This window comes from Stenotrophomonas sp. pho (genome assembly GCF_006228405.1).
Taxonomy (GTDB): Bacteria; Pseudomonadota; Gammaproteobacteria; order Xanthomonadales; family Xanthomonadaceae; genus Stenotrophomonas; species Stenotrophomonas sepilia.
The window spans coordinates 3,854,239-3,910,111 of record NZ_CP029759.1 but is presented as its reverse complement, the minus strand read 5'-3'; the positions used below and the strand labels follow the sequence as shown (position 1 = coordinate 3,910,111).

The window sequence follows — 55,873 nt, the reverse complement described above, 5'->3', positions numbered from 1 at the left end:
TGGTGCAGAAGCAGGTGGACGCCAACTACTTCCAGACCGAGCCGTACCTGGATGCCTACAACCGCGACCGCAAGACCGACCTGGTGAAGGTGATCGGCGTGCACATCGAGCCGTTCGGTGCGTACTCGCGCAAGGTCAAGTCGCTGGCCGAGCTGCGCGACGGTGCCGACGTGGTGATCCCGAACGATCCGAGCAACAACAGCCGCGCGCTGATCCTGCTGCACAAGGCCGGCGTGATCGAGCTGAAGGACCCGGCCAACGCGCTGTCGACCCAGCGTGACATCACCGCCAACCCGAAGAACCTGAAGTTCCGCGAGCTGGACTCGGCGATGCTGCCGCGCGTGCTGGACCAGGTCGATCTGGCCCTGATCAACACCAACTATGCGCTGGACGCCGGCCTCAACCCGACCAAGGATGCGCTGGCGATCGAGAGCAAGGATTCGCCGTACGTGAACTTCCTGGTCGCGCGCCCGGACAACAAGGATGACGCCCGTGTGCAGAAGCTGGCCAAGGCCCTGACCAGCCCGCAGGTGAAGGACTTCATCGAGAGCAAGTACAAGGGCGCGGTGCTGCCGGCGTTCTGATTGCGGCTGATCTGTTGATTTGAATGGTGGGTGTCGACCTTGGTCGACACTGCCTGCCCTGTAGAGCCGAGCCCACGCTCGGCTCTGCTGTTTCCGGCATTTCACCAACGGCAGCCGAGCATCGCTCGGCTCTTCCGTGTCACTCCACGTGCCGCAGCAGGGCAGGGCATTGCAGTTTCAATCGACGTGGAAGGCGAGGGTGGCGGCAACTGCCTGCTGCCATCCCGCATACAGCTTCTCGCGCCGCGACACCTCCATCTGTGGCTCGAAGCGCCGGTCCAGGCCCCACTGTGCAGCGATCTGTTCGCGGCTTGACCAGAACCCGACGGCCAGGCCGGCCAGATAGGCCGCACCGAGCGCGGTGGTTTCGGTCAACCGCGGCCGCAGCAGCGGCACACCGAGGATGTCTGCCTGGAAGCCGGCCAGGAAGTCGTTGCCGATCGCACCGCCATCAGCGCGCAGCTCGGTCAGTGCGATGCCCGCATCGGACTGCATGGCATCGAGCACGTCGCGGGTCTGGTAGGCCATCGCTTCCAGCGCGGCGCGCACGAAATGCGCCTTGCCCGTGCCACGGGTCAAGCCAAACATCGCACCGCGCACATCACTGCGCCAATAGGGCGCACCCAGGCCGACAAACGCCGGCACCAGATAGGCGCCGCCGCTGTCGGGCACCTGCGCGGCCAGTGCCTGGCTGTCGCTGGCGCGTTCGATCATGCGCAGTCCGTCGCGCAGCCACTGCACCACCGAGCCGGCGATGAAGATCGACCCTTCCAGCGCATACTCCACGCGCCCGTCCACGCCCCAGGCAATGGTGGTCAGCAGGCCGTTGCGCGACCGCACCGCCTGCGCACCGGTATGCATCAACATGAAGCAACCGGTGCCATAGGTGTTCTTGACCATGCCCGGCTGGAAACAGGCCTGGCCGAACAGTGCCGCCTGCTGGTCACCGGCGATGCCGGCGATCGGGATCGGGTGGTCGAAGAAGAACTGCGGCCGGGTGTGTGCGTATACCGCACTGGAGTCGCGCACCTGCGGCAGCATCGCGCGCGGGATGTCGAGCAGGGCCAGCAGATCGTCATCCCAGTCCAGCGTGTGGATGTTGAACAACAGCGTGCGCGCCGCGTTGCTGTAGTCGGTCACATGCGCCTGGCCGCCGCTGAGGTTCCACACCAGCCAGCTGTCGATGGTGCCAAACAGCAGCTCGCCACGTTCGGCGCGCTGCTGCGCACCTTCCACGTGGTCGAGGATCCAGCGCACCTTGGTCGCAGAAAAATAGGCATCGATCAGCAGGCCGGTCCGCTCGCGGATCAGCGCTTCATGGCCTTCGGACTTCAGTCGTTCACAGATGGCGTGGCTCTGCCGCGATTGCCAGACGATGGCGTTGTGGATCGGCTGGCCGGTGGCACGGTCCCAGACCACGGTGGTTTCGCGCTGGTTGGTGATGCCCAGTGCGGCGATATGGCGCGGGTCGATCTGCCCGCGACTGAGCAGTTCGGTCAGCGTGGCATAGACGCTGGTGAGGATCTCGCGCGGGTCATGCTCGACCCAGCCGGGTTGCGGGAAGATCTGCGCGAACTCGCGCTGCGCGCTGCCGATGATGTCGCCGGCACGGTCGAACAGGATCGCGCGCGAACTGGTGGTGCCCTGGTCGATGGCCAGCACGTAGCGGGGCGTCATGCAGCGTCTCCGGTAGAGCAGTCAGGGTAACTTACCTTTCTCTCTGTAGAGCCGAGCCATGCTCGGCTGCATTTGCACAACGCAGCCGAGCATGGCTCGGCTCTACAGAGTGGAGTGTTCGATCCACGCCTGCAGCCGTGTCACCTGCGCAGCGTCCAGCCGCAACCCCAGCTTGCTCCTTCGCCACAGCACGTCCTCGGCAGTGCGCGCCCACTCATGCTCGCGTAGAAAGGCCACTTCCCGGGCATGCAGGCCGCCGCCAAACGCCTCGCCAAGATCGTGCAGGCCCCGTACACCCTGCAGCAGTTCAGCGCTTCGACTGCCATAGGCCCCGGCCCAGCGTCGCGCGATACCTGCGGGCAACCAGGGTGCCGATACCTGCAGATGCGCGCCCGCCTGCGCGGCGTCGCCCCAGTCGCTGCCTGGCAGCGGGTCTCCGTCTGCTGTCCACGCCGCTCCCATCTGCGGCAGGGCGGGCCGCAGCAGCTCCAGCGCTTCCTCGGCCAGGACCCGGTAGGTGGTCAGCTTGCCGCCCAGCACATGCAGCGCCGGTGCCGGGTCCACCTGCAGCTGCAGGCGGTAATCGCGGCTGAGTCTTGCCGCGCGCGGATCGGGATCAGCCAGCAGCGGGCGGACACCGGCGAACTGCCAGACCACATCTTCCGGCGCGATGGGTTCATGCAGGTAGCGGTTGGCCGCTTCGCACAGGTACGCCACCTCTGAAGGCAGCACGCTGCAGCGCGCCGGGTCGCCGCGATAGTCGGTGTCGGTGGTGCCAACCAGCAGGTGGTCGTGGGCGAAGGGCAACAGGAACACCACGCGTCGATCGGGTTGCTGCAGCAGGCACGCGCTGTCATCGGGCCAGGGCCGGCGCAGGACGATGTGGCTGCCTTGTACCAGCCGCAGCGCGGGGCCGCCACTGCGTGCCTCCATCCGTTCCAGCAGGCCGCCGGCCCACGGCCCTGCCGCATTGGCGACGGCGCGCGCGGTCACCTGCTGCTGGCCATCAGCGGATTCCAGCACCGCCTGCCACCGGCCCTGCAAGGGCTGCAGGTCGATGCAGCGGCTGCGCACACGCACCTGTGCGCCCCGCTGCGCGGCATCCAGGGCGTTGAGCAGCACCAGTCGCGCGTCATCGACCTGCGCGTCGGCGTAGCTGAAGGCCTGCCGCAGATCCGGGGAAAGCCAGGGGCCGAGCGGATCGCGCTGAAGGTCCAGGGCGCGCGAGGCGGGAAATGCCGGGCTGCGACGGCCCAGGTGGTCATACAGCCACAGTCCCGCGCGTAGCATCCAGCGTGGGCGCAGATGGGGTTCCCACGGCAGCACGAAGCGCAATGGATGGACCAGATGGGGCGCCTGCCGGCGTACCACCTCGCGTTCGCCCAGCGCCTTGCGCACCAGCCCGAGCTCGCCCTGTTCCAGGTAGCGCAGGCCGCCGTGGATCAGCTTGCTGCTGGCGCTGGAGGTATGCGCGGCCAGGTCGTGCTGCTCGCACAGCAGCACGCGCAGGCCGCGGCCGCTGGCGTCACGGGCGATGCCGGCACCGTTGATGCCGCCACCGATCACCAGCAGGTCGACGTCGTCCATCGTGTCTCCGCGTCCTGTGTCTGTAGCCGAGCCCATGCTCGGCTGCTTTCCGGGTCAGCCGGGCAAGCTCGACTCTACAAAAAAGCAGCCGAGCGCGGGCTCGGCTCTACACGCGGAACGCCGGTGACGGAAACGACGACGGGCCCCGAAGGGCCCGTCGCGTTGCATCAGTGAAGCAGGTGCAGCCTGGATCAGAAGCGGGCGCCGATGCCGAAGCCGACGGTCCACGGATCCATCTTGGCTTCGCCGATCTTCTCGCCGCCAACCTTGATGTCCGGGCGGGCGCGCATGTAGCGGGCGTCAGCACGGGCAAACCAGGTGGAGTTGATGTTCATGTCGACGCCGACGGTGCCGATCACGCCCTTGGCATCCTTGAAGCGGATGTCGGTGTCAGCGCCATTGCCCAGCTTCTCGTTGCTGAAGCTCGACTGGTAGTAGCCGACGCCCACGAACGGACGGAACACGTTGTCAGCCTGGCCGAAGTGGTACTGGCCGCTCAGCGCGACCGGCTGCTGCTCGACCGAGCCCAGGCGGGCGTTGTTCGGGCCCTTGAACTTGTTGTCGAACTTGTCAGCGGCGCCCCACAGTTCAACGGCCCAGTTGTCGTTGATGTAGTAGCTGAAGCTGACGGTCGGCGCCGGGCCACCATCGGTCTTCTTCACGCCGGAGATCGGGTCGTTCTTCGGTTCCAGCAGCGAGATGCCGCCAACAACGGCAAAATGCTTGCCCGACGCGGTGTCGGTGCTGCTGCTGTCCTGGGCGAAAGCGGCCGGCGCGAAGGCGGCGGAGGTCAGCAGGGCGAGACTCAGGATACGGATGGAGCGCATGGGGGTATCTCCTAATGTTTCTTGTTTTGGGCCCCCGGTTGCGGGGCGAGCACACCGTAGTCGCCCCAACATGAATCGAATCCGACGCACGTTAAAAAATAGTTTTCCTTGTTCAGCGACGGGTACGGAACGCCTGTATTCATGGGGTTTCTGGCGCTCGGGGACATTCATGCAGTTGGAGAAAATGTGAGCACAGCAACGTTGTGCATTGGCCTGCAAGCGCAGGTGAACGTGGAGTGCCGGGTGCTGCTGCTGGGCTCGATGCCGGGCGTGGCGTCCCTGCAGGAGCAGCGCTATTACGCCCATCCGCGCAACCGCTTCTGGCCGCTGATGGCCGACATCTGTGGTTTCGACGCGGATCTGGCCTACGCCGCGCGGCTGCAGGCATTGAATGCCGCGGGCATCGGTCTGTGGGATGTGATCGGTCGCTGCGAGCGCCGAGGCAGCCTGGACGCGGACATCGTGCGTGGCACGGAAGTGGCCAATGCACTGCCGGAACTGATCGCCACGTTGCCTGAGCTGACGCTGATCGGCTGCAATGGCGCTGCATCATGGCAGGCGTTCCAGCGCTGGGTGCTGCCGCAGCTGGAGGCCCCGCCACAGGTGGTTGCATTGCCCTCGACCAGCCCGGCCAATGCGGCGTGGTCGTTGCCGCGCCTGCGCCAGGCCTGGCAGCCGGTTGCAGACGCACTGGCGACATGAAGCGGACATCGTCCGGACAATACGCTACCGACTGGTCGCGGCCGGGACCCGTGGGCAACAGCCTGTCCCGGCTGCGTGCGTACTGAAAACACCTGTAACGGTTGGCGCTGGACCCCGCTGGCCGCACAATAGACGTTTCCCTACACCAGATTGCCGGAGTTATCCCCATGGCCGAAATCAAGGAAGCACTTGTCCCCGATATCGGTGACTACAGCGATATCCCGGTAATCGAGGTGCTTGTCGCCGTCGGCGACACGGTCAAGAAGGACCAGGGCCTGGTGACGCTGGAAAGCGACAAGGCGACGATGGAAGTGCCGTCCTCGGTGGCAGGCGTGGTCAAGGAACTGAAGGTCAAGGTGGGCGACAGCCTGTCCGAAGGCAAGGTCGTGGCGCTGATCGAAGTGGCCGAAGGCGAAGCCGCCGCGCCGGCCGCCGCCGCACCGGCACCGGCCAAGTCCGCTGCCCCGGCTGCCGCCACCCAGAGCGCGCCGGCCCCGGCCGCCGCTGCGGCGGCCGCTCCGGCCGCTCCGGCCACTCCGGCCGCCAGCGGTGGCGCAGTGGAAGCGCTGGTGCCGGACATCGGCGACTACGCCGGCATCCCGGTCATCGAAGTGCTGGTCGCCGTCGGCGACACGGTCAAGAAGGACCAGGGCCTGGTCACGCTGGAAAGCGACAAGGCCACGATGGAGGTGCCGTCGTCAGTGGCCGGTGTGGTCAAGGAGATCAAGGTCAAGGTGGGCGACAACCTGTCGCAGGGCGACGTGGTTGCCATCATTGATGCCGAAGGCGCTGCCGCGCCGGCACCGACCAAGGCGGCGGCTGCCGCTGCTCCGGCTGCCGCCGAGACCGCCACCAAGGTCGAGCCGGTCGCTGTGCCGGCACAGCCGGACAAGCTGGCGGCGCGCGAGATCGCTTTGGCCGGCACCCCGTCCAGCCCGCCGGTGCAGTTCAACGCCGATGGCGTGCTGCCGGCCAAGGTGCCGTACGCCACCCCGGCGGTGCGCGTGTTCGCCCGCGAGCTGGGCGTGGACCTGCTGCAGATCAACGGCACCGAGAAGGGGGCCGCATCACCAAGGCTGACGTGCAGAAGTTCGTCAAGGCCGCGCTGAGCGGTGGCGCGCCGGCTGCCGGTGGTGCTGCCGGCGCTGCCGGTGGAGGCCTGAACCTGCTGCCGTGGCCGAAGGTCGACTTCAGCAAGTTCGGCGAGACCGAAGTCCAGCCGCTGTCGCGCATCAAGAAGATCTCCGGCGCGAACCTGGCCCGCAACTGGGCGATGATCCCGCACGTCACCCAGTTCGAACAGGCCGACATCACCGACCTGGAAAGCCTGCGCGTCGCACTGAACAAGGAGAACGAGAAGGCCGGCATCAAGCTGACCATGCTCGCCTTCCTGATCAAGGCCAGCGCCGCGGCGCTGAAGAAGTTCCCGGAGTTCAACGCCTCGCTCGATGCCAGCGGTGAAAACCTGACCCTGAAGAAGTACTTCCACATCGGTTTTGCCGCCGATACGCCGAACGGCCTGGTCGTGCCGGTCATCCGCGACGTGGACAAGAAGGGCGTGGTGCAGATCGCGCAGGAAACCGGCGAGCTGGCCAAGAAGGCGCGCGACGGCAAGCTGGGCCCGGCCGACATGAGCGGCGGCTGCTTCTCGATCAGCTCGCTGGGCGGCATTGGCGGCACCGCGTTCACTCCGATCGTCAATGCACCGGAAGTGGCCATCCTGGGCGTGTCCAAGTCCTCCATCCAGCCGGTCTGGAATGGCAAGGAGTTCGCGCCGAAGTTGATGCTGCCGCTGTCGCTGAGCTACGACCACCGCGTCATCGACGGCGCCCTGGCCGCACGCTTCACCACGTACCTGTCGCAGGTGCTGGCCGACATGCGCCGCGTGCTGCTGTAAGGCATCGCTTCGCCCCCACCGTGCGGCCGCTGCCCCTGGCGCGGCCGCGTGAACAGATGCAGTGACAGCCCGCCGGCCATGCCGGCCGGGCACAAGGAAAACCACCATGACCACGATTGAAGTCAAGGTTCCCGACATCGGCGATTACAGCGATGTTCCGGTGATCGAAGTGTTGGTCGCCGTCGGCGACACGGTGAAGAAGGACCAGGGCCTGGTGACCCTGGAGTCGGACAAGGCCACCCTGGAAGTGCCGTCCTCGGCGGCCGGCGTGGTCAAGGAGATCAAGGTCAAGCTGGGCGATACCCTGTCCGAAGGCGCCGTGGTCGTGGTGCTGGACGCTGAAGGCGCCGCCGATGCCCCCGCCAAGCCCGCTGCGCCGGCTCCGGCTGCGGCCGCTCCGGCCAGCAAGCCGCCGGTGACCCCCTCGCACCGCGCCCCGGCCGAGCCGGTGGCACCGAAGCCGGCGCTGTCCAGTGGCAAGCCGGCCGACATCGAATGCGAAATGGTCGTGCTGGGCTCCGGCCCGGGCGGCTACACCGCCGCCTTCCGCGCCGCCGACGTCGGCCTGGATACGGTGCTGGTCGAGCGCTACGCCAGCCTCGGCGGCGTCTGCCTCAACGTCGGTTGCATTCCGTCCAAGGCGCTGCTGCACGCTGCCGCGGTGATCGACGAAGTGGCCCACGCCGGCGATTTCGGCGTCGAGTTCGGCAAGCCGACCATCACCCTGGACAAGCTGCGCCAGTACAAGGAAAAGGTCGTCAACCAGCTGACCAAGGGCCTGGCCGGCATGGCCAAGCAGCGCAAGGTCCGCAACGTGCAGGGCGTCGGCAGGTTCCTCTCGGCCAACGAACTGGAGATCACCGCCGCAGACGGCAGCACCCAGCTGCTGCGCTTCCAGAAGTGCATCATTGCCGCTGGTTCGCAGGCGGTGAAGCTGCCGAACTTCCCGTGGGACGACAAGCGCGTGATGGATTCCACCGACGCGCTGGAGCTGGCCGAAGTGCCGGGCTCGCTGCTGGTCGTCGGCGGCGGCATCATCGGCCTGGAAATGGCCACTGTGTACAGCGCACTGGGCAGCAAGGTCACCGTGGTCGAGTTCATGGACCAGCTGATGCCGGGCGCCGACAAGGACCTGGTCAAGCCGCTGGCCGACCGCCTGAAGAAGCAGGGCATCGAAGTGCACCTGAAGACCAAGGCCTCGGGCGTCACCGCCGATGCCAAGGGCATCACTGTGACCTTCGAGGCGGCCGAGGAAGGCCAGGCGCCGGCGCTGGCGCAGGGCACTTTCGACCGTGTGCTGGTGGCCGTCGGGCGTTCGCCGAACGGCAAGAAGATCGATGCCGAGAAGGCCGGTGTGCAGGTCACCGAGCGTGGCTTCATCCCGGTTGATCGCCAGATGCGCACCAACGTGCCGCACATCTTTGCCATCGGCGACATCGTCGGCAACCCGATGCTGGCGCACAAGGCAACGCACGAAGGCAAGCTGGCTGCTGAAGTGGCTGCTGGCCACAAGAAGGAATGGGTCGCCCGTGTGATTCCGTCGGTGGCCTACACCAACCCGGAAATCGCCTGGGTGGGCGTGACCGAGACCGAAGCCAAGGCCAAGGGCCTGAAGGTCGGCGTGGCCAAGTTCCCGTGGGCCGCCAGCGGCCGCGCGATCGGCATCGGTCGCACCGAGGGCTTCACCAAGCTGATCTTCGATGAGGAGACCCACCGCATCATCGGCGGCGCGATCGTCGGCGTGCATGCCGGTGACCTGCTGGCCGAGATCGGCCTGGCCATCGAGATGGGTGCCGAAGCCGAAGACATCGGCCACACCATCCATGCGCACCCGACGTTGAGCGAATCGGTGGCGATGGCCTCGGAAATCTACGACGGCACGATCACCGATCTGTACATGCCGAAGAAGAAGTAAGGCGCCCGCGCCGTTCCGAACGAAAAGCCCCGGCATCTACCGGGGTTTTTTTGTTGAGCTTCGATCACTCTCATTGCGAGCGTTCGGGCCGCTGCGTGGGTGGCCGGCGTCTGGACAAATGTCCCCCGTCGTCCGCCTGCGGCGGTCGCCTCCTCCTTTACTTTGTCCAGACGCCGGCCACCCACGCAGCGGCTCGGCTTGCGGGTAGTCGAGAGCCACTGCCTGGGCCGCCTGGATGCCTGACACGCGGAGGGAGCGGGGGCTGGGTGCGAAGTAAAGGAGGAGGTGACGGCCGCAGGCCGGCGCCGGGGGACATTCGCAGCCAGCCCCCGCTCCCTCCAGCGCTCGACCACGCCTGCGTCTACGGTAACTGCCACCGCGAAGGTCTGGGCCGCTGCGCAGGTGGCAGGCGTCTGGACAAATGTCCCCCGTCGTCCGCCTGCGGTGGTCGCCTCCTCCTTTACTTTGTCCAGACGCCGGCCACCCACGCAGCGGCTCGGCTTGCGGACAGTCCAGAGCCACTGCCTGGGCCGCGTGGATGCCTGATGCGCGGGGGGAGAGGGGCTTGTGTGCGAAGTAAAGGAGGAGGTGACGGCCGCAGGCCGGCGCCGGGGGACATTCGCACGCAAGCCCCTCTCCCCCGCGCTCGGCCAACCTGCTTCTCTGCTCGACGATGCCACAAAAAACGCGGCCCCGATGTTCCGGAGGCCGCGCCAGGAGAGAGAGCCGTGGAAGGGGCGGGTGTCAGAACACGAAGCTGACGCCGGCCACCGGGCCCTTGAATTCCTGCTTCAGGCCGATGGTGCCGTCGCTGCCCTTCTTGTCCGCATCGAGCTTGAACCAGTCGTAGCCGGCGAACACACCGAAGTTCCTGGTGAAGCGGTAATCGACGATGGCGTTGGCGCGGCTCAGATCGCCCTTGTAGTCATCGAAGCTGCCCCAGCGCGTGTTGAGGTACTGGCCCTGCAGGGTGATCATCCACTTCTCGGACGGGGTGAAGCTCAATCGCGCACCGACCACTGGCGCCACGCCGTCGGTCTTCTCGTTGAGGAACTGGCCTTCGTACACCGTGCCGAGGTCGGCGTAGGCCTTGGTGCTGACCTTGGCGTACTCGGCACCCAGCTGCAGGCCGAGGTCGAACGTATCGGTGTCCACCACCGAGTAGTCATAGACCAGGCTGGCCACCTGGTACTTCAGTTCGCCCTTGACGAAGCTGCCGGACGGCACGTTGACGTCACCGAAGGAGATGTCCTGGCCGAGGGTCTCGCGGCGGTCCTTGTCGTACTTGAAATAGTTGAACAGCAGGCGCTGGCGGTTGCTGATGCGGAACATGCCGTCAATGCGCGGCTCCCACTCCTTGCCACCCAGCTTGAAGTCCTCGGAGAAACCGATGTCCTGCCCGGCGACATTGGTCTTGCCGCGGAGCGTGTTGTCCGAGTCGATGTTCATCGCACCCAGGCGCAGGGCAAAGCGGTCGTCGCCTTCGGCGGCGTGGGCAGCGGTGGCGAACGAGGCGCCGGCGGCGATCAGGGAGAGAGCGAGCAGGGTGGGTACGGGGCGCATCGAAGAGTCCTTGCAGTGGTTCATCAGAATGAAGATCACTGTGCCGGACAGGCCCGTCCACCATCCGTGAACGTATGGTCCACGGCATGTGCACGGTTCAGTGCTGTCGCGACGATGCAAAAAGATGGCCCCGGAGACGGGCTTCGGGGCCATCGTGGGACCTGCGGGGTGGAGCCGACGAGGATGCTGCAGGCAGGTCGAAAGATCGGACCCGCGCATCCGGCGAAAGTTCCTCGCCTGCGACCAAAGTTCAATACTGCGGTGCAGCATCATGCGGACGTCATTGTCCCCCGGGTGGTACGCAAAAATGTAACCGTTACCGCAACTTGCGGCTTCCCGGGATGAACAGGCAGCGGTTGTCTCGCAAATTGTCCCATTGCTATAATTTGGCGGCTCGATGAGGCCCCCTGCTGTAGCCGCCTCAGCCTTCCACTTGCAACCACGCGGGACGTCCTGTGCTGAACTCCGTTGATGCGGGTCGGCGACTGATGCTGCGCGCCGCGGTCTACCCGCTGGCCGCGGTCGCTGTCCTGGCCCTGGCCTTCCTGCTGGTCGGTCCGAAATATGCCCTCGGCGCGCTGGCGTCCGGTGTGGCCATTTCGGCCGGTGGCTGGGTGGCGGCAAGGATGGCGCTGGGGGGTGGTGCGGTGGCCGCAGGATCGGCGATGGCTCGCCTGATCATTGCGATCGTGGCCAAGTGGGTCGTGGTTTTCGGCGTCCTGCTGGTGGGGTTCCTGGTCTTCAAGCTGCCTGCATTGGCGCTGTTGGCCGGTATCGCCGTCGGCTTGATGTTCCAGGTCCTGGCGATGGCCAGGCGTTGACAGAATTCAATTAACTGAAGGTTCCGGACACATGGCGGGCGAGGCTCTAACCCCTACCAGCTACATCCAGCATCACCTGCACAACCTGACCGCGCCGGTCGGCAAGGGTGAGGGTATGTTCTGGCATATCCACGTCGATACCTTCCTCACCGCGGTCCTGATGGGCCTGGTGATCGTTGTCGCGTTCTGGCTGGGCACCCGCAAGGCCACCGCCGGCGTGCCGGGCAAGTGGCAGGCCTTCGTCGAGATCTGCCTGGAGTTCGTCGACCGCCAGGCCAAGGACACCTACCACGGCAAGAGCAAGCTGGTCACGCCGATCGCCATCACCATCTTCTTCTGGATTCTGCTGATGAATCTGCTGAAGATGATCCCGGCCGATTTCATTGCCAAGCCGCTGGAATGGGCGGGCGTGCACTACTGGAAGCCGGTCCCGACCGCTGACGTCAATGCCACCCTGGGCATGGCCATCAGCGTGTTCTTCCTGATGCTGTTCTTCGCACTGAAGTCGAAGGGCCTGGGCGGCTTCATCAAGGAATTCCTGACGGCGCCGTTCGGCAAGTGGATGATGCCGTTCAACCTGATCCTCAACATCGTCGAGTGGCTGAGCAAGCCGATCTCGCTGGCGATGCGACTGTTCGGCAACATGTTCGGCGGCGAAATCGTGTTCCTGCTGATCTGGGTGCTGGGTGGTGCCGGTTTCTTCGGTGCCATTGCCGGTGGTGTGTTCGGCCTCGGCTGGATGCTGTTCCACCTGCTGGTGATCCCGCTGCAGGCCTTCATCTTCATGATGCTGTCGATCGTGTACCTGAGCCTGTCGGAAGACGCTCACTGAGTTTCAAGCTTCAACGCGTTTCAACCTTCATCCGTTTCATCACCCTTAGCAACTTAAGTTCCTGGAGATAACCATGTACTTCGCCGTCCTGACCAACTTCGCGCAGATTCAGAGCTCCACCGCCCTTGCCGTCGGCATCATGATCGGCCTGGCCGCGCTGGGCGCCGGTCTGGGTCTGGCCATCATGGCTGGTAAGTTCCTGGAGTCGGCCGCCCGCCAGCCGGAACTGATCCCGGTCCTGCAGGTCCGCATGTTCATCACCGCCGGCCTGATCGACGCCGCGTTCATCATCTCGGTCGCCGTTGGCCTGCTGCTGGCCTTCGCCAACCCGCTGTCGGCTGCCTTCGCTGGCGCCGTCACCAAGGCTCTGGCCGGCTGATACAGCGGTTTGAGACGACCGGGTGCTGATGCACCCGGTTTCGGATGAAGGCCGGATGTGCCGCTTCGGCGGCGCGTCCACCCCGAAACCAGCGATCGAGCTAACCATGAATATCAATTTCACCCTTCTTGCGCAGGCGCTGGCCTTCGCTGGTCTGATCTGGATCATCGCGACCAAGATCTGGCCGCCGCTGATGAACGCGATCGAAGAGCGCCAGCAGAAGATTGCTGAAGGCCTCGCTGCTGCCGACCGCAGCCAGAAAGATCTGGCCCAGGCGCAGGAGAAGGTCAACGAAGCGCTGAAGGAAGCCCGCACCAAGGCCAACGAGATCATCGATCAGGCCCATGCGCGTGCCAACCAGATCGTTGATGCTGCCCGCAACGAAGCGATCACCGAAGCCACCCGTCAGAAGGAACTGGCCCAGGCTGAAATCGACGCCGCCGCCAACCGTGCCCGTGAAGATCTGCGCAAGCAGGTGTCCGCGCTGGCCGTGACCGGTGCCGAAAAGCTGCTCAAGCGCGAAATCGACGCCAACGCCCACAAGGCGCTGCTCGACGAGCTGGCCTCGGAGATCTAAGGATGAGCCAGGCCCTCACGCTTGCCCGCCCGTACGCCCGCGCCGCGTTCGCGACCGCGCGCGACGAAGGCGCGTTCGCGCCGTGGTCGGACGCCCTGGCGTTCTCCGCCCACGTCGCCGCCGACCCGCGCGTGGCGGCCCTGCTCGCCAACCCGGAGCTGGGTCGTGACGACGCCGTCGCCCTGCTGGCGCCGGTGTCCCACGGCGAGACCTACTCGCGCTTCCTGGCCATCCTGGCCGAATCGCATCGTCTGCCGCTGCTGCCGGAAATCTCCGGCATGTTCGACGCCCTGCGCGCCGAAGCCGAGCACGTGGTCAAGGCCACCGTCACCTCGGCTGCCGAGCTGTCGGCCGGCGAGCTGGACGCGATCAAGGTCGCGCTGCGCAAGCGCTTCAACCGCGAGGTCGACGTGACCACTGCGGTCGATGCTTCGCTGATCGGCGGCGCCGTGATCGACGCCGGCGACGTGGTCATCGATGGTTCGCTGAAGGGCAAGCTGGCCCGTCTGCAGACCGCGCTCGCTAACTGAATTCATTTAACGTCCGGCCCCGCTGCCGGCACTAGGACTTGACGATGGCAACCACGCTCAACCCCTCCGAAATCAGCGAACTGATCAAGAACCGCATCGAGAAGGTCAAGCTGGCCGCGGAATCGCGCAACGAAGGCACCGTGACCAGCGTGTCCGACGGCATCGTGCGCATCTTCGGTCTGGCCGACGTGATGCAGGGCGAAATGATCGAACTGCCGAACAACACCTTCGCCCTGGCCCTGAACCTGGAGCGCGACTCGGTCGGCGCCGTGGTCCTGGGTGACTACGAGCACCTGCGCGAAGGCGATGTCGCCAAGACCACCGGCCGCATCCTGGAAGTGCCGGTCGGTCCGGAACTGCTGGGCCGCGTCGTGAACGCGCTGGGCGAGCCGATCGACGGCAAGGGCCCGCTGGGCACCGACCTGACCGCTCCGGTGGAGCGCGTTGCTCCGGGCGTGATCTGGCGCAAGTCGGTCGACCAGCCGGTGCAGACCGGTTACAAGTCGGTCGACTCGATGATCCCGATCGGCCGTGGCCAGCGCGAGCTGATCATCGGTGACCGCCAGACCGGCAAGACCGCCATGGCGATCGATGCGGTGATCAACCAGAAGGGCACCGGCATCAAGTGCGTGTACGTTGCGATCGGCCAGAAGGCGTCGACCATCGCCAACATCGTGCGCAAGCTGGAAGAGAACGGCGCGCTGGCCCACACCATCGTGGTCGCCGCGACCGCTTCCGAATCGGCTGCCATGCAGTACATCAGCGCCTACTCGGGCTGCACCATGGGTGAGTACTTCATGGACCGCGGCGAAGACGCGCTGATCGTGTACGACGATCTGTCCAAGCAGGCCGTCGCCTACCGCCAGATCTCCCTGCTGCTGAAGCGTCCGCCGGGCCGCGAAGCCTACCCGGGTGACGTGTTCTACCTGCACTCGCGCCTGCTGGAACGCGCTGCCCGCGTGTCCGAGGAATACGTCGAGAAGTTCACCGAAGGCAAGGTCACCGGCAAGACCGGCTCGCTGACCGCGCTGCCGATCATCGAAACCCAGGCCGGCGACGTGTCCGCCTTCGTTCCGACCAACGTGATCTCGATCACCGACGGCCAGATCTTCCTGGAAACCGACCTGTTCAACGCCGGCATCCGCCCGGCCGTGAACGCCGGTATCTCGGTGTCGCGCGTCGGTGGCTCGGCCCAGACCAAGATCATCAAGAAGCTGTCGGGCGGTATCCGTATCTCGCTGGCCCAGTACCGTGAGCTGGCTGCGTTCGCGCAGTTCGCCTCGGACCTGGACGAAGCGACCCGCAAGCAGCTGGAGCGTGGCCAGCGCGTCACCGAGCTGATGAAGCAGAAGCAGTACGCGCCCATGTCGATCGCCAACCAGGCGCTGTCGATCTACGCCGTCAACGAGGGCTACCTCGATGACGTGCCGGTCAACAAGCTGCTGGCGTTCGAAGAAGGCCTGCACGCCCACTTCGCCAATACCCAGGGCGAGCTGATCAGCAAGGTCAACGCTACCGGCGGTTGGGACAACGACATCGAAGGTGCCTTCAAGAAGGGCATCGCCGAGTTCAAGACCACCGGCAGCTGGTAATCGCGGTCCTGTAGAGCGGAGCCACCGGCTCCGCTGGACCAGATGACAAACGGTTGAACAACGCGGGGCATCAGCCCCGCGCCACGGGAAACAAGAGATGGCAAGCGGACGCGAAATCAAAACCAAGATCAAGAGCGTGCAGAACACCCGCAAGGTGACGCGCGCCCTGGAAATGGTCTCGGCCTCCAAGATCCGCAAGGCGCAGGATCGGATGAAGACCTCGCGTCCGTACGCGCAGGCGATGAAGCAGGTGATCGGTCACCTGGCCCAGGCCAGCACCGACTACCAGCATCCGTTCCTGGTCGAGCGTGAGCAGGTAAAGCGGGTCGGTTTCATCGTGATCTCCTCCGATCGCGGTCTGGCCGGCGGCCTGAACAACAACCTGTTCCGCAAGATGCTGGGCGAAGCCAAGGCATGGCAGGACAAGGGTGCCGAAGTGGACCTGGTGACCATCGGCCAGAAGGCATCGACCTTCTTCCGCCGCGTGAAGGTCAACATGGTCGGCAGCGTGACCCACATCGGCGACGTGCCGAAGCTGGAATCGCTGATCGGTGTGATCAAGGTCATGCTCGACGCCTTCACCGAAGGCAAGATCGACCGCGTGTACCTGGTCTACAACCGCTTCGTGAACACCATGGTGCAGAAGGCCAGCTTCGATCAGCTGCTGCCGCTGCCGCCGGCCGAGAAGCAGGTCGCTCACCACGACTGGGACTACCTGTACGAACCCGATGCCGCGACCGTGCTGGAGCACGTGATGACGCGTTACATCGAGTCGCTGGTGTACCAGGCACTGCTGGAAAACGTCGCCTCCGAGCATGCCGCACGCATGGTTGCGATGAAGGCGGCGAGCGACAACGCCAACAAGCTGATCGGCACCCTGCAGCTCGTCTACAACAAGGCGCGCCAGGCAGCGATCACCCAGGAAATCTCCGAAATCGTCGGCGGCGCGGCAGCAGTCTGACCGCGTTCGTTCAAAGCACACATTAGAGGATGCAGCAATGAGTCAGGGCAAGATCGTTCAGATCATCGGCGCGGTCGTCGACGTCGAATTCCCGCGTGAATCGGTGCCGAAGGTGTACGACGCACTGAAGGTCGAAAACACCGAGATCACCCTCGAAGTCCAGCAGCAGCTGGGCGACGGCGTGGTGCGTACCATCGCCCTCGGTTCCACCGACGGCCTGAAGCGCAACCTGGTTGCCGTCAACACCGGCCGCGGCATCTCGGTGCCGGTCGGCGCCGGCACCCTGGGCCGCATCATGGACGTGCTGGGCCGTCCGATCGACGAAGCCGGCCCGGTCGCTGCCAGCGACAACTGGGAAATCCACCGCGCTGCGCCGTCGTATGAAGACCAGTCCCCGGCCACCGAGCTGCTGGAAACCGGCATCAAGGTCATCGACCTGATGTGCCCGTTCGCCAAGGGCGGCAAGGTCGGCCTGTTCGGCGGCGCCGGCGTCGGCAAGACCGTCAACATGATGGAGCTGATCAACAACATCGCCAAGGCGCACAGCGGCCTGTCCGTGTTCGCCGGCGTGGGTGAGCGTACCCGTGAGGGCAACGACTTCTACCACGAAATGAAGGACTCCAACGTCCTGGACAAGGTGGCGATGGTGTACGGCCAGATGAACGAGCCGCCGGGCAACCGCCTGCGCGTCGCGCTGACCGGCCTGACCATGGCCGAGTACTTCCGCGACGAGAAGGACGAAAACGGCAAGGGCAAGGACGTCCTGTTGTTCGTCGACAACATCTACCGCTACACCCTGGCCGGTACCGAAGTGTCGGCACTGCTGGGCCGTATGCCGTCCGCGGTGGGTTACCAGCCGACCCTGGCCGAGGAAATGGGCGTCCTGCAGGAGCGCATCACCTCGACCAAGAACGGCTCGATCACCTCGATCCAGGCCGTCTACGTTCCCGCGGACGACCTGACCGACCCGTCGCCGGCGACCACCTTCGCCCACCTGGACTCGACCGTCACCCTGTCGCGTTCGATCGCCTCGCTGGGTATCTACCCGGCCGTCGATCCGCTGGACTCCACCAGCCGCCAGATGGATCCGCTGGTGATCGGCCACGAGCACTATGACACCGCCCAGCGCGTCCAGCAGACCCTGCAGAAGTACAAGGAACTGAAGGACATCATCGCGATCCTGGGCATGGACGAACTGTCCGAAGAGGACAAGCAGGCCGTGTCGCGCGCCCGTAAGATCGAGCGCTTCTTCAGCCAGCCGTTCCACGTGGCCGAAGTGTTCACCGGTTCGCCGGGCAAGTACGTGCCGCTGAAGGACACCATCCGTGGCTTCAAGGCCATCGTCGATGGCGAGTACGACCACCTGCCGGAGCAGGCGTTCTACATGGTCGGCGGCATCGAAGAAGCGGTCGAGAAGGCCAAGAAGATGGCCGAGAAGGCCTGATCCGGGACGGGCGGGAGCGATCCTGCCCGACCTGACGCCGGCGCCGGGCAACCGCCCGCGCCGGTGGACCCCCACGGTGGCATTGCGCCGCCGCGAACAGCGAAGAGATTTGCATGAGCACGATCCGTTGCGACATCGTCAGCGCCGAGCAGGAAATCTTCCGTGGCGAAGCGACCCTGGTCGTGGCCACCGGTGAGCTGGGTGAACTGGGCATCGCGCCCAAGCACGCGCCGCTGATCACCCGCCTGAAGCCGGGCAAGGTGGTGGTCACCACGCCGAACGGCGAGCAGCTGGATTTCGCCATCTCCGGCGGTATCCTGGAAGTGCAGCCGCAGGTGGTGACCGTGCTGGCCGACACCGCGATCCGCGCGCAGGACATCGACGAAGCCTCGGTCCGCAAGGCCAAGGAAGAAGCCGAACGCATCCTGGCCAACCGCGGCGAAGCGATGGAAGTGGCCGAAGCCCAGCAGAAGCTGGCTGAAGCCGTCGTCCAGCTGCAGGCACTGGAACGCCTGCGCAAGAATCTCAAGCACTGAGGTTCGCGCTGCATCCACGAGAACGCCGGCCCTGTGCCGGCGTTTTTGTTTGGGGCGGGGCAGGGCCGATTGGGTAGAGCCGACGGGGGTAGAGTCGACTGTCAGTCGACTACCGCGCGCAGCTCGGGATTTTCGCGACCTCACGGAAGAGCAGTCGACTGACAGTCGACTCTACCGTTCCGGTTCCCGCCCCCAATCCGGCATCCCGATTCCCGCCTCGTCTCAGCGATACACCACGTAGCGCATCAACAGGAACGACACGCATGCCAGCCCGCCTTCCACCAGCGGCTTGGCCAGCCACGTGAATTGCAGGCCCAGCGCCTGGTCGACCAGGCTGACCAGCAGCGTGCTCGTCGCCGTCAGCAGCAGCCACAGCCCGAAGAAACGTGCAAAGCGCTTCCATCCCAGCTTGCGGGTGCCGGCCTCGGCAAAGGTGTAGCGGCCGTTGAGCCAGAAGCCCAGCAGCATGCCGGCCAGGCGACCGGCGATGTTGGCCGGCGCGACCGGCATGCCCAGCGCGGTGGCGACCACGAACACCAGCCAATCGACCAGCAGCTGCACGAGCCCGATCACGAGGTAGGTGCTTCCCTGGCGGAGCAGGCTCATCGGCGTGGTGAAGGAGGAGGGATGCCCATGTTAACGGCCCACGCTCTAGAATCACCGGCAACGAACTACGGACTGCTGCTCCCATGACCCAAGCCCTGCACGTCATCATCCTCGCCGCCGGCGCCGGCAAGCGCATGAAGTCGGTGCTGCCGAAGGTGCTGCAGCCGATCGCCGGCCAGCCGATGCTGGCGCACGTGATCGATACGGCCCGCGAGCTGCAGCCGGCGGCCATCCACGTGGTTTACGGCCATGGTGGCGAGGCGGTGCGTCAGTACTTCGCCGGCCAGCCCGACCTGCAGTGGGCCGGACAGGTCCAGCAGCTCGGTACCGGCCACGCAGTGGCGCAGGCAATGCCGCAGGTTCCCGATGCCGCGCAGGTGCTGGTGCTGTACGGCGATGTGCCGCTGATCCGCGCGCAGACCCTGCGCGACCTGCTGGCGCAGCCGGGCCGGCTGGCAGTGCTGGTGGCCGATGTCGATGACCCGACCGGGTACGGCCGGGTGCTGCGCGATGCAGAGGGCAAGGTGGGCTCCATCGTCGAGCAGAAGGACGCCACCGACGACCAGCTGCGCGTGCGCACGATCAACACCGGCATCATCGCCGCAGAGTCGACCGCGCTGCGCCGCTGGTTGTCGCAGCTGTCCAACAGCAATGCACAGGGCGAGTACTACCTTACCGATGTGTTCGCGTTCGCCGCGCATGAGTACACCCCGGCCGAGATGGCCCTGGTCGCCGATGCACAGGAGGCCGAGGGGGCGAATGATCCATGGCAGCTGTCGCAGCTGGAGCGCGCCTGGCAGCGGCGTGCGGTGCGTGCACTGTGCGCTCAGGGCGCGCGCGTGCGTGACCCGGCACGACTGGATATCCGTGGCACCGTCACCGTGGGCAGCGATGTACTGATCGATGTCGACGTTGTTCTTGAAGGCAACGTCGTGCTCGGTGACGGCGTTACCGTAGGCCCGTTCAACCGGCTGAAGGACGTCAACCTGGGGCCCGGCACCGAAGTGCGCGCGCATTGCGACCTGGAAGGCGTGGTGACCGAAGGTGCCGCGCAGATCGGCCCGTTCGCACGCTTGCGGCCGGGTACCGTGCTGGCCGATGGCGTACACGTCGGCAACTTCGTCGAAACCAAGAAGGTCACCCTCGGCGTCGGCAGCAAGGCCAACCATCTCACCTACCTGGGTGACGCGGTGATCGGCAGCAGGGTGAACATCGGTGCCGGCACCATCACCTGCAACTACGATGGCGTGAACAAGTCGACCACCACCATCGGCGACAACGCCTTCATCGGCTCCAACAGCTCGCTGGTGGCACCGATCACCATCGGCGAGGGCGCGACCATCGCTGCCGGGTCGGTCATCACCCGCACCGCGCCGGACGGCAAGCTGACGCTGGCACGTGCACGACAGGAAACCATCGATGGCTGGAAGCGCCCGGTCAAGAAGTCCTGAGCCACGGGTTCCGCGCACCGATGAGCTGGGTGTGCTGCCGGCGATCGAACAACGTGCCGGCGAACTGCTGAGGGGTCACGAGGCCTATCCGGTGTTTGCCAGCCACGGCCTGGACCTGCCGACGCTGCAGGAAGGCCTTGAGCGTGGGCAGCTGTGGGTGGTGGATGGCGCCGCCGGCGGTGTTGCCGGCTACCTGCTGGCCGGCGACCTGGCAGGCGAGTTCCATGTCCTGCAGATGGATGTGGATCCAGCGCACGCGCGTCGTGGCCATGGCCGTGCATTGCTGCGGCATGCCTTGGCGCAGGCCAGGGCCACTGGCTTTGCTGCAGCGGTGCTGACCACCTTGAGCGATGTGCCGTGGAATGCAGCCTTCTACGCCAGCGAAGGGTTCGAGGTAGTGCCCGAGGCGCAGTGGAGCGAGGGCCTGCGCGCGGTGATGGCCGAAGAGGCCGCGCTGGGATTTCCAATGCATCTGCGGGTGGCGATGCGGCAGGTCTGGTAGGTGCCGACCCTGGTCGGCACATCCACGCATGGCGTGGCTCTACTGACAGACCGAGCCAAGTCGGCAACTCACCCCATCGGCAACAGGATCGACACGCACAGCCCGCCATCACCGCGGTTCTGCAGCGACACCCGCCCACCGTGCGCCTCCACGATCTCGCGGGTCAGTGCCAGTCCCAACCCGGTACCGTTGCGCTTGGTCGAATAGAACGGCATCAGCGCGTTCTGCAGCACCTGCTCGTTCATGCCCTTGCCACGGTCCAGCACATCCAGGCGCAGCCATTGCGGCAACCGCGTCAGCTGCACCTGCACGTCATCATTGGGCGGATCGGCTTCGGCACAGGCTTCATGCGCGTTCTTCAGCAGGTTCAACAGCGCCTGCCCGAACTGCGCGATGTCGATCCGGCTGCTCAGTTCCTCGTCCGGTTCACGTTCCATGCCGAACGGAATCTGCTGGCGCAGGCTGGACAGGAAGGGCGCCCAGTGCACGGTCTGCAGTTGCGGTTGCGGCAGCTTGGCGAAGCGCGCATAGCCACGGATGAAGCCTTCCAGGTGGCGCGCGCGGTCTTCGATGGTGGTGAAGATCTCCGGCAGCCGATCGAAGCGCTCGCGCTGTACCAGCACGCCGCCGGAATGGGCCAGCGAGGCGATCGGCGCCAGCGAGTTGTTGAGCTCGTGGCTGATCACCCGGATCACCTTCTTCCACGTCTGCACTTCCTGGCGGCGCAGTTCGGCGGTGAGCAGGCGTACCAGCAGCAGGTCGTGCGGGCGGCCGTTGAGCTGGAAAGATCGGCGTGAGAGGTGATAGACCTGTTCGTCGTCCTCATCGCCGTCTTCGCCTTCCGCATGCACCGCGAACAGGCTGTCGCCGCCACGGGCGATGGCATCGCGCAGCTCCACCGGCACCTGTTCCAGCACCTCTTCCAGGCGCTGGCCTTCCAGCTTCCAGCCGCCATGCAGCAGCTTGCGCGCGGCCAGGTTGGAGAACACCACGCGGGCGATGCCATCGCCGCCGGAAGCAATCAGCAGCATCGCCACCGGGGTGTTCTGTACCATGGTGTCCAGCAGCAGTTCGCGCTGCACCAGGCCTTGCCGCTGCTCGCGCAGCACGTCGCCCAGTTCGCGGTGCGCCTGCACCAGGTCACCCAGTTCGTCGTTGCCTGGCCAGTACACACCGAAGTTGTACTCACCGTCGCGGTAGCTGCTGGTGGTGCCGGCCAAGGCGCGCATCAATGAACGTACCGGCGCGGTTGCACGGCGCAGGGTCCACCACATCAGCGACAGCAGGATCAGCGCCGACACCGTGGTCACCACCCAGCCATGGTCCATCCAGTAGGCCAGCAGCCACGGCAACGCGGCGGCCAGCGCCAGCACCGGCAGCAGGCGCAGGAACAGGCGGAAGGTGAACGAGCGCCGTTTCATTCGCGTGGGATGCCGTGCCGGTCCATGCGCCGGTACAGTGCCTGGCGGCTCAGGCCGAGTTCGGCGGCGGCCTGGGCGATGACGCCGTGGTTGCGCGCCAGCACATCCTCGATGCGCGCACGGTCAGGATCATTGCCGGCACTGGCTGCCGGTCGCGGTGCAGGTGCGGCACGCGGCAGGTTCAGGTCGGCCACTTCGATGCGGTTGCCGGTCGCCAGCAACTCGGCCCGCTGGATCACGTTGCGCAGTTCGCGCACGTTGCCGGGCCAGGGGTGCCGTTGCAAGGCCGCGGTGGCGGCGCTGGAAAGTGGCTTGCCGGCGGTCAGGAAGCGCTCGGCCAGGGGCACGATGTCGCCCGGGCGCTCGGCCAATGGTGGCAGTACCAATTCCACCGTATTGAGGCGGTAGTACAGGTCTTCGCGGAAGGTGCCGTCGCGGATCATCGCCGGCAGGTCGGCATTGGTCGCGCTGACCACACGGACTTTGACCTGGCGCTCGCGATTGGAGCCAAGACGCTCGAAGCGCCCTGTTTCCAGCACACGCAGGAGCTTCATCTGGCCGCCCAGCGACAGGTTGCCGATCTCATCCAGGAACAGCGTGCCGCCGTCGGCGGCTTCGAACTTGCCCTCGCGTGCCTTGTTGGCGCCGGTATATGCGCCGGCTTCGGCACCGAACAGTTCGGCCTCGATCAGTTCCGAGGGCAGGGCGCCGCAGTTGACCGTGATGAACGGGCCCTTGGCCACCAGCGAGTTGGCCTGGATGATCTGCGCGATCTTCTCCTTGCCGGCACCATTGGGACCGGTGATCAGCACCGGCAGGTCGGAGCGCGCGACCTGGCAGGCCAGGGCAATGACGCGCTCGCTGGCCGGATCGGCGAAGACCGCACCACACAGCTCGTACTTTTCTTCCAGCGCATTGCGCTGGCGCAGCTCACGGCTGCGGCGGCGGTCCAGCTCGCGCCGCGCCTCGGACAGCTCGAGCAGGTTGTTGACCGTGGTCAGCAGCTTGCGGTCGTCCCAGGGCTTGGCCAGGTAGTCGGCGGCACCGGCCTTGACCAGGTCCACCGCACTGCTCAGGTGGGTCCAGGCGGTGAGCAGGATCACCGGCAGGTCCGGGTGGCGTGCGCGGATCTGTGCGAACAGGTCTTCGCCTTCTTCGCCGGAGGTGGTGTCCTCGCTGAAATTCATGTCCTGGATCACCAGGTCGACCGGCTGCGACTCGAGCAGGGCCAGCCCTTCGGCCGGGGTCTGCGCCTGCAGGGTGTCGATGTCATGCAGGGAGAACAGCACGTCCAGCGCGGTGCCCACGCTGGCGTTGTCGTCGATGATCAGGATCGAAGGCATCAAGCAGTTCTGCAGAAAGGGATGGGCGGCGCCGATGGAGCCGTGTTCGTATCCATACGCCGGGAGAGCCCGGCGCCACCCATCAAGCATAGCCAAAGCCGTGGCGACGAGGGCGGGCTGGTTTCAGCGCCGCGCTGGTGGAGGCGGTGGTGCCGGCGGTGGCGGAGCGGCCAGCGCCAGCCGCCACGAGGTGGCGTCCACCGGGACGGTGAGCTCGCGTTTGTCGCGGCGCAGCAACAGGTACACAGTCGGGGCACTGGAATGCCGCAGTGCATCGGCAAGATGCTCGATCCGCCGCACGGCCGTATCGTCCAAGCGCAGGATGCGGTCGCCGCTGCGCACGCCGAAGCGGGCTTCCGGACGCGCGGCGTCCACCCGTACCTGGCCCTCGGTCGAGCGGAGCGCCAGGCGGGCATCATCCTGGCGCCATTCCAGCGTCTGCGAGCTGCCACCGCCGGCCAGCGCCGGCAGTGGCAGCAGTGCCATCAACAGCATTCGGCAGGCACGCACCTCACGCGCCCCGCGTGGCGACTGCGGGCGGGACCGCTGCCGCGCGCCGGGCCGGCCCGAACACCGCGATCTGGCCCAGCACCCACAGCAGAAGCGCGCCCAGCGGCAGGTAGTACAGGGGCATGCGTGGCAGCTCGTAGAGGTTCATCAGTGCCAGGTTGATCGCGTAGGCTGCCAGCATGCCCAGCACGATGCCCAGCGAGGCCAGCAGGAAGTTCTCGGTCTGGAAGTAGCGCAGGATCTGGCCGCGGGTGGCACCGAGTGCGCGGCGGATGCCGATCTGCTTGCTGCGCTGCTGCACCCAGAAGCTGGCCAGGCCGATGATGCCCAGTGCGGTCACCACCAGCAGCGAGACGCTGACGGTGATCAGCAGGCCAACCATCGCGCGGTCGTTCTTGAAGAAGTCCTTGCGCTGGTCTTCATAGGTCAGCTTGTCGCGCATCAGCCGATTGGGGTCATTGCGCTCCAGTACAGCAGCCCCGCATCAAGCACCTCCTGGCGGCGTTCCGGCGAAGTGCGCAGCACATAGGTGCCACCCTCGTCGAAGGTGCGCCGCATGGGCAGCAGCATGGAGTTCGTCCAGTTGTCATTCCAGCCGTTGGGCGTGCTCAGCGTGTCGACGATGCCGACCACATGCAGCGGCTGCTTGCCCATGTAGTAGGTCTTGCCCAGCGCGCTGCCGTTGGGTTCCATCTTGGCGGCGGTGGCCTGGGTGAGGATGACCGGGATGGCGTTTTCCTTGGCGCCCCCCTTGCTGGCGTCTTCGAAGTTCTGGTACTCGCCGGGCAGGAAATCGCGGCCGGCGATCAGGTTGATGCCCATCGTGGCCAGCCCGTTCTCGGACAGGGTGTACATCGAGGCGTTGGTGGTCGGCCGTTCCTGGTCGATCTCCCGCGAGATGCTGCTGCTGGACGAGCCGTTGCGGAAAGGCACCTGGTTGATGATGGTGACGTTGCTGACGCCGGGAAGCGCACGCAATGACGCCAGGTCCTCACGGGTGCGGGCCATGGCATCGGTCTGCTTGCCGATGCCGCTGACGCGGAGCATCACCAGTTCGTTCTCGGCGATGCCGCTGGGCATGCTGATCTTCTCCACGCGCTGGCTGACCAGGAACAGCGCGTTGCAGACGATGGCGCAGGTCAGTGCGACTTCCAGCACGATCAGGGCAGCGGCAGTCTTGTGCCGGCGCAGCGTGCTGAGGATGGGGCGGATGTCCATGGGAGTCCTCGTTCGGGTGCTTACTGCGACTTGAGCTGGATGGCCGGAGTGACCTGCATGGCGCGCCAGGCAGGCAGGAAACCGGCGGCAAGGCTGGCGAACAGGGTCAAGCCCAGCGCAAGCAGCAGCATGTTGCCGTCCAGGTGGGCCAGCTTTGCGTACTCCACCGGTTGCTGGCGCACCGCGAACAGGCCCAGCAGGGCCAGGCCGATGCCCAGCACGCCCCCGACCACGCCGACCGCGCCGGCTTCCACCAGGCACTGCAGGAAGATCTGGCCACGGCTGGCACCGAGTGCGCGGCGCACGCCGATCTCACCACTGCGGCGCAGGAACTTGGCCAGCAGCAGGCCCACCGTGTTGACCAGGCAGACCCCCAGGAAACCCAGTGCCAGCCACAGCTGCAGGCGCACATCGCTGGGCACCGCGCCGTTGAAGTCCAGCCATTCCATCACGGTGCGCAGGCGCACGTTCGGCGGGTGCTTGAAGCGGCCGGCCTGGCGCTGCTGGCTCGAATAGTTCTCCAGGTAGCGGCGGTAGTCGGCGGCCTTGGCCGGGTCCATCTCCACCCAGTACTGCAGCCACGCGCACGGCGCATTGAGCGAGTAGCTGTTGCCGTCGGGATTTTCGCCGAAGCAGTTCATGTTGCCGTTGCTGCCCAGTTTCAGGTCGAAGGACGTGGAAATCGGCAGCAGCAGGTCCTCGTTCTTGCCGTAGCTGCCGGTGGTCAGGTCGTAGAAGTGCGGTTCCGGGCTCCACTCCTTCATCACGCCGACGATGCGGTAGCTCTGGCCTTCCATGCGCAGGTCGCGGCCTACGCTGTTGGCGCCCTGGTAAAGCTTGTCGTTGAGCGCCTTGGAGATGACCACCACGCGTGCGCGGCCTTCGTCGTCCTCGCGCGTCCACGGGCGGCCGTACTGCATGGGCACCTCGAACATCGGGAAGAAATCGGCCGAGGTCCAGCGGGTGTCGATGCTGAAGGGCTTGAGGGTGCTGTTGTCCGGTTCGATGGTGCCGCCGCCGCCGCTCATCAGCGCCTGGCGCTCGCCCTTGGCTTCGCGCAGCAGGGCTTCACCGTCGAAGCGGGTCAACTGTGTTTCCGGCTCCTCGCCCGCGACATAGGCGCCGGTCGCGGCATCGAGCTGCACATAGAACAGCCGGTCACTCTTGCCGGGGATCGGGTCGCCGGACAGCACGTGGAACACGGTCAGGGTGGTCATCGAGGCACCGATGCCGAGGGCGATGGCTACCACCATCAGCGCAGTCAGGACCTTGTTGCGGCGGAAACTGCGTACCGCCAATCGGGCGTAGTAGGCGAACATGGGAATGCCCTCACTCGTTGACGGCGACGATGTGGCGCGGCGTGGCCAGCACCGGCTCGCGCACCAGGTCGGTGACCTGGCCGTCGACGATGTGCACGTTGCGCTGCGCACGCGCGGCCAGTTCCGGGTCGTGGGTGACCATTACGATGGTGGTGCCGGCGGCATTGATCTCCTCCAGCAGTTCCATCACGCCACGCGCCATCTGCGTATCCAGGTTGCCGGTCGGTTCGTCGGCCAGCAGCAGGCGCGGGCTGCCGGCCAGTGCACGCGCGATCGCCGCACGCTGCTGCTGACCGCCGGACAGCTCGTTCGGGTAGTGCTTCATGCGCGAGCCCAGGCCGACCTGGGTCAGCGCCTTCTCGATGCGTTCGCGGCGTTCGTTGGCGCTCATCTTCCGATAGCGCAGCGGCACGTCGACGTTGTCGAACAGGTTGAGGTCGGGGATCAGGTTGAAGCCCTGGAAGATGAAGCCGATCTTCTGGTTGCGCAGGCGGCTGCGGGCGTCATCGCCCAGCGTGCTCACATCCTGCCCGTCCAGCATGTAGGTACCGCTGGTGAAGGTTTCCAGCAGGCCGGCGATGTTGAGGAAGGTGGTCTTGCCGGAACCGGACGGACCGGTGACGGCGACGAACTCGCCTTCCTTGACCTGCAGTTCCAGGGAGCGCAACGCGTGGGTTTCCACCTGTTCGGTGCGGAAGACCTTGGCGACCGAACGCATTTCGAGCATGTACATGGGGTGTCCTCTCTCCAGGATTCAGGTATCAGTTGACGGAGACGCGTTCGGCGTCCTTGAACAGGTCGCTGCCGGAGACCACGATGCGGTCGCCCGGCTGCACACCCGACTTGATTTCCACTTCGCCCAGGCTGCTGACGCCCAGTTCCACCGGGCGGCGCACGGCGGTGCGGCCATCCATCACGTAGGCCATGCCGTTGCCCTGTTCGACGAACGGGCCGCGCTCGACCTTCAGCACGTTCTTGCGGGTATCGAGCAGCACGCGCACCGACATCCGCTGGCTCTGGCGCAGGCCTTCCGGCTGCGCGCTGGCGAAGCGCACGCGGGCGTTGACCTCGCCGTTGACGACTTCCGGTGATACCGCGCTGATCTCGCCCGGGAACGGCTGGCCGTTGCCGCCGGTCAGCTGGGCCGGCATGCCGATCGCCAGGTCGCGGGCGAAGCTCTCCGGCACCTTGATCTCGACCTCGAACTTGGACAGGTCGACCACGCCCAGCACCGGCGCGTTGGCGGCCAGGTTGGTGGACTGCACCGCCTGGACCTGGCCGACCTGGCCATCGAACGGGGCGCGCAGGGTCAGTGCATCGACCTGGCGTTGCACTTCGGCCACCACGGCCTTCTGGCGGTCGGCCAGCAGGCGCTTGTTGCGGGCATCCAGGTCGGCGCCCTGGCTCTGCAGGCGCGCGTCGGTGGTGGCGTTGGCCAGGGTGATGTCGGCCTTCTTCAGCGAGTCCTTCGCCTTGGCCAGGTCGATCTGCGGCACCGCACCGCCGTCGTAGCCGCGCTGGTAGCGCTGCAGGTCGCGGTCGGCGGCCTGGCGTTCGATGGTGGCCTGGTCGGTTTCCTTGCGTGACTTGGCACGGGCCAGGGTCGCGTCCAGCGCGGCGCGGCTGGCCTCGGCTTCCAGGCCGGCCAGCGTTGCCTGTTCCTGGGCCAGCTTGCTGCGCAGTTCCGGGCTGTCGATGATCGCCAGCTCCTGGCCCTTCTTGACCACGTCACCGGCGACGACCTTCAGGTCCACGGTACCGGCCGAGATCGCGTACAGGATCGGGCTGTCGGCGGCGATCACGCGGCCGTCGGCAGCGATGTCACGGACCAGGTCGCCCCGCTTCACCTCGGCGATGCGCACGCGGCTGCTGTCGAAGGAGCGGCTGGCATTGGACCAGGCATGGACCGCCCAGCCGATGCCGGCGAGCAGCGCAATGGCGCCCAGCGCCAGCCAGCGGTAGCGATGCCAGCTGGCGCGGGTGGTGCCGGCCGGGGCGGAGGAAACGATCTGGTCCTGTGCGGAAGTGTCGCGGATCATCGGGTGCGTGCCTGACGGTGGTAGCCAATACCAAGCACGTAGCGTGCCAACCTTATTTCCTTTCAGTTCAAGGGGTTGGGGATTTCGGGGGAGTGTCCGGGTGTCCGCGGACACCTTTCCGGACACTTTCATTAAGCGGACAGGAGGGGGAAGCCGGACACGCAGGCTAGAATGCGCCGATCGTCTCCAAGGAATCGCGTGACATGTGTGGAATCGTGGGCGCAATCGCTGATCGCGATGTGGTGCCGGTACTGATCGAAGGCCTGAAGCGGCTCGAGTACCGTGGTTACGACTCCTCGGGCATCGCAGTGATCGACCACGCCGAGCGCCCCGAAGTCCGTCGCGTCCGTCGTACCGGTCGAGTGTCGGAAATGGCCACGGCGGCCGAGGCCGAGGGCTTCAATGCGGTGCTGGGCATCGGCCACACCCGCTGGGCCACCCACGGCGGTGTCACCGAGGCCAATGCACATCCGCACATCAGCCACGGTGTGGCGCTGGTGCACAACGGCATCATCGAGAACCACGAAGAGCAGCGCGAGAAGCTGCGCGCGCTGGGCTACACGTTTGAATCGCAGACCGACACCGAGGTCATCGCGCACCTGATCCACCATCATCTGAAGGGCGGCGACGACCTGCTGGTGGCGCTGCAGCACACGGTGAAGGAGCTGACCGGTGCCTACGCGCTGGCCGTGGTCAGCCGCGCCGAGCCGGAGCGCTTCGTCTGCGCGCGCATGGGCTGCCCGCTGCTGGTCGGCCTGGGCGAGGGAGAGAACTTCGTCGCCTCCGACGTCTCGGCCGTGATCTCGGCCACGCGCAAGGTGATCTTCCTGGAAGAGGGCGACACCGCTGAGATCCGTCGCGACGGCGTGCGCATTTTCGATGAGCACGACCAGCCGGTCGAGCGCGACGTGCACCTGTCCGACGTGTCGCTGGCATCGCTGGAGCTGGGCCCGTACCGCCACTTCATGCAGAAGGAAATCCACGAGCAGCCGCGCGCGCTGGGCGACACCATCGAGGCGGCGATCGATGCCGGTGGTTTCCCGGCCGGGCTGTTCGGCAAGAACGCCGAAGCGGTGCTGTCGGGCATCGAAGGCGTGCAGATCATCGCCTGCGGCACCAGCTACTACTCGGGCCTGACCGCGCGCTACTGGATCGAAGCCATCGCCGGCCTGCCGTGCAGCGTGGAAATCGCCAGCGAGTACCGCTATCGCGCGGCCTACGCGAACCCCAAGCATCTGATCGTGACCATCTCGCAGTCCGGCGAAACGCTGGATACGATGGAAGCGCTGAAGTACGCCAAATCGTTGGGCCACCAGCACACGCTGTCGATCTGCAACGTGCCGGAAAGTGCGATCCCGCGCGCCAGCGAACTGGTCTGCTACACCCGCGCCGGCGCCGAGATCGGCGTGGCCTCGACCAAGGCCTTCACCACCCAGCTGGCCGCACTGTTCCAGCTGACCGTGGTGCTGGGCAAGCTGCATGGCCGCATCGACGCGGCGCAGGAAGCGGACTACCTGGAGCAGCTGCGCTTCCTGCCGGGCAGCGTGCAGCACGCCCTGAACATGGAGCCACAGATCGCCGCCTGGGCCGAGCGTTTCGCGCGCAAGAGCAGCGCATTGTTCCTGGGCCGCGGCCTGCATTACCCGATCGCGCTGGAAGGCGCGCTCAAGCTCAAGGAAATCTCCTACATCCACGCCGAGGCCTACCCGGCCGGTGAGCTGAAGCATGGTCCGCTGGCGCTGGTGGACGAGGACATGCCGGTGGTGGTGATCGCGCCGAACGACAGCCTGCTGGAGAAGGTGAAGTCGAACATGCAGGAAGTGCGTGCGCGTGGTGGCGAGCTGTTCGTGTTCGCCGACCAGGACAGCAACTTCAACGCGTCCGAAGGCGTACATGTGATCCGCACGCCGCGCCATGCCGGCGTGCTCAGCCCGATCGTGCACACCATCCCGGTGCAGCTGCTGGCCTACCACACCGCGCTGGCACGCGGCACCGACGTGGACAAGCCGCGCAACCTGGCCAAGAGCGTGACGGTGGAGTAAGGCATTCCCGGAGCTGTGGGATGCTGCATGCGAAAGGGGCCTGCGAGGCCCCTTTCGTTTGTGCCGGACGCAGTACGAAGTGGGACAGCCTCCGGGCGTTCTGTCCGTCGTCGGCAGCAGGCAATCATTCTTTAATGCGCGAAGCCGCCTGTATTCAGCGGCGGTTTCAGCCACGGTGCCATTCTCTGGATCGTCAGTTGGTTCCCACGACGAACTGTCCTATCGATGCCGGTAGTGACCGAGGGTCGCAGTCGTAGAATCGATCTGGCCGAGGTTAGGGTTGAGCGATTGAACCCGCCTCGTTCGCGTTGCAGCACATCGTCTGCCGAGTGATTCCAAGCGGCAGACGGGTGCGCCAGACGTGCGCTGAAAGGTCTGTTCCCTGGGAGGGGGCGTATCGGAAGAGCACACTTTTTTGACTTCAGTGACCTGCACCAGGAAACAAGAATGAACGTCCGCGAACTCCTGCAATCCAAGAAAGAAGCTGTCATCACCATCGATGCCGAAGACACGATCGGTGCCGCCGCCCACAAGATGAGCGCGAACAGGATCGCTGCGCTGGTGGTGATGAAGGACGATGCCCCGGTCGGCATCATTTCCGAGAAGGACATCGTGCGCACCCTGGCCGACGACGGCCCGCAGGCCGGCCGCCGGGTGATTTCCAGCCTGCCGTCCACCGGTCTGGAGGGCATTGCGCCGGACGCCACGCTGAAACAGGCCATGTCATTGATGACGTACTCGCGGCGCCGTCACCTGATGGTCACTGAAGGCACCCGCCTGGTTGGCATCCTCAGCCTGGGCGATATCGTGAAGAACCTGCTGGGCGAGCTGGAACTGGAAAAGGCCGTGCTGCAGGACATCTACATGGCCGCCCACTGAGGGCCGCAGCGCTGGAAGCAGAGAAGCCGGGCATTGCCCGGCTTCTTCATTCACGGCGCCGGTGATATCAGAAAGTGACCTTCACCGAATCGGCGCTGTAGTTCGCCGGCCCGTGATAGACCACTTCGATGTTGTTGCCATCGGGGTCGAGCACGAAGGCGCCGTAGTAGCCCGGGTGGTAGGGGCGTTCGCCTGGCGCGCCATTGTCGGTACCGCCGGCGGCGATCGCGGCAGTGTGGAAGGCATCAACAGTTGCGCTGTCGCGCGCCTGGAAGGCGAGATGGTGGCGGTCGGTCAACTGGCCGGCGGCGGCACGGCTGCTGGCGCTGGAAATGAACAGCTCGTCGGCCCAGAAGAAGTCTGGCCCTTCGCCGCCCAGTGGGATGCCGATCGTATCGAACACTGCCTGGTAGAAGCGGCGGCTGGCGGCCAGGTCACGCACCACCAGCTGGATGTGGTCGATCAGGCGGCCACGGTGCAGTTCCATCGTTTCCATACGAACCTCACAGAAAAAGGGGACGGAGGGGATTAAGTCGCTTCCAGCACAATAGTGCCAGAAACGGCTTAATCCCCTTCGTCCCCTTTTCGGGGTCAGACGTTGGCGATGATCTCGACCCAGTAGCCGTCCGGGTCCTTGATGAAGGCCAGGTTCTTCATGCGGCCGTCGGTCAGGCGCTTCTGGAAGGTTACCCCGAGGTCCTCGAAGCGCTGGCAGGCCGCCTCGATGTCCGGCACCGACACGCAGATGTGGCCGAAGCCGCGCGGGTCGCTGTTGCCGTCGTGGTAGACCGCGCCGTCCTGGCTCTCGGTGCCGTGGTTGTGGGTCAGTTCCAGCACGCCCGGCAGGCCGGCCATCCACAGGCGGCGCTGGCTGTCATCTTCCGGAACCGCCACGCCAGCTGGGACGTAGGCCAGGAAGTACAGGCTGAACTGGGCTTCGGGAAAGTCGCGCTTGTCGATCAGCTGGTAGCCGAGCACGCGGGTGTAGAAGTCCAGCGAGGCGGTGATGTCCTTCACCCGCAGCATGGTGTGGTTGAACACGAAGCCGGTGGTTTCGGCCGGGGCCTGGGCGGCGACGCCGGGGACATCGCGCAGGGCGGGAATGGTCATGGGGGAGGTCCTTCAGACAGGGCCGTTGCCGGCCGGATGGGGGCATTCTACCGGCCAGCACCTGACGGTACCGCGACGTACAATGGCCGGATCGCACCGTTCCGTCCTGACAACGATTGCCCGCCATGTCGCAGCGTGAATGGGTGGCCGCCGCCATCCGCAAGATTGAAGCCGATTTCAACCGCTCCGCCGATACCCACCTGATCCCGCTGGCGCTGCCCGGGTTCGAGGGCATCGATGTGTACCTGAAGGATGAGTCGAGCCATCCCACCGGCAGCCTCAAGCACCGGCTGGCGCGCTCGCTGTTCCTGTATGCGCTGGCCAATGGCTGGCTGCGCGAAGGGCGACCGGTGATCGAAGCGTCCAGCGGCTCGACGGCGGTGTCCGAAGCCTATTTCGCGCGCCTGCTGGGCCTGCCGTTCATTGCAGTGATCCCGGCCACCACCTCGCCTGAAAAGATCGCCGCGATCGAGTTCCAGGGCGGCCGCTGCCACCTGGTCGAACGTGCCTGCGACCTCAACTGTGATTCGGAAAAGCTGGCCCGTGAAACCGGTGGCCACTTCATGGACCAGTTCACCTACGCTGAGCGCGCGACCGACTGGCGTGCCAACAACAACATCGCCGAGTCCATCTTCAAGCAGATGGCCGAAGAGCCCAGCCCGGTTCCGGAATGGATCGTGTGCAGCCCCGGCACCGGCGGTACCGCCGCCACCCTGGGCCGCTATGTCAGCTACCGCCGCCACGATACCCGCATCCTGTGCGCGGACCCGGAAGTGTCGGTGTTCTTCGACGGCTACCGGGCCGCTGTGGCCGGTGGACAGGACTGGCGCGACCTGACCTGCAGTGGTGGTTCGCGCGTGGAGGGCATCGGCCGGCCACGGGTGGAGCCGAGCTTCATCCCGACCAGCGTCGATGCGATGGTCAAGGTACCCGACGCGCTGAGCCTGGCCGCGATGCGCCATGTCAGCCGCCAGCTCGGCCGCCGCGTCGGTGGCTCCACCGGCACCAACTTCATCGGCGTGCTGCAGGCCGCGCAATGGATGCGCGAGGCGGGCCACCAGGGCAGCATCGTCAGCATCCTGTGCGACAGCGGCGAACGCTACGCGCAGAGCTATTACGACCCGGCGTGGTACCTGCGCCAGGGCATCGATGTCGACGGCGCCGATGCACAGCTGGCCGCGGCGGTGGCCGGGCAGGGGTTGCCCGAGCTGCCGTGGTGCAGCCTGGAAGCGCTGTAGCATGGACGACGCTCTCGCCGGGCCATGCCGGCGATGCCAGGGGGGCACCGCAGAGGCGTGCGTCGATTGGTAGAGTCGACTGTTAGTCGACTGCTCTACGTTCAGGTCGCGAAAATCCCGCGCTGCGCGCGAAAGTCGACTCTACCCGGTCGCCGGGGCGTCTCAATATCCCGCCGCGGTGAAGGCGTCGAGCACCGCGTCGCGCAGTGCATCGGGCAACGCCTCGATGTCCATCGCACGGTCATCCAGGTGCAGGGTGGGATCCAGGATGCTGGCGCGGCCCTGGGCCAATGCCTGCAACCACAGCAACACGCAGATCACGAACTCGCGCTCATGGCCCAGCTGCAGCTGGCTGGCGCCGCGCTCGACTACTTCGAACGGGTACCACTCCTGGCTTTCATTGAACGTGCCGCCCTGCTGCAGCACCGCCTGCAACTGCTGCAGGTGGCGCGGGGCGTCGTCGCCGGCATCGCACAGCGCGGCGATCCAGGCCAGTTCGGCCGCGCTGGCAGACAGTGCCAGCGACCGCGCCGGTGAGGCGGATGCAACTGCAGCCAGACCTTCCATGTGGGGCCTCGTTCGGTACGTGCCGCTGCGGACTCCCCCGCACCCAGAGCTTCGGGGGGCGCGCGTAAGGCCGATGTGAATACCGTGCCCCCTTGTCAGCGATGCCTGGCAGCGCCATATCTACCGGGCTGCCCGCCTGCCGGGCCCGTACTCTGGAGACCTGCCGTGACCGTTGCCAACCCCCTGCTCGATTTTTCCGGCCTGCCGCGCTTCGAGGCGATCCGCCCCGAGCACGTGGCGCCGGCGCTGGATGTGCTGCTGGCCGAGGCCGAAGCCGCCGTCAGCGCAGCCGAGCAGGTGCAGCCGGTCACCTGGCAGACCTTCGTGACCCCGCTGGACGATGCCACCGAGCGCCTGTGGCGCGCCTGGGGCCTGGTCGGCCACCTGCAGGGCGTGGTCAACACCCCGGAGCTGCGCGAGGCCTACAACAGCAACCTGCCGCGGGTGACCCGCTTCGCCAGTGTGCTGGGGCAGAACCTGGCGCTTTACCGCCAGTACCAGGCGCTGGCCGCCAGCCCGGAGGCGGCGCATTTCGATGAAGCCCAGCGCAAGGTGCTGGACAACACCCTGCGCGACTTCCGCCTGGGCGGCGCCGAGCTGGCGCCCGAGGCGCAGCAGCGTTTTGCTGCGATCAAGGAAGAACTGTCGGCGCTGTCGGCGAAGTTCTCGCAGAACGTGCTCGACGCTACCGATGCCTGGTCGCTGATCATCGAAGACGAAGCGCGGCTGAAGGGCCTGCCGGAAGACGTGAAGGCCGCCGCGCATGCCGCAGCACAGAAGGACGGCAAGGCCGGCTGGAAACTGACCCTGCAGATGCCGTGCTACCTGCCGGTGCAGACCTGGGGCGAGGACCGCGACCTTCGCGAGATCCTGTACCGCGCCAGCGCCCAGCGTGCGTCCGAATTCGGCGATGACGCACTGGACAACAGCGGCAACATCGACCGCATCCTTGCCCTGCGCGCCGAACTGGCTGCGTTGCTCGGCTTCGATTCGTACGGCCATTACTCGGTGGCGACCAAGATGGCGCAGGACCCGGCCGAAGTGCTCGGTTTCCTGCGTGACCTGGCCGCGCGCGCCAAGCCGTTCGCCGCCAGGGACCGCGCCGAGCTGGAGCAGTTCGCGCGCGAACAGCTCGGCATCGACAGCCTGCAGGCCTGGGACCTGGCCTTCGCCGCCGACCGCCTGAAGCAGGCGCGTTACAGCTATTCCGAGCAGGAGGTGAAGCAGTATTTCACCGAGCCGAAGGTACTGGGCGGCCTGTTCTCGGTGATCGAGCAGCTGTACGGCCTGCGCGTGCAGGAGGACAGCGCGCCGGTGTGGCACGAGGATGTGCGCTTCTTCCGGTTGGTCGATGCGCAGGGTGCGCTGGTTGGCCAGTTCTACCTGGACCTGTACGCCCGCGAGGGCAAGCGCGGCGGAGCGTGGATGGATGATTGCCGCAACCGTCGCGTGCGCACCGACGGCAGCGTGCAGACGCCGCTGGTCTACCTGGTGTGCAACTTCGGCCGCGGTGCCAACGGCAAGCCGGCCACCTTCAGCCACAACGAAGTGACCACGCTGTTCCATGAGATGGGCCACGGCCTGCACCAGCTGCTGACCCGCATCGGCGAACTGGGCGTCGCCGGCATCAACGGCGTGGAATGGGATGCGGTGGAGCTGCCCAGCCAGTTCATGGAGAACTTCTGCTGGGAATGGGATCACTTGCAGGCGATGACCGCGCACGTGGACAGCGGCGAGCCGCTGCCGCGCGCGCTGTACGAGCGCATGCTGGCCGCGCGCAACTTCCACAGCGGCATGGCCACCGTCCGCCAGCTGGAGTTCGGCCTGTTCGACATGCTGCTGCACAGCCAGTTCGAACCAGCGCAGGACAGCGTGCTGGCACTGTTGGACCGCGTGCGCGCGGAAGTGGCGGTGAACCACCCGCCGGCCTGGAACCGCTTCCCGCACCAGTTCAGCCACATCTTTGCGGGCGGTTACGCCGCGGGTTACTACAGCTACAAGTGGGCCGAGGTACTCAGCGCCGACGCCTATGCCGCTTTCGAGGAAGCGCCGCAGGCACTGGCTGAAACCGGTGCACGCTTCCGTGATGAGATCCTGTCGCGCGGTGGCAGCCGCCCGGCGGCGGACAACTTCAAGGCCTTCCGCGGCCGTGCTCCGCAGATCGATGCGCTGCTGCGCCACTCGGGCATGGCGTAAGGCGTCGGGTAGGTGCCAACCCCGGTTGGCACTTCACCGCCATCCACGCATGGCGTGGATCTACCGGAATGCCGGCCAGCGGCCGGCACTACCGGTGGCGGGTCATTCGGCGTAGATCATCTTCCGGGTCATGCCGCCGTCGACGATGAAATCCTGGCCGGTACTGAAACCGGACAGTGATGACAGCAGGTATACGGCCAACGCACCGATGTCCTCCGGCTGGCCGACGCGGCCGACCGGGTGTTGCGCATGGTCGGTGGCCGAATACTCCGGTGCGTGTCGGCGTGAGGGTGCCTGCCACTCGCAGGTGCCGATCCAGCCGGGACTGATGCTGTTCACCCGCACCGCCGGGCCGCTGCTGATCGCCAGCGCATGGGTGAACGCCACCAGTCCGCCCTTGGCTGCGGCATAGGCTTCGCTGTGTGCTTCGGATTGCCAGGCGCGGGTCGAGGCGATGTTGATGATTGTACCGGCGGCGCTGGCGGTCAGCGCCGGCAACGCATGCTTGCTGCACAGGAACGCGCCGTGCAGCGAAGACAGCCGGCGCTGCCACTCGTCCCAGTCCATGTCCTGCAGCAGCGTGCCGTGCGGGCTGGCAATCCCCGCGTTGTTGACCAGCCCGTCGATGCGGCCGAAACGCTGCAGGGCCACGGCGATGAAGGCGCGCACGCTGGCTTCGTCGGTGATATCCAGGCGCTGGAACACGGCATCCTCACCACGCTGCCATTCCGCCAGGCACGCCTCGCCGGCCTCCATGTCGAGGTCGCCGATCAGCACGCGGCCACCGGCGCCGAGCACGGCCTGCGCGATGCCACGGCCGATGCCGTTGGCACCGCCGGTGACCAGCACCACCTTGCCCGACAGCGGCGCGGCCGGCCAAGCGGCAATCGGCGGTACCGTGCTCACGACAGGTCTTCGCCACGCAGGCGGCGATGCCAGCCGTCCACGCCGATGCGGTCCAGGGTCTGGATGTTGCGCTCGACGATCACATCCGGATCCGGATAGACGTCCACCGCGCGCGCCACGCTGTCTTCGCGCAGCAGGTGCAGGGTGGGGAAGGGCGCGCGGTTGGTGTAGTTGCTGGCGTCGTCGGCAGCCACGCCCTCGAACTGGTAATCCGGATGGAAGCTGGCCACCTGCAGGATGCCCTGCAGGTCCAGCGCCTCGATCGCCGCGTCGGCGTTGTCGAGGAAGTCGTTGTAGTCGAGGAAATCGGTCAGCACCTGCGGATGCACGATCAGCGTGGTATCGATCTGCTCGGCCGGCGTATCACGCAGCAGGACCAGTTCCTCGGCCAGCTGCTCAACCAGGGCTTCCGTCGTGGTCGCATCGCTGAGCACGATGCGGACCTGATCCTTCACGTAGACCGCCTTGGCGAACGGGCACAGGTTCAGGCCGATGACGATGCGTTCCAGCCACAGGCGGGTGGCGGCGATCGGGTCCTCGGTGGGCAGTTGGGCGTCGGTCATGGCGGGCACGTCGGCTGGCGGGGCGGACATTGTAGGCGCGTCGCTGGCAACGCGCCGTCGTACCGCAGGTGCCGGCGCCGGGCCATGCCCGGCGGCCAGATCAATCGCGGAAATTGTTGAACTGCAGCGGCAACTCGAACTTGCCGGCCTTGAGCACGGCGATGGCGTCCTGCAGGTCGTCGCGCTTCTTGCCCTGCACGCGCAGCTTGTCGCCATTGATCTGGCTTTCAACCTTCAGCTTGGCTTCCTTCAGCGCAGCGGCGATCTTCTTGGCGATCTTCTGCTCGATGCCCTGCTTGACGGTGATCTTCTGCCGGGCCTGGGCCAGGTTGGTCTCGATGTCGCCGAACTCCAGGCTGAGCACGTCGATGCCGCGCGCGGCCAGGCGTGCACGCAGGATGTCGTTCATCTGCTTGAGCTGGAATTCGGTCGGCGCGAACTGGTTGATCACATCGCCATCGCGTTCGAACTTGGCATCCACGCCCTTGAAATCGAAGCGGGTGGCCAGTTCGCGGTTGGCCTGGTCGATGGCGTTGGTCAGTTCGTGGGTGTCGACTTCGGACACGACGTCGAAGGAAGGCATGGGCGATGCTCCGCAGGATTCAGTGGCAGCCATTCTATCGCGAGGGCCCCGTGCCCGCCGTTTGTAGAACCGAGCCCACGCTCGGCTGCTTTTTGAAGAGCGGCCGAACTCTACAGAATGCGACGACCGGGCGATAATGGGCCATGAACGTGCAACGCTCCCCTTCGCGTGCGGTGGCCTGGATGGTCGCTGCAGTCGCCTGTTTCTCGCTGATGGACGCTGGCATGAAGCAGCTGTCGGCCAGCTACCCCACCCTGGAAGTAACCTTCCTGCGCGGCGCGGCCTCGTTGCCGTTCGTGCTGGTCTGGGTGCTGGCCAGCGCCGGGCCGCGTTCACTGGTGCCGCGCCGCTGGGGGCTGCACCTGCTGCGTGGTGCGCTGGGCATGGCGATGATCGGCTGCTTCGTGTTCGCCCTGCGCGACCTGCCGTTGTCCACTGCCTACACCATCTATTTCGTGGCCCCGCTGCTGATCGCCGCATTGTCGGTGCCGCTGCTGGGCGAGCGGGTCGGGCCACGGCGCTGGGTCGCCATCGGGATTGGCCTGGTCGGCGTGCTGGTGGTGCTGCGGCCGGGCGTCGATGGCTTCATCTCGGTGCCGGGGCTGATGGTGCTGGCTGCGGCCACCGCCTATGCCATTGCGGCGATCACGGTCAGCCTGCTGACCCGCACCGATACCTCGCAGTCGATGGTGGTCTGGTTCCTGGTGATCATGGCCATCGGTGCCGGCCTGCTGGCCCTACCCGGCTGGGTGCCGCTGCAGCTGGCACATGCGCCGCTGATCGGTGGCATGGGCCTGGCCGGGGCGCTGGGCCAGATCGCCCTGACCAGGGCCTTCCAGCTGGGCGAGGCCTCGATGATCGCGCCGTTGGAGTACAGCGGGCTGGTCTGGGTGATCGGTTGGGACCTGGCCTTCTGGGGCCAGCTGCCCGATGGCTATACCTGGGTGGGCGCGGCGATCATCGTGGCTTCGGGGCTTTACCTGCTGCACCGCGAGCGGGTCAACCGGCAGGAACCACCGAAGCCGCTGGATCATCCCTGAACCGGTTTGGCCGGGAAGCGGGGTCAGAGCCCCTGCGGGGATCCGACCCCGGAACCCGCGCCGGAGCAGGTACGTTAGAACCAAAAGGAATAACATTCTGGCCCATGGCGCGGGCGCGCGACCGCCTGCGCTGGTAGGCTGCACGCCCCCTTCCGTCACCCAGCCGGTGAGCCACGCCCGTGATCGAGTTCCAGCGCCTGCACAAATCCTATGCCGTTGCCGGCCGCGAGATCAGCGCGCTGCAACCGTTGGACCTGACCATCGAGGCCGGTGAGGTTTTCGGCATCATCGGCCATTCCGGCGCCGGCAAGTCGACCCTGATCCGCATGATCAACCGCCTGGAAGAACCCAGCGGTGGCCGGCTGCTGATCGGTGGTGAGGATGTCACCGCGCTGGACGCGGACGGCCTGCGCGCGCTGCGTCGGCGCATCGGCATGATCTTCCAGCACTTCAACCTGCTGTCGTCGCGCACGGTGGCGGGCAATGTCGCCTTCCCGCTGGAACTGGCCGGCACGCCGAAGACGGAAATCGACGCGCGCGTGGCCGAGCTGCTGCAGACCGTGGGCCTGGAAGCGCATGCGCAGAAGTATCCGGCGCAGCTGTCCGGTGGCCAGAAGCAGCGCGTCGGTATCGCCCGCGCGCTGGCGACCCGTCCACAGATCCTGCTGTGCGACGAGGCCACCAGTGCGCTCGATCCGCAGACCACCGCTTCGGTGCTGTCGCTGCTGTCAAAGATCAATCGCGAGCTCGGCCTGACCATTGTGCTGATCACCCACGAGATGGACGTGATCCGCCGTGTCTGCGACCGCGTTGCGGTGCTCGATGCCGGCCAGATGGTCGAAACCGGTCCGGTCACCCGGGTGTTCCTGCACCCGCAGCATCCGACCACCCGCCGTTTCGTCAGTGAGTCGGAGCATGTGGACGAGGGGGCGCTGCACCGTGATTTCGATGCCGTTGGCGGCCGTATCGTGCGCCTGACCTTCCTCGGTGGCGACACCTACGAACCCCTGCTCGGCAGTGTCGCGCGGCAGACCGGGGTCGACTACAACATCCTGTCCGGCCGCATCGACCGGATCAAGGACACCCCGTATGGCCAGCTGGTGGTCGCCCTGGTGGGCGGCGACCAGTCCGCCGCGCAGGCCGCGTTCGTGGCCGCCGGCGTGCATGTTGAGGAACTGCGTCGATGATCATCGCTACTGCCGGCGGCTTCTTCCGCCACCTGGATGCGGGCAAGTGGGCCGACATCGGCCAGGCCACCATCGACACCCTGCTGATGCTGCTCGGTTCGCTGCCGCTGACCCTGGCCATCGGCCTGCCGCTGGGTGTGCTGCTGTACCTGTTCGGCGCACCGCAGATGAAGCGCCGGCCGTTCGCCTATGGCGTGCTGGCGCTGGTGGTGAACCTGCTGCGTTCAGTGCCTTTCATCATTCTGATGATCGTGCTGATTCCGGTCACCCTGTTCCTGATGGGGACGTCGCTGGGCGTGCGTGGTGCGATTGTGCCGCTGGTTATTGGTGCCGCACCGTTCTATGCGCGCCTGGTCGAGACCGCGTTGCGCGAGGTTGACCGCGGCGTGATCGAAGCTACCCAGGCAATGGGCGCCACTACCTGGCAGCTGGTTACCCGCGTGTTGCTGCCGGAAGCGCGCCCGGGCCTGATCGCCGGTGCGACGGTGACCACCGTCGCGCTGATCGGTTTCACCGCGATGGGCGGCGCCATCGGTTCCGGCGGCCTGGGCGATCTGGCGTTCCGCGACGGCTACCAGCGTTCGCACACCGACGTGGCCCTGGTCACCGTGGTCCTGCTGCTGGTCCTGGTGCAGCTGCTGCAGATGCTCGGCGACCGCCTGGTCGCGCATTACAGCCGCAAGTAACCGCTACGCCTGCTGGTAGCCGGCCAGCGGCCGGCTCTACCCATTGCCTGGAAACGGTAGTGCCGGCCGCTGGCCGGCAATTCCACGTGCGGTCAACGCGCGTTCGGTACTTCGTAGCCCAGCTTGCCGACCTGTTCCGGATGCTGCGGCACGCGCTTGAGCTTGTCGGTGTTCACGCCGTACTCGTCGCGCAGGCGCTCGGCCAGCTCCTTGTACAGCGCTTTGTCCATGTCCGGCGTGCGCGAGAAGATCCAGGCCATCTCACGGCCCGGGTAGCCGATCAGTGCCCACGAATAATCCGGGGCGACGTCCAGCACCCGGGAGTGGGTCGGCACCACGCGGTAGAACCAGGTGCGCCAGCCGTGGTTGCCGCTGTCCGGGTCGACGCTGGCGCGTGCACGGATCTCCTGCAGGGGTTCGCCGAAGCCGTCGCGGTAGCGGTAGGTGATGCCGACCTTGTGCTCGTCGCGCAACTCGTACTCGTTGACGCTGGCGACGTGCCCGCGTTCGATGAAGTTCGGCACGCGGCCGATCACGTACCAAGTGCCCATGAAGCGCTTGAGGTCGATCGGGGCATCCGGATCGGCGCGCGGGACGCTGGCACGGGGTGATGGCGGCTCACCGACCGCCATGGCGGGGCCCGCCAGGGACAGGGCCAGCAACACGGCGCAGAGCGGGCGGATCGAAGTCATGCGGGAGCGGGCTCAGGAGGGCTTTGCCTGAGCATGGTCGACTGAGCGTGCGCGATCCGTCAATGGTGTCGCAATCTGTGAGAAGGGGCTTGCCCAAGCTGTGTTGCATTGTCTACCGGAGAAGGCCCATGAACACACGTTCCGTCCGTCGCCCTGCAACTGAACGCATCATCGAACGCGCCGACCCGCGCCTGCTGCGTGGCGTGCGGCAACTGGCGCTGGCCGGACTGGCGCTGGTACTGGTCTGGCCAGCGGCACGTGGCAGCAGCGCGTGGTTGGGCTGGCTGCCGATGTGGCTGATTGGCATGCCGCTCGCGGCCTGGTGGGCGCTGCTGCGCTTCCCGCTGCCGCGCCTGTCGGGGCTGCCGAAGGTGCGGCGTACCGGTGGACAGGCGCGTCGCCGGCGCGGCCCGGCGGCCACGGCCTGACCTTCGACACGGGGGAGGCCGCGGCATTCCGTGCTAGCGTTCCACGGCTTATGACTGCCTGGAGCTGCAATGTCACGACTCGCTTCCGCCTGCCTGTTGGCCGGCATGATGACCGCTGCCTCGGTGGGGACCGCCGTGGCCGCTGAGGATACAGACCGCTACGCCTGGCTGGAGGACGTCACCGGCGACAAGCCGCTGTCCTGGGTCAAGGAACAGAATGCCAAGTCCGAGGCGCGCCTGGCGCAGACCCCGGCCTTCAAGCAGATGGAGACCCGCATCCGCGAGGTGCTCGACTCCGATGCCAAGATTCCGGGCGTGCAGAAGATCGGCGACTACTACTACAACTTCTGGAAGGACCAGCAGCACGAGCGCGGCCTGTGGCGGCGCACCACCCTGGCCGAGTACCGCAAGGCGTCGCCGCAGTGGGAGACCGTGCTGGACCTGGATGCACTGAACAAGGCCGAGGGTGAGAACTGGGTCTGGCACGGTGCCGATTGCCTGCGCCCGGATTACAGCCGTTGCCTGATCGCGCTGTCGCGCGGCGGCGCCGACGCCGACGTCACCCGCGAGTTCGACCTGGTCAACAAGACCTGGATCAAGGACGGCTTCTTCCGCCCGGAGTCGAAGGGGGGCCTCAACTGGGTCGATCGCGACACCGTGTTCGTCTACACCGACTTCGGTGCCGGCACGATGACCACGTCCGGCTATCCGCGCGTGGCCAAGCTGTGGAAGCGCGGCACGCCGATGGCCTCGGCCACGACGGTGTACGAAGGCAAGCCGGAAGACATGTACATCGCGGCGATGCACGATGACACCCCGGGCTTCGAGCGCAACCTGGTCAGCCGCACGCTGGCGTTCTACAACAACGAGCTCTACCTGCGTGGCGACGACGGCACGCTGACCAAGATCGACGCGCCGAACTCGGCCGAGAAGGGCCTGCACAAGCAGTGGCTGACCCTGGAGCTGCGCGATCCGTGGACCGTGGGCGGCAAGACCTATGCGTCCGGTTCGCTGCTGGCGACGAAGCTGGACGACTTCCTGGCCGGCAAGCGCGACTTCGAGGTGCTGTTCACCCCGACCGCGACCACCTCGCTGGCCAGCGCCACCTGGACCAGGAGCCACCTGGTGCTGAACGTGCTGGACGACGTCAAGAACCGCCTGTCGGTGCTGACCCCGGGCGCCAACGGCTGGCAGACCAGCCGCTTCGTCGGCGCACCTGCCTTCGGCACGCTGGGCGTGGCTGCAGTGGACAGCAATGACAGCGACGCGGTGTGGCTGACCGCCACCGACTACCTGACCCCGACCACGCTGGCGCTGGCCGAGATCGGCCAGGCCCCGGAAACACTGAAGACCATGCCGGCCTTCTTCGACGCCAAGGGCAAGGTGATCGAGCAGCACTTCGCCACCAGCAAGGACGGCACCCGCGTGCCGTACTTCGTGGTGCACGACAGGGCGATGAAGCTCGATGGCTCCAATCCGACGCTGCTGTACGGCTACGGTGGCTTCGAGATCTCGCTGACCCCGAGCTATTCCGGTGGCATGGGCCGCGCCTGGCTGGAGAAGGGCGGCGTGTACGTGGTGGCCAACATCCGTGGTGGCGGCGAGTACGGCCCGCGCTGGCACCAGGCGGCGCTGAAGCAGAACCGCCACAAGGCCTACGAAGACATGGCCGCGGTGGCGCGGGACCTGGTCAAGCGCAAGATCACCAGCGCCAAGCACCTGGGCGTGCAGGGCGGCAGCAACGGTGGCCTGCTGACCGGCAACATGCTGACCCAGTACCCGGAGCTGTTCGGTGCGGTGGTGGTGCAGGTGCCGTTGCTGGACATGAAGCGCTACAGCCACCTGTTGGCGGGTGCCTCGTGGATGGCCGAGTACGGCAACCCGGATACCAGTGACTGGGAGTTCATCAAGACCTTCTCGCCGTACCACCTGTTCAACGCGAAGAAGAACTACCCGCCGGTGCTGTTCACCACCTCGACCCGCGACGACCGCGTGCACCCGGGCCATGCCCGCAAGATGGCGGCGAAGATGATCGACGCCGGCAAGGACGTGACCTACTACGAGAACATCGAAGGGGGTCACGGCGGCGCCGCCAACAACGCGCAGGCCGCGCACATGTCGGCACTGGCCTACAGCTTCCTGTGGGAGCGGTTGGGCGGCAAGTAAGCAGAACGGAAAACGCCGCCCCAGGGCGGCGTTTTTCCTTATCCGGTAGGGCCAGCGGCCGGCACTACCGTCAACGTGATCCCTGCCAACGCTTCAATCCGCGCGCAATCCGCGCCACCGCCTCCTGCAATCGCGGTACCTCCTGGGTATAGGCCAGGCGCACGTGCTGGTTGGCACGATGGAAGCCGAAATCCAGGCCCGGGGTGAACGCCACGTGCTCGGTTTCCAGGAAATGCGCGCAGAATGCCTGCGCGTCGTCGGTGAATGCACTGACGTCGGCGTACAGGTAGAACGCGCCCTGTGGCTCGACTTCGATACGGAAGCCCAGCTCACGCAGTGCCGGCAGCAGGAAGTCGCGACGCTGGCGGAACGCGTCGCGGCGCTGCTCGAAGATCGCCATGGACTCCTCGCTGAAGCAGGCGAGCGCGGCGTGCTGGGCGATGCTCGAGGCGCTGATGTACAGGTTCTGCGCCAGCTTCTCCAGATCCGGTACTGCGGACGGCGGCGCCACCAGCCAGCCCAGCCGCCACCCGGTCATGCCGAAGTACTTGGAAAAACTGTTCAGTACGAATGCGTTGTCGTCCACCTGCAGCACGCTGGGCGCGTCCAGGCCGTAGGTCAGGCCGTGATAGATCTCGTCCACCACCAGGTGGCCGCCCCGCGCGTGCAGGGTCTGCGACAGTGCAGCCAGTTCGTCGGCGGAGAGCACCGTGCCGGTCGGGTTGGCCGGTGAGGCAACCAGCGCGCCGACGCTGTCGGCATTCCAATGCTGTTCCACCAGGGACGGCGTGAGCTGGTACGCAGTGTCCGGGCCGACCGGCACCAGCTGTGCGCCGCCTTCGACGAGGCGCAGGAAGTGGCGGTTGCAGGGGTAGCCGGGGTCGGCCAGCAGCCAGTGGCGGCCGGGATCGACCAGCAGGCTGCTGGCCAGCAGCAGCGCACCGGACCCACCCGGGGTGACCAGGATGCGCTCAGGATCGATGTCCAGACCGTAGTGGCTGCGATAGAAACCGCTGATCGCCTGGCGCAGGGCCGGCAGGCCACGTGCGGCGGTGTAGCGGGTATGGCCGGCGGCCAGTGCGGCCTGGCCGGCCCGCACGACCGGTTCGGCCGTAGTGAAGTCCGGTTCGCCGATTTCCAGGTGGATCACATCGTGGCCGGCCTGTTCCAGCGCCTGCGCGCGGGCCAGCAGGGACATCACATGGAACGGGGCGATTTCATGGCTGCGCCGGCTGTAGCCCGGCGTGTGGGGCAGGGTACTCATGTGCCCATGGTACGCCGGCCGGCATGACCCATGACGATCCGCAGGGTTGCCGCATTGCAGGGATTGGGGTCAGATCCCTTTTCGGGAAAAGGGATCTGACCCCGCCGAAGACCATTGCATTGACGCGCCTGGAGCCTTACTTCATGAAATCCACCCTTTGCCTGTTGCTTGCCAGCCTGATGACCACGACTGCTACCGCTGCCACTCCGCCCGTTCCGCCGGATGCCGCCCGGCACCCGCATGTGGTCAAGGCGCCGTTTGGCGCGACCCGCAACGATGACTATTACTGGCTGCGCGACGACAAGCGCGAGAACAAGGACATGCTGGCCTACCTGCAGGCCGAGAACGCTTACGCCGACCAGTTGCTGGCGCCGCTGAAGCCGCTGGAAGACACCCTGTACAAGGAGATCGTCGGCCGCATCAAGCAGGACGATTCCAGCGTTCCGGCGCGTGAGCGCGGCTACTGGTACTACAGCCGCTTCGAGACCGGCCAGGACTACCCGATCCACGCCCGCCGCAAGGGCAGCATGGAGGCCGCCGAGGAAATCCTGCTCGACGTCAACGCGATGGCCGCCGGCAAGGGCTACTTCAACGTCGGCGCGATGGAAGTGAGCCAGGACAACCAGCTGCTGGCATGGGCCGAGGATGACGTCGGCCGCCGCCAGTACACCCTCCGTTTCAAGGACCTGCGGACCGGCCAGGTGCTGCCCGACGTCATCACCGGCAGCTCCGGCGACCTGGTCTGGGCCGATGACAACCGCACCGTGCTGTACGTCGAGAACGATCCGGAAACGCTGCTGACCGTGCGCGTGAAGAAGCACGTGCTGGGCACCCCGGCCAGCGCCGACACCGTCGTCTACGAAGAGAAGGACGACAGCTTCTACATGGGCATCGGCCGCACCCGTGACGATCGCTTCATCACCATCGGCGTGCACAGCACCGTGTCCTCCGAAGAGCGCTACGCGCCGGCCAGCGACCCCACCACCTTCGCCGTGCTGGCGCCGCGCCAGCGTGACGTCGAGTACGACGCCGACCACTACGATGGCCGCTGGGTGATCCGCACCAACGATGGCGCGAAGAACTTCAAGCTGGTCACCGCACCGACCGACGCCACCTCGCGCGCGCAGTGGAAGGACTGGATCGCGCACGACGAGGCGGTGTTCATCGAAGGCTTCGAGCTGTTCGAGGGTTATACCGCCATCGCCGAACGCTCCGAGGGCCTGGAGCGCATCCGCCTGCTGTTCAAGGACGGCCGCAGCGACTACGTGAAGGCCGATGAACCGGCCTACTCGATGGGCCTGGGTGACAACACCGAAGCCGAGACGCCGTGGCTGCGCTACGTGTACACCTCGATGACCACGCCGACCACGGTATTCGAGCTGAACACCGCCACCGGTGAGCGTCGCCAGCTGAAGGTGCAGCCGGTGATCGGCTATGACGCATCGAAGTATGAAACCGACCGCGTCTGGATCACCGCGCGCGATGGCGTGAAGGTGCCGGTGTCGCTGGTCTACCGCAAGGGCTACCAGAAGGATGGAAAGGGCGCACTGTTCCAGTACGCCTATGGCAGCTACGGGATGTCGATGGACCCGTACTTCAACCAGACCGCGGTGAGCCTGCTCGACCGCGGCGTGGTGTATGCCATTGCCCATATCCGCGGTGGCCAGGAAATGGGCCGCGACTGGTACGAGAACGGCAAGCTGCTGCACAAGCAGAACACCTTCAACGACTTCATCGACGTCACCCGCGGCCTGGTCGCACAGGGCTGGGCGGCGAAGGATCGCGTCGCTGCGTCCGGCGGCAGCGCCGGTGGCCTGCTGATGGGCGCGGTGGCCAACCAGGCGCCGCAGGATTACCGGGTGATGGTGGCGCAGGTCCCGTTCGTCGACGTGGTCACCACCATGCTCGACCCGACCATTCCGCTGACCACCAACGAATACGATGAGTGGGGCAACCCGGAGCAGAAGCCGTATTACGACTACATGCTGTCCTACTCGCCCTACGACAATGTGAAGCAGCAGGCGTACCCGGCGCTGTTCGTGGGTACCGGCCTGTGGGATTCGCAGGTGCAGTACTGGGAGCCGGCCAAGTGGGTGGCCAAGCTGCGTGATCACAACACCGGCCCCTACCCGATCCTGTTCCGCACCAACATGGAAGCCGGCCATGGCGGCAAGTCGGGGCGCTTCCAGCGCTACCGCGAGCTGTCCGAGTCGTACGCGTTCGTGCTGCAGCAGCTGGGCATCGCCCAGCCGTAACGGCGAAGGGGTGCCGGGCGTTGCCGGGCACCCCGAACCGTTATCCTTGCGGCCATGAGCCTGCCCGAGCCCTCCGCATCCCGCGATACCGCCACGCCACCGCGCGTGGTGCGTTTCCGCTGGGCGTGGTGGCTGCTGGCCTATGTCAGCCTGGGCACCGGCATCGTCGGCATCTTCGTGCCGGGCCTTCCGACCACCGTATTCATCCTGATCTCGGCGTGGGCTGCGTCACGTGGGTCCGAACGCCTGCACACCTGGCTGCTGCAGCACCCGCGCTTCGGCCCGGCCATCGCCAACTGGCAGGCACACGGGGCGGTCAGCCGCCATGGCAAGTGGATGGCCACGATCACCATGGCGGTGTGTGCCGCCATCATGCTGTGGTGCGTGCCGATCGCCTGGGTGAAGTGGTTCTCGATCGGCAGCATGACCGTGGTCGCAATCTGGCTGTGGACGCGGCCGTTGCCGCCACCGCCCACAGATTGAGCGCCGGCGGTAGTGCCGGCCGCTGGCCGGCAACCCGATTCCCTGCACCAACCGCTCAGCCGCCAATGGCTATACTCGGGGCATGAAGATCCCCCATCGAAACGCCATCCTGATTCCGCTGGCAGCGGCCTCGCTGCTGCTCCTCGCCGCCTGCGGCAACAAGGGCCCGCTGGTACTGCCGCAGAAGCCGGTGCCGGTGGAGGAAACCGTCGAACCCGCTGCCGAGCCCGCCACCGAGGCGACCCCGGCGGAGGCCCAGGGCGCCGTTGCCCCCACCACGACCGTCGACCCGGCTGCAACGACCACTCAGCCGGCACCCGCGCCAGCGAAGAAGGCGGGCGTCGGGAATGAGTAAGGCCGGTTCCAGGGCCTTGCGCTTCAGCAAGATGCATGGCGCGGGCAATGACTTCGTAGTGATCGACCTGCGTGACGGTACTGCGCCGCCCACGCCTGAACTGGCCGCGCGCCTGGCCGACCGCCACACCGGCGTCGGCTGCGATCAGATCCTGACCATCGAGGCGCCACGTGCGGAAGGCTCGGTGGCCTCGTACCGCATCTGGAACGCCGACGGTTCCAATTCCGAGCAGTGCGGCAATGGCGCGCGCTGCATCGCGGCCTGGCTGGTGCGCGAGGGCAGCGCGCAGGGCGATGCATTCGTCATCGACAGCCCGCTGGCCAGCCATGAGGTGAAGGTGCTGGGTGAAGGGCAGTTTGCGGTGACGATGGGCGTGCCTGCCTTCGAGCCGGCCAACGTGCCGCTGATGGGCTTCGCCCACCCGCGCGAGGAATACCTGCTGCCGCTGCAGGGCGAGAGCGTCCGCTTTGCTGCGGTGTCGATGGGCAACCCGCATGCGGTGATCGAAGTGGGCTTGATCGATGCCGCTCCGGTTGAACGCGTGGGTTCGCTGCTGCAGCAGCACGCGTCGTTCCCGCGCTCGGTGAACGTGGGCTTCGCCCAGGTGATGAGCCCGGCCCACGCCCGCCTGCGCGTGTTCGAGCGCGGTGTCGGCGAGACCCTGGCCTGCGGCAGTGGCGCCTGCGCCGCCGCCGTGACCCTGATGCAGCGCGGCCGCCTGCAGCGCGATGCGCGCATCAGCCTGCCCGGAGGTGACCTGCGCATCCAGTGGCCGGGCAATGGCCAGCCGGTGGTGATGGCGGGCCCGACCGCATTCGTCTTCGAAGGGGAGTGGATGGCATGACCGAAACCGTCGACAAGCTCGGGGCCCATGAAGTCGCTGCCTGGTTGCGGCGACATCCCGGCTTCCTCAAGCAGTTTCCGGACCTGGCCCTGACCCTGGTGGTGCCGCGCGATGACGGCCCGACCGCATCGCTGGCCAGCTACCAGCTGGAAGTGCTGCGCGAGAAGAACCGCGAGCTGGCACGACGGTTGGCCGATCTGGGCGCCACCGCCCAGGTCAATGAACGCCTTGCGGTGCGCACGCACCAGCTGACCCTGGCACTGATGAAGCAGGACAACGCGGCCGATACCCTGCGCGCGATGGCCGCATCGCTGCAGGAAGACTTCGCCGGCGACCTGGTGCGGCTGGTGGTGCATGCGCCGGTGGCCGGGCTGGAACAGGCCGACTGGCTGCAGGTGATTGCTGCCGATGATCCGCAACTGGGCCCGTTCCGCGATTGCCTGAACGACGGCGAGCCGATCTGCGGCCGCCTGCAGCCGGAAAAGAATGCCGTCCTGTACGGCGTGCGCAGCGAGGAAGTGCAGACCACCGCGCTGCTGCCGTTGCCGGGCGTCGGCCTGATCGCAGTCGGCAGCCACGACCCGAACCGCTTCTACCCGGGCATGGGCACGCTGTTCCTGCGCATGATGGGCGACGCCCTGGCCACTGGCCTGAAGCGCTTCCACGACTAAGCAGGACCGGACGACGATGAGCGCGGTACAGGCCTTCCTGCAGCATCTGCAGGTGGAGCGGCGGATGTCGGCGCATACGCTTGACGCCTACCGCCGCGACCTGGACGCGCTAGCGGTCTGGGCCGAACCGCGTGGCGTAGCGGTGGAGGCGCTCGATGCCGATGCGTTGCGCCAGTTCGTCGCCGACGAGCATCGCCGCGGCCTGTCGGCCAAGAGCCTGCAACGCCGCCTGTCGGCCTGCCGCAGCTTCTATGCCTGGCTGCTCAAGCACGCGCACATCGAGGTCAGTCCGGCAGCGACGCTGAAGGCACCGCGCGCGCCACGCCGGTTGCCACAGGTCCTCGACGCCGATGAGGCGGTGCAGCTGGTCGAGCTGGAGCCGGAAGGTGAGCTCGGCCGCCGTGACCGCGCGCTGCTGGAACTGTTCTATTCCTCCGGCCTGCGTCTGAGCGAAGTCTGTGCGCTGACCTGGCGCGACCTGGATTTCGACAGCGGGCTGGTCAACGTGCTGGGCAAGGGCAACCGCCAGCGCCGCGTGCCGTTCGGGCGGCCGGCACGCGAAGCGCTGCAGGCGTGGCGCGCGGAAAGTGGCGGTGGTCCGGCATCGCCGGTGTTCCCCGGTCGCAACGGGCCAATCAGCCAGCGTGCGGTGCAGATCCGCATCCGCCAGCTGGCGCAGCGCCAGGGCCTGTTCAAGCAGGTGCACCCGCACATGCTGCGGCACAGTTTCGCCAGCCACATCCTGGAATCGTCCGGCGACCTGCGTGGTGTGCAGGAGCTGCTGGGCCATGCCGACATCGCCACCACGCAGATCTATACCCACCTCGATTTCCAGCACCTGGCCAAGGTCTATGACGCCGCGCATCCGCGCGCGAAGCGTCGACGCAGCACCGAGGGCAGCGGAGAAAGCTGAACGTTGGCCCTGCGTCAGCCGGTCGCGGGTGGCTTGAAGGGCGCAGCGCAGTCCCCACCTCTGGTTCTGTCACCCCGGAGGCATCATGGACCCCAGTCAGAACCCCAACGTTTTCCACGCCACCACCATCGTCTGCGTCCGTCGCGGCGAGCACGTGGCCATTGCCGGCGACGGCCAGGTCACGCTGGGCCACACCGTGATGAAGGGCAACGCGCGCAAGGTGCGCCGCCTTGGCCGCGACGGCCAGGTGCTGGCCGGCTTCGCCGGTGCCGCTGCCGATGCCTTCACCCTGTTCGAGCTGTTCGAGGCCAAGCTGGAAAAGCACGGCCAGCTGCAGCGCGCCGCGGTCGAGCTGGCCAAGGATTGGCGCACCGAGCGCCGCCTGGGCAAGCTCGAAGCCCTGCTGGCAGTGGCTGACAAGGAAACCTCGCTGATCATCAGCGGCACCGGTGATGTGATCGAGCCGGAGGACGGCATCATCGCCATCGGCTCCGGTGGTTCGTACGCCCTTTCGGCTGCGCGGGCGCTGATGGCGCACACCGAGCTGGATGCACGCACCATCGCCAGTGAAGCGATCGGCATTGCCGGCGACATCTGCATCTACACCAACCGCAACGTGGTGGTCGAGGAGCTGTGAGGGTCGTGCCGGCTGCTGGCCGGCAACCTCATGTCCCCCGCACGCGTGCCTGGTTGCCGGCCAGCGGCCGGCACTACCGACAATGAATCCGTGAGCACAACCATGTCGAAGATCGAAGTTTCCTCCGCCACCATGACCCCGCGCGAGATCGTGCAGGAACTGGACAGGCACATCGTGGGCCAGCACGACGCCAAGCGCGCGGTGGCCATCGCCCTGCGCAACCGCTGGCGTCGCATGCAGCTGCCGGCGGAGCTGCGCAATGAAGTGATGCCGAAGAACATCCTGATGATCGGCCCGACCGGTGTCGGCAAGACCGAGATCGCGCGCCGCCTGGCCACGCTGGCCAACGCACCGTTCGTGAAGGTCGAAGCCACCCGCTTCACCGAAGTGGGCTACGTCGGCAAGGACGTCGAGCAGATCATCCGTGACCTGGCCGACACCGCGGTCAAGCTCTATCGCGAACAGGCCAAGGTGCGCGTGCGTACCCAGGCCGAAGAACGCGCCGAAGACCGCATCCTCGATGCGCTGCTGCCGCGTCGTAGCGGCGGCATCGGTTTCGATCCTGAAGTCGCCCGCAACGAACCGTCGGCGCAGGACAACGAGACCCGCATCAAGTTCCGCAAGATGCTGCGCAACGGTGAGCTGGACGAGCGTGAGATCGAGCTCGACCTGGCGGCCAATGTCAGCATGGACATCATGACCCCGCCGGGCATGGAGGAAATGGGCCAGCAGCTGAAGTCGATGTTCGCCAACCTCGGCGGCGGCGCGAAGGCGCACAAGCGCACGCTGACCATCAAGGCCGCGCGCCCGCTGCTGATCGAGGAAGAAGCGGGCAAGCTGGTCAACGAGGATGACATCCGTACCGCCGCAATCGAGGCGTGCGAGCAGCACGGCATCGTCTTCATCGATGAGATCGACAAGGTCGCCAAGCGTGGTGACAACGTGGGCGGTGGCGACGTGTCCCGCGAAGGCGTGCAACGCGACCTGCTGCCGCTGGTGGAAGGCTCCAATGTGTCCACCAAGTACGGCACGATCAAGACGGACCACATCCTGTTCATCGCGTCGGGCGCGTTCCACCTGGCCAAGCCCAGCGACCTGATTCCGGAGCTGCAGGGCCGTTTCCCGATCCGCGTGGAACTGGGGGCGCTGAGCAAGAATGACTTCGTGCGCATCCTGACCGAGCCGAAGGCCGCGCTGACCAAGCAGTACGAAGCGCTGCTGGCCACTGAAGGTGTCAAGGTCAGCTTCACCGCCGATGCCATCGACCGCCTGGCCGAAATCGCCTTCCAGGTGAACGAGCGCCAGGAGAACATCGGTGCCCGACGCCTGCATACAGTGCTGGAACGCCTGCTGGATTCGCTCAGCTACGAGGCACCGGACCGCGATGGCGAAACCCTGGCCATCGACAGCGCCTACGTCGATGCACACCTGGGTGAGCTGGTGCAGGACCCGGACCTGAGCCGCTACATCCTGTAACGCCCGATCCGGTCGGATCCCTCGCCACGGCGAGGGCCCTGACGCCATCCGCTGCAACAGAAAAGGCCGCCGAAAGGCGGCCTTTTGCGTTGGCGGTCAGCGCGATTGCCGCGTGCGGTAGGCCTGCAGTACCTGATCGATCACCGCACTGGTGCGGGCGGCGCTGATGCCGTCCGAGGGCGAGTGCCCGTTGCCGCGCAGTTCATCCACGAGAGAGGCAATCAACGGTTGCTGGATCGACGACGGGTTGGGAATGTCGAAGGCCTGCACACCGGCTCCGGTCTCCAGCACCACCGGAACATCCTCGAAGGTCGCAAAGCGCAGCTGGCCGCGGTCGCCGGTGATCTCGATCTCATCCTGGCGGCGGAACGCGCAGAAGCTCCATTGCGCGATGCCGTGCGCGCCCGCTCCAGTGCGGAAGCACATCGAAACGCTGTCCTCGGCGGCATAAGCGCCGGTCAACGAACTGGCCAGGCCGCGCACATCGCTCAGCGGCCCCAGTAGATGATCGAGCAGGTCCAGGGTGTGCGAGCCCAGATCGACGAACAGCCCGCCGCCGGAGATTGCGGGATTGGTCCGCCAGAAGTCCGGCGATGCGGCGTTCACCGAATGCGGCCGATGCAGGGTGGCGCGAACGCTGCGCGGTGTACCGATCGCGCCGCTGTCCAGCAGCTGCTTCACCTGCGCGAATCGGGGCAGGGCGCGGCGGTAGTAGGCGACGAACACGGGCACGCCACGGCGTGCACTGGCTTCCAGGATGCGCTCGCATTCGGCGAGGTCCAGGGCCATGGGTTTCTCGATATAGACCGGCTTGCCCGCCGCAATCGCCTGCAATGCGTACTGCATGTGCGTGGAGGGCGGTGTTGCAACGTACACCGCGTTCACGTCCGGATCGCCGATCAGCGCGTCGGCATCCGTGTACCAGCGTGGCACCGCGTGGCGCCGCGCATAGTCTTCGGCCAATGCGGCATTGCGGCGCATGACCGCCGCCACCCGTGAGCCGGGTGTGCTGGCCAGGGCGGGGCCGCTCTTCTTCTCGGTGACGCTGCCGCAGCCGATGAAGCCCCACACCACGTTGTCCAGGATCATGGGTCTGTCCTCACAGTGGGGCTGCGGTGGCGGCAGTGAACCCGCTCATGCCTCGGGCAGCGGCTCGGGCACGGTGCCGGGAACGAACACGCCGTCCTTTACGTAGGCGGCCAGGGTCATGTCCAGTGCGAGCATGCCATCGCGCTTGAGGTCCATCAGTTCCGGTTCGACCATCGCACCGTGCAGTACGCCCAGCACGGTGGCGTGCAGCATGCGTGCGGCGATCTTCGGGTCTGCACCCTCGCGCAGCTGGCCCAGGTCCTTTGCCCGGCGCAGGGCACGTTCCATCCGGTCCAGTCCATCGCGGAAACCGGCCTGCTGCAGTTCGGTCAGCACCCGGGTATCAGCCGACGCATCGCTGCGCAGCATGATCTCCATGGTCTTGCGCAAGCGCTCGTCCTCGGACAGTTCGATGAACGAGTGGATCATCACCGCGCGCAGGTCGTGCACCGGCGTGTTGCGCTGGTCGGTCGAGGTGCGCTCCAGCTCCTGCATGAAAGGCAGATGCACGCGCTCGACGATCGCGGCCAGCACCTCGCTCTTGTTCTTGAAGTGCCAGTAGACCGCACCGCGGGTATAGCCGGCGCGGGCACCGATCATCTCCAGCGTGGTACGGGCCACGCCGTGTTCATGGAAGCAGGCTTCGGCGGCGTCAAGGATGCCTTCCCGGGTTGCCTGGGTGTCCTCTTTGGTCTTGCGGGCCATGGATGGGTACGAGTGCGGGTGAAACGTGGCTGAATTGTACCGGTTTACAAACAAACAATCATGTA

Annotated in this window: 53 protein-coding genes and 2 pseudogenes (1 of these 55 cut by a window edge); 32 read left to right on the top strand and 23 right to left on the bottom strand. The window is 66.3% G+C overall.

Annotated elements, in window-relative coordinates; genetic code table 11:
* A protein-coding gene (locus DL544_RS18175) for a MetQ/NlpA family ABC transporter substrate-binding protein (RefSeq protein ID WP_065196508.1) crosses the window boundary here: on the top strand, positions 1–584 show its 3' portion. It extends 211 nt beyond the left edge of the window; the window shows 584 of its 795 coding nt (coding positions 212–795); its start codon lies off the left edge, out of view; it ends in the stop codon at positions 582–584.
* 177 nt (positions 585–761) lie between these two features.
* Here the strand turns inward: DL544_RS18175 and glpK are convergent, their stop codons facing one another.
* The 3 genes from glpK to DL544_RS18160 all read right to left on the bottom strand — a co-directional run bounded on the left by glpK (position 762) and on the right by DL544_RS18160 (position 4,675).
* Positions 762–2,261, bottom strand: a complete 1,500-nt coding sequence (glpK, locus tag DL544_RS18170) for a glycerol kinase GlpK (protein ID WP_139727703.1) — start codon at positions 2,259–2,261, stop codon at positions 762–764.
* Positions 2,262–2,363: 102 nt separating this feature from the next.
* The gene (gene glpD, locus DL544_RS18165) at positions 2,364–3,848 is read right to left on the bottom strand and encodes a glycerol-3-phosphate dehydrogenase (RefSeq protein ID WP_139727700.1); all 1,485 of its coding nucleotides are present in this window, start codon (positions 3,846–3,848) and stop codon (positions 2,364–2,366) included.
* Between the two features lie 191 nt (positions 3,849–4,039).
* On the bottom strand, positions 4,040–4,675 hold the full coding sequence (locus DL544_RS18160; RefSeq protein ID WP_005419535.1) for an OmpW/AlkL family protein: 636 nt from the start codon (positions 4,673–4,675) through the stop codon (positions 4,040–4,042).
* A gap of 186 nt (positions 4,676–4,861) precedes the next feature.
* Here DL544_RS18160 and DL544_RS18155 point away from each other — a divergent pair, with 186 nt between their 5' ends.
* The 3 genes and pseudogenes from DL544_RS18155 to lpdA all read left to right on the top strand — a co-directional run bounded on the left by DL544_RS18155 (position 4,862) and on the right by lpdA (position 9,189).
* Positions 4,862–5,377: a DNA-deoxyinosine glycosylase gene (locus DL544_RS18155; RefSeq protein ID WP_065178007.1), complete on the top strand. Its 516-nt coding sequence runs from the start codon at positions 4,862–4,864 to the stop codon at positions 5,375–5,377.
* Positions 5,378–5,544: 167 nt separating this feature from the next.
* A pseudogene (gene aceF, locus DL544_RS18150) lies at positions 5,545–7,274 on the top strand (dihydrolipoyllysine-residue acetyltransferase).
* 106 nt (positions 7,275–7,380) lie between these two features.
* Positions 7,381–9,189 (top strand): dihydrolipoyl dehydrogenase, encoded by a 1,809-nt coding sequence (gene lpdA, locus DL544_RS18145; protein ID WP_139727698.1) that lies wholly within the window; start codon positions 7,381–7,383, stop codon positions 9,187–9,189.
* Positions 9,190–9,933: 744 nt separating this feature from the next.
* On the opposite strand, the gene DL544_RS18140 is transcribed toward lpdA, so the two are convergent.
* Positions 9,934–10,752, bottom strand: a complete 819-nt coding sequence (locus tag DL544_RS18140; RefSeq protein WP_005419516.1) for a hypothetical protein — start codon at positions 10,750–10,752, stop codon at positions 9,934–9,936.
* Positions 10,753–11,207: 455 nt separating this feature from the next.
* On the opposite strand from DL544_RS18140, the gene DL544_RS18135 reads away from it, so the two are divergent.
* From DL544_RS18135 to DL544_RS18095, 9 genes are all read left to right on the top strand, one after another.
* Positions 11,208–11,573 carry a hypothetical protein gene (locus DL544_RS18135; protein WP_014648497.1) on the top strand — a complete coding sequence of 122 codons (366 nt, stop codon included), beginning with the start codon at positions 11,208–11,210 and terminating at the stop codon, positions 11,571–11,573.
* Between the two features lie 31 nt (positions 11,574–11,604).
* Positions 11,605–12,405 (top strand): F0F1 ATP synthase subunit A, encoded by an 801-nt coding sequence (gene atpB / locus DL544_RS18130; protein WP_005411134.1) that lies wholly within the window; start codon positions 11,605–11,607, stop codon positions 12,403–12,405.
* Positions 12,406–12,478: 73 nt separating this feature from the next.
* Positions 12,479–12,784, top strand: a complete 306-nt coding sequence (gene atpE, locus DL544_RS18125; RefSeq protein WP_005411133.1) for a F0F1 ATP synthase subunit C — start codon at positions 12,479–12,481, stop codon at positions 12,782–12,784.
* Between the two features lie 106 nt (positions 12,785–12,890).
* Positions 12,891–13,361, top strand: coding sequence for a F0F1 ATP synthase subunit B (locus DL544_RS18120; RefSeq protein ID WP_005419512.1), 471 nt, complete (start codon positions 12,891–12,893; stop codon positions 13,359–13,361).
* Positions 13,362–13,363: 2 nt separating this feature from the next.
* On the top strand, positions 13,364–13,891 hold the full coding sequence (locus DL544_RS18115; protein ID WP_005411131.1) for a F0F1 ATP synthase subunit delta: 528 nt from the start codon (positions 13,364–13,366) through the stop codon (positions 13,889–13,891).
* Between the two features lie 44 nt (positions 13,892–13,935).
* Entirely contained in the window at positions 13,936–15,483 is a 1,548-nt protein-coding gene (atpA, locus tag DL544_RS18110; protein WP_005419511.1) for a F0F1 ATP synthase subunit alpha, read from the top strand.
* Positions 15,484–15,580: 97 nt separating this feature from the next.
* Positions 15,581–16,444 carry a F0F1 ATP synthase subunit gamma gene (atpG, locus tag DL544_RS18105; protein ID WP_005411129.1) on the top strand — a complete coding sequence of 288 codons (864 nt, stop codon included), beginning with the start codon at positions 15,581–15,583 and terminating at the stop codon, positions 16,442–16,444.
* Positions 16,445–16,481: 37 nt separating this feature from the next.
* Positions 16,482–17,888: a F0F1 ATP synthase subunit beta gene (atpD, locus tag DL544_RS18100; protein ID WP_005419510.1), complete on the top strand. Its 1,407-nt coding sequence runs from the start codon at positions 16,482–16,484 to the stop codon at positions 17,886–17,888.
* A gap of 113 nt (positions 17,889–18,001) precedes the next feature.
* Complete coding sequence (locus DL544_RS18095; RefSeq protein ID WP_005419509.1) at positions 18,002–18,424, top strand: F0F1 ATP synthase subunit epsilon; 423 nt, start codon at positions 18,002–18,004, stop codon at positions 18,422–18,424.
* Positions 18,425–18,646: 222 nt separating this feature from the next.
* On the opposite strand, the gene DL544_RS18090 is transcribed toward DL544_RS18095, so the two are convergent.
* On the bottom strand, positions 18,647–19,030 hold the full coding sequence (locus tag DL544_RS18090; RefSeq protein ID WP_005419508.1) for a GtrA family protein: 384 nt from the start codon (positions 19,028–19,030) through the stop codon (positions 18,647–18,649).
* An 83-nt stretch (positions 19,031–19,113) separates the two neighbouring features.
* On the opposite strand from DL544_RS18090, the gene glmU reads away from it, so the two are divergent.
* Positions 19,114–20,481 (top strand): bifunctional UDP-N-acetylglucosamine diphosphorylase/glucosamine-1-phosphate N-acetyltransferase GlmU, encoded by a 1,368-nt coding sequence (gene glmU, locus DL544_RS18085; protein ID WP_139727696.1) that lies wholly within the window; start codon positions 19,114–19,116, stop codon positions 20,479–20,481.
* Entirely contained in the window at positions 20,450–20,983 is a 534-nt protein-coding gene (locus DL544_RS18080; protein ID WP_053497585.1) for a GNAT family N-acetyltransferase, read from the top strand. Before glmU ends, DL544_RS18080 begins: the two co-directional genes overlap by 32 nt.
* 68 nt (positions 20,984–21,051) lie before the next feature.
* Here DL544_RS18080 and DL544_RS18075 read toward each other — a convergent pair whose 3' ends face one another.
* The 7 genes and pseudogenes from DL544_RS18075 to DL544_RS18045 form a co-directional block, all read right to left on the bottom strand.
* Positions 21,052–22,404: a sensor histidine kinase gene (locus DL544_RS18075; RefSeq protein WP_065186213.1), complete on the bottom strand. Its 1,353-nt coding sequence runs from the start codon at positions 22,402–22,404 to the stop codon at positions 21,052–21,054.
* Entirely contained in the window at positions 22,401–23,747 is a 1,347-nt protein-coding gene (locus tag DL544_RS18070) for a sigma-54-dependent transcriptional regulator (RefSeq protein ID WP_065178012.1), read from the bottom strand. The genes DL544_RS18075 and DL544_RS18070 overlap by 4 nt, the downstream gene beginning before the upstream one ends.
* A gap of 123 nt (positions 23,748–23,870) precedes the next feature.
* The gene (locus tag DL544_RS18065; protein WP_065178013.1) at positions 23,871–24,242 is read right to left on the bottom strand and encodes a PDZ domain-containing protein; all 372 of its coding nucleotides are present in this window, start codon (positions 24,240–24,242) and stop codon (positions 23,871–23,873) included.
* Positions 24,243–24,258: 16 nt separating this feature from the next.
* Positions 24,259–25,475: pseudogene (locus DL544_RS18060) on the bottom strand (ABC transporter permease).
* Positions 25,476–25,495: 20 nt separating this feature from the next.
* Complete coding sequence (locus DL544_RS18055; protein ID WP_005419489.1) at positions 25,496–26,794, bottom strand: ABC transporter permease; 1,299 nt, start codon at positions 26,792–26,794, stop codon at positions 25,496–25,498.
* 10 nt (positions 26,795–26,804) lie between these two features.
* Positions 26,805–27,527, bottom strand: a complete 723-nt coding sequence (locus tag DL544_RS18050; RefSeq protein WP_005419487.1) for an ABC transporter ATP-binding protein — start codon at positions 27,525–27,527, stop codon at positions 26,805–26,807.
* A gap of 28 nt (positions 27,528–27,555) precedes the next feature.
* Entirely contained in the window at positions 27,556–28,833 is a 1,278-nt protein-coding gene (locus DL544_RS18045) for an efflux RND transporter periplasmic adaptor subunit (protein WP_139727694.1), read from the bottom strand.
* A 203-nt stretch (positions 28,834–29,036) separates the two neighbouring features.
* On the opposite strand from DL544_RS18045, the gene glmS reads away from it, so the two are divergent.
* A complete protein-coding gene (gene glmS / locus DL544_RS18040) occupies positions 29,037–30,875 on the top strand; it encodes a glutamine--fructose-6-phosphate transaminase (isomerizing) (RefSeq protein WP_065186214.1) in 1,839 nt (612 codons plus the stop codon).
* Between the two features lie 447 nt (positions 30,876–31,322).
* The gene (locus tag DL544_RS18035) at positions 31,323–31,754 is read left to right on the top strand and encodes a CBS domain-containing protein (protein WP_033834978.1); all 432 of its coding nucleotides are present in this window, start codon (positions 31,323–31,325) and stop codon (positions 31,752–31,754) included.
* Positions 31,755–31,821: 67 nt separating this feature from the next.
* On the opposite strand, the gene DL544_RS18030 is transcribed toward DL544_RS18035, so the two are convergent.
* The gene (locus tag DL544_RS18030) at positions 31,822–32,250 is read right to left on the bottom strand and encodes a VOC family protein (protein ID WP_139727692.1); all 429 of its coding nucleotides are present in this window, start codon (positions 32,248–32,250) and stop codon (positions 31,822–31,824) included.
* 95 nt (positions 32,251–32,345) lie between these two features.
* Positions 32,346–32,864, bottom strand: a complete 519-nt coding sequence (gene gloA / locus DL544_RS18025) for a lactoylglutathione lyase (RefSeq protein ID WP_033834977.1) — start codon at positions 32,862–32,864, stop codon at positions 32,346–32,348.
* 125 nt (positions 32,865–32,989) lie between these two features.
* On the opposite strand from gloA, the gene DL544_RS18020 reads away from it, so the two are divergent.
* The gene (locus tag DL544_RS18020) at positions 32,990–34,102 is read left to right on the top strand and encodes a PLP-dependent cysteine synthase family protein (RefSeq protein WP_005419477.1); all 1,113 of its coding nucleotides are present in this window, start codon (positions 32,990–32,992) and stop codon (positions 34,100–34,102) included.
* 162 nt (positions 34,103–34,264) lie between these two features.
* Here the strand turns inward: DL544_RS18020 and DL544_RS18015 are convergent, their stop codons facing one another.
* A complete protein-coding gene (locus tag DL544_RS18015; protein ID WP_005419475.1) occupies positions 34,265–34,669 on the bottom strand; it encodes a hypothetical protein in 405 nt (134 codons plus the stop codon).
* Positions 34,670–34,834: 165 nt separating this feature from the next.
* Here DL544_RS18015 and DL544_RS18010 point away from each other — a divergent pair, with 165 nt between their 5' ends.
* A complete protein-coding gene (locus DL544_RS18010; RefSeq protein WP_033835682.1) occupies positions 34,835–36,865 on the top strand; it encodes a M3 family metallopeptidase in 2,031 nt (676 codons plus the stop codon).
* Between the two features lie 102 nt (positions 36,866–36,967).
* Here the strand turns inward: DL544_RS18010 and DL544_RS18005 are convergent, their stop codons facing one another.
* The 3 genes from DL544_RS18005 to DL544_RS17995 all read right to left on the bottom strand — a co-directional run bounded on the left by DL544_RS18005 (position 36,968) and on the right by DL544_RS17995 (position 38,917).
* Positions 36,968–37,771 carry an SDR family oxidoreductase gene (locus DL544_RS18005; protein ID WP_139727690.1) on the bottom strand — a complete coding sequence of 268 codons (804 nt, stop codon included), beginning with the start codon at positions 37,769–37,771 and terminating at the stop codon, positions 36,968–36,970.
* Positions 37,768–38,334: a DUF1415 domain-containing protein gene (locus DL544_RS18000; RefSeq protein ID WP_033834530.1), complete on the bottom strand. Its 567-nt coding sequence runs from the start codon at positions 38,332–38,334 to the stop codon at positions 37,768–37,770. The genes DL544_RS18005 and DL544_RS18000 overlap by 4 nt, the downstream gene beginning before the upstream one ends.
* A 100-nt stretch (positions 38,335–38,434) precedes the next feature.
* Positions 38,435–38,917 (bottom strand): YajQ family cyclic di-GMP-binding protein, encoded by a 483-nt coding sequence (locus DL544_RS17995; RefSeq protein WP_005419468.1) that lies wholly within the window; start codon positions 38,915–38,917, stop codon positions 38,435–38,437.
* A 143-nt stretch (positions 38,918–39,060) separates the two neighbouring features.
* On the opposite strand from DL544_RS17995, the gene DL544_RS17990 reads away from it, so the two are divergent.
* The 3 genes from DL544_RS17990 to DL544_RS17980 all read left to right on the top strand — a co-directional run bounded on the left by DL544_RS17990 (position 39,061) and on the right by DL544_RS17980 (position 41,830).
* Positions 39,061–39,957 carry a DMT family transporter gene (locus DL544_RS17990; RefSeq protein WP_005419466.1) on the top strand — a complete coding sequence of 299 codons (897 nt, stop codon included), beginning with the start codon at positions 39,061–39,063 and terminating at the stop codon, positions 39,955–39,957.
* A gap of 179 nt (positions 39,958–40,136) precedes the next feature.
* Complete coding sequence (locus DL544_RS17985; protein WP_033834529.1) at positions 40,137–41,144, top strand: methionine ABC transporter ATP-binding protein; 1,008 nt, start codon at positions 40,137–40,139, stop codon at positions 41,142–41,144.
* The gene (locus DL544_RS17980) at positions 41,141–41,830 is read left to right on the top strand and encodes a methionine ABC transporter permease (protein WP_014038544.1); all 690 of its coding nucleotides are present in this window, start codon (positions 41,141–41,143) and stop codon (positions 41,828–41,830) included. Before DL544_RS17985 ends, DL544_RS17980 begins: the two co-directional genes overlap by 4 nt.
* A gap of 92 nt (positions 41,831–41,922) precedes the next feature.
* Here the strand turns inward: DL544_RS17980 and DL544_RS17975 are convergent, their stop codons facing one another.
* Positions 41,923–42,522: a lipocalin family protein gene (locus DL544_RS17975; protein ID WP_005419460.1), complete on the bottom strand. Its 600-nt coding sequence runs from the start codon at positions 42,520–42,522 to the stop codon at positions 41,923–41,925.
* A 128-nt stretch (positions 42,523–42,650) separates the two neighbouring features.
* Between DL544_RS17975 and DL544_RS17970 the strand changes: the two genes are divergently transcribed.
* Both DL544_RS17970 and DL544_RS17965 read left to right on the top strand, forming a co-directional pair.
* A complete protein-coding gene (locus tag DL544_RS17970; protein WP_065178019.1) occupies positions 42,651–42,950 on the top strand; it encodes a hypothetical protein in 300 nt (99 codons plus the stop codon).
* Between the two features lie 69 nt (positions 42,951–43,019).
* Entirely contained in the window at positions 43,020–45,116 is a 2,097-nt protein-coding gene (locus DL544_RS17965) for a prolyl oligopeptidase family serine peptidase (protein WP_139727688.1), read from the top strand.
* Positions 45,117–45,186: 70 nt separating this feature from the next.
* On the opposite strand, the gene DL544_RS17960 is transcribed toward DL544_RS17965, so the two are convergent.
* Together DL544_RS17960 and DL544_RS22575 are read right to left on the bottom strand one after the other, a co-directional pair.
* On the bottom strand, positions 45,187–46,380 hold the full coding sequence (locus DL544_RS17960) for a pyridoxal phosphate-dependent aminotransferase (protein WP_065186217.1): 1,194 nt from the start codon (positions 46,378–46,380) through the stop codon (positions 45,187–45,189).
* Positions 46,381–46,516: 136 nt separating this feature from the next.
* Positions 46,517–46,585, bottom strand: coding sequence for a hypothetical protein (locus DL544_RS22575; RefSeq protein ID WP_353088925.1), 69 nt, complete (start codon positions 46,583–46,585; stop codon positions 46,517–46,519).
* Between DL544_RS22575 and DL544_RS17955 the strand changes: the two genes are divergently transcribed.
* The 8 genes from DL544_RS17955 (at position 46,560) to hslU (ending at position 54,014) form a co-directional block, all read left to right on the top strand.
* Positions 46,560–48,635 (top strand): S9 family peptidase, encoded by a 2,076-nt coding sequence (locus tag DL544_RS17955; RefSeq protein WP_414603819.1) that lies wholly within the window; start codon positions 46,560–46,562, stop codon positions 48,633–48,635. The genes DL544_RS22575 and DL544_RS17955 overlap by 26 nt on opposite strands.
* 54 nt (positions 48,636–48,689) lie before the next feature.
* Positions 48,690–49,118 carry a YbaN family protein gene (locus DL544_RS17950; protein ID WP_065186219.1) on the top strand — a complete coding sequence of 143 codons (429 nt, stop codon included), beginning with the start codon at positions 48,690–48,692 and terminating at the stop codon, positions 49,116–49,118.
* 82 nt (positions 49,119–49,200) lie between these two features.
* Entirely contained in the window at positions 49,201–49,473 is a 273-nt protein-coding gene (lptM, locus tag DL544_RS17945) for an LPS translocon maturation chaperone LptM (RefSeq protein ID WP_065186220.1), read from the top strand.
* Positions 49,466–50,317, top strand: a complete 852-nt coding sequence (dapF, locus tag DL544_RS17940) for a diaminopimelate epimerase (protein ID WP_139727686.1) — start codon at positions 49,466–49,468, stop codon at positions 50,315–50,317. The genes lptM and dapF overlap by 8 nt, the downstream gene beginning before the upstream one ends.
* On the top strand, positions 50,314–50,988 hold the full coding sequence (locus DL544_RS17935; protein WP_005419445.1) for a DUF484 family protein: 675 nt from the start codon (positions 50,314–50,316) through the stop codon (positions 50,986–50,988). The genes dapF and DL544_RS17935 overlap by 4 nt, the downstream gene beginning before the upstream one ends.
* Positions 50,989–51,004: 16 nt before the next feature.
* The gene (gene xerC, locus DL544_RS17930) at positions 51,005–51,901 is read left to right on the top strand and encodes a tyrosine recombinase XerC (RefSeq protein WP_005419436.1); all 897 of its coding nucleotides are present in this window, start codon (positions 51,005–51,007) and stop codon (positions 51,899–51,901) included.
* 85 nt (positions 51,902–51,986) lie between these two features.
* On the top strand, positions 51,987–52,538 hold the full coding sequence (gene hslV / locus DL544_RS17925) for an ATP-dependent protease subunit HslV (protein ID WP_005411093.1): 552 nt from the start codon (positions 51,987–51,989) through the stop codon (positions 52,536–52,538).
* 102 nt (positions 52,539–52,640) lie between these two features.
* Complete coding sequence (gene hslU / locus DL544_RS17920) at positions 52,641–54,014, top strand: ATP-dependent protease ATPase subunit HslU (protein WP_065178024.1); 1,374 nt, start codon at positions 52,641–52,643, stop codon at positions 54,012–54,014.
* 96 nt (positions 54,015–54,110) lie between these two features.
* On the opposite strand, the gene DL544_RS17915 is transcribed toward hslU, so the two are convergent.
* The gene (locus DL544_RS17915) at positions 54,111–55,103 is read right to left on the bottom strand and encodes a Gfo/Idh/MocA family protein (protein WP_065186221.1); all 993 of its coding nucleotides are present in this window, start codon (positions 55,101–55,103) and stop codon (positions 54,111–54,113) included.
* Positions 55,104–55,148: 45 nt separating this feature from the next.
* Positions 55,149–55,808, bottom strand: a complete 660-nt coding sequence (smeT, locus tag DL544_RS17910; RefSeq protein WP_065186222.1) for an efflux transporter SmeDEF transcriptional repressor SmeT — start codon at positions 55,806–55,808, stop codon at positions 55,149–55,151.
* Positions 55,809–55,873: the final 65 nt, after the last annotated feature.

Coding starts and splice junctions, on each gene's coding strand:
- glpK (WP_139727703.1), bottom strand. CDS start 2,261: ATGACGCCCCGCTACGTGCTGGCCATCGACCAGGGCACCACCAGTTCG.
- glpD (WP_139727700.1), bottom strand. CDS start 3,848: ATGGACGACGTCGACCTGCTGGTGATCGGTGGCGGCATCAACGGTGCC.
- DL544_RS18160 (WP_005419535.1), bottom strand. CDS start 4,675: ATGCGCTCCATCCGTATCCTGAGTCTCGCCCTGCTGACCTCCGCCGCC.
- lpdA (WP_139727698.1), top strand. CDS start 7,381: ATGACCACGATTGAAGTCAAGGTTCCCGACATCGGCGATTACAGCGAT.
- DL544_RS18140 (WP_005419516.1), bottom strand. CDS start 10,752: ATGCGCCCCGTACCCACCCTGCTCGCTCTCTCCCTGATCGCCGCCGGC.
- atpB (WP_005411134.1), top strand. CDS start 11,605: ATGGCGGGCGAGGCTCTAACCCCTACCAGCTACATCCAGCATCACCTG.
- atpE (WP_005411133.1), top strand. CDS start 12,479: ATGTACTTCGCCGTCCTGACCAACTTCGCGCAGATTCAGAGCTCCACC.
- DL544_RS18120 (WP_005419512.1), top strand. CDS start 12,891: ATGAATATCAATTTCACCCTTCTTGCGCAGGCGCTGGCCTTCGCTGGT.
- DL544_RS18115 (WP_005411131.1), top strand. CDS start 13,364: ATGAGCCAGGCCCTCACGCTTGCCCGCCCGTACGCCCGCGCCGCGTTC.
- atpA (WP_005419511.1), top strand. CDS start 13,936: ATGGCAACCACGCTCAACCCCTCCGAAATCAGCGAACTGATCAAGAAC.
- atpG (WP_005411129.1), top strand. CDS start 15,581: ATGGCAAGCGGACGCGAAATCAAAACCAAGATCAAGAGCGTGCAGAAC.
- atpD (WP_005419510.1), top strand. CDS start 16,482: ATGAGTCAGGGCAAGATCGTTCAGATCATCGGCGCGGTCGTCGACGTC.
- DL544_RS18095 (WP_005419509.1), top strand. CDS start 18,002: ATGAGCACGATCCGTTGCGACATCGTCAGCGCCGAGCAGGAAATCTTC.
- DL544_RS18090 (WP_005419508.1), bottom strand. CDS start 19,030: ATGAGCCTGCTCCGCCAGGGAAGCACCTACCTCGTGATCGGGCTCGTG.
- glmU (WP_139727696.1), top strand. CDS start 19,114: ATGACCCAAGCCCTGCACGTCATCATCCTCGCCGCCGGCGCCGGCAAG.
- DL544_RS18080 (WP_053497585.1), top strand. CDS start 20,450: ATGGCTGGAAGCGCCCGGTCAAGAAGTCCTGAGCCACGGGTTCCGCGC.
- DL544_RS18075 (WP_065186213.1), bottom strand. CDS start 22,404: ATGAAACGGCGCTCGTTCACCTTCCGCCTGTTCCTGCGCCTGCTGCCG.
- DL544_RS18070 (WP_065178012.1), bottom strand. CDS start 23,747: ATGCCTTCGATCCTGATCATCGACGACAACGCCAGCGTGGGCACCGCG.
- DL544_RS18065 (WP_065178013.1), bottom strand. CDS start 24,242: ATGCTGTTGATGGCACTGCTGCCACTGCCGGCGCTGGCCGGCGGTGGC.
- DL544_RS18055 (WP_005419489.1), bottom strand. CDS start 26,794: ATGTTCGCCTACTACGCCCGATTGGCGGTACGCAGTTTCCGCCGCAAC.
- DL544_RS18050 (WP_005419487.1), bottom strand. CDS start 27,527: ATGTACATGCTCGAAATGCGTTCGGTCGCCAAGGTCTTCCGCACCGAA.
- DL544_RS18045 (WP_139727694.1), bottom strand. CDS start 28,833: ATGATCCGCGACACTTCCGCACAGGACCAGATCGTTTCCTCCGCCCCG.
- glmS (WP_065186214.1), top strand. CDS start 29,037: ATGTGTGGAATCGTGGGCGCAATCGCTGATCGCGATGTGGTGCCGGTA.
- DL544_RS18035 (WP_033834978.1), top strand. CDS start 31,323: ATGAACGTCCGCGAACTCCTGCAATCCAAGAAAGAAGCTGTCATCACC.
- DL544_RS18030 (WP_139727692.1), bottom strand. CDS start 32,250: ATGGAAACGATGGAACTGCACCGTGGCCGCCTGATCGACCACATCCAG.
- gloA (WP_033834977.1), bottom strand. CDS start 32,864: ATGACCATTCCCGCCCTGCGCGATGTCCCCGGCGTCGCCGCCCAGGCC.
- DL544_RS18020 (WP_005419477.1), top strand. CDS start 32,990: ATGTCGCAGCGTGAATGGGTGGCCGCCGCCATCCGCAAGATTGAAGCC.
- DL544_RS18015 (WP_005419475.1), bottom strand. CDS start 34,669: ATGGAAGGTCTGGCTGCAGTTGCATCCGCCTCACCGGCGCGGTCGCTG.
- DL544_RS18000 (WP_033834530.1), bottom strand. CDS start 38,334: ATGACCGACGCCCAACTGCCCACCGAGGACCCGATCGCCGCCACCCGC.
- DL544_RS17995 (WP_005419468.1), bottom strand. CDS start 38,917: ATGCCTTCCTTCGACGTCGTGTCCGAAGTCGACACCCACGAACTGACC.
- DL544_RS17990 (WP_005419466.1), top strand. CDS start 39,061: ATGAACGTGCAACGCTCCCCTTCGCGTGCGGTGGCCTGGATGGTCGCT.
- DL544_RS17980 (WP_014038544.1), top strand. CDS start 41,141: ATGATCATCGCTACTGCCGGCGGCTTCTTCCGCCACCTGGATGCGGGC.
- DL544_RS17975 (WP_005419460.1), bottom strand. CDS start 42,522: ATGACTTCGATCCGCCCGCTCTGCGCCGTGTTGCTGGCCCTGTCCCTG.
- DL544_RS17970 (WP_065178019.1), top strand. CDS start 42,651: ATGAACACACGTTCCGTCCGTCGCCCTGCAACTGAACGCATCATCGAA.
- DL544_RS17965 (WP_139727688.1), top strand. CDS start 43,020: ATGTCACGACTCGCTTCCGCCTGCCTGTTGGCCGGCATGATGACCGCT.
- DL544_RS17960 (WP_065186217.1), bottom strand. CDS start 46,380: ATGAGTACCCTGCCCCACACGCCGGGCTACAGCCGGCGCAGCCATGAA.
- DL544_RS17955 (WP_414603819.1), top strand. CDS start 46,560: ATGACCACGACTGCTACCGCTGCCACTCCGCCCGTTCCGCCGGATGCC.
- DL544_RS17950 (WP_065186219.1), top strand. CDS start 48,690: ATGAGCCTGCCCGAGCCCTCCGCATCCCGCGATACCGCCACGCCACCG.
- lptM (WP_065186220.1), top strand. CDS start 49,201: ATGAAGATCCCCCATCGAAACGCCATCCTGATTCCGCTGGCAGCGGCC.
- dapF (WP_139727686.1), top strand. CDS start 49,466: ATGAGTAAGGCCGGTTCCAGGGCCTTGCGCTTCAGCAAGATGCATGGC.
- DL544_RS17935 (WP_005419445.1), top strand. CDS start 50,314: ATGACCGAAACCGTCGACAAGCTCGGGGCCCATGAAGTCGCTGCCTGG.
- xerC (WP_005419436.1), top strand. CDS start 51,005: ATGAGCGCGGTACAGGCCTTCCTGCAGCATCTGCAGGTGGAGCGGCGG.
- hslV (WP_005411093.1), top strand. CDS start 51,987: ATGGACCCCAGTCAGAACCCCAACGTTTTCCACGCCACCACCATCGTC.
- hslU (WP_065178024.1), top strand. CDS start 52,641: ATGTCGAAGATCGAAGTTTCCTCCGCCACCATGACCCCGCGCGAGATC.
- DL544_RS17915 (WP_065186221.1), bottom strand. CDS start 55,103: ATGATCCTGGACAACGTGGTGTGGGGCTTCATCGGCTGCGGCAGCGTC.
- smeT (WP_065186222.1), bottom strand. CDS start 55,808: ATGGCCCGCAAGACCAAAGAGGACACCCAGGCAACCCGGGAAGGCATC.